This window comes from Pseudomonas sp. ANT_J28, from assembly GCF_008370005.1.
GTDB classification, from domain to species: Bacteria; Pseudomonadota; Gammaproteobacteria; order Pseudomonadales; family Pseudomonadaceae; genus Aquipseudomonas; species Aquipseudomonas frigoris.
The window spans coordinates 1-57350 of the sequence record NZ_VOBM01000040.1; the positions used below are offsets into that span (position 1 = coordinate 1).

Below are 57350 nucleotides of genomic sequence, written 5' to 3' on the forward strand. Positions count from 1 at the left end.
GGTCTGCTTACGTTTTCCGGCATATTCGGCATCGGCGAAGGACATCTGTTTCATCGGGGTTCAACCGCTCAGTTTGTGCGAGGTGCGTATTTCACCAAATCTGGATGTCTTTTTCAGAGTTTCCCTAGCTGACTCCCGCACACGCAGCCTGGTCGCAGGCACGTAGATTACTGTCGATGGCCAAATCAAAGAGCGCACGCCTTCGGCGGGTAGTTGCCGCGCAAACCGGCCGTGCGGCTTGGGTGTCGATGGGAGGAAATGGAACCCACATCACCGACAGCGTCTAAATTACAGAAAGATGTCCCGCCACCCCGAAGGAACGACTCATGCTCAGATCTCGCTCATTGATTGCAGCTATTACATCCCTTGCGCTGGTTTCCGGTTCAGTGACTGCATTGGCCGATCCTGGAAATGGAAAGGGCCAGGGAAACGGCAAGGGAAACCCGCAAAACAGCCAGGTTCATGGGAACCAGGGAGGTCAGGGAGGCAAAGGCAAAAATTCCGGGGGTGGCGATTGGGATAATGGCCCAAGCATCAATCGCGGAAGCGTTCTTGGGATTATTGGCGGGTATCGGGACTACTGGAGCCCCGGACCTGCATTGCCACCCGGCATCCAAAAGAACCTCGCGCGAGGCAAGCCGCTCCCACCGGGGATTGCCAAAAAGCTGGATGGTCGGTTGATCGGTAGGCTGCCTCATTATGATGGATATGAATGGCAGCAAGTTGGCGCCGACTTGATACTGGTCGCGCTGGCAACCGGGCTTATCTATGAAGTGCTCAACGGTGCTTTTGATTAATGGGCATGATCCATATGCCAATTTGAAAGCTGTTCTGACGCGGCTGCCCATGAAAATGCCGAGTTGCTGCCGAACAGGTGGCAACCGGCGCAACCAGCGCTATTCGTCCACGCTGATGCCCGATCCCCCTAATTCGTTGGGGACATCCTTCAGCTTGGGCAATCCATCCTTGATGCGCAGCACGGTCTCCTGATAGTGGACGTGAACGCCTGGCGAATACGCGAGATCCGGGATGACCGCGGCATACACATCGATCAGCCCCATCCCCGGGTGTTCAGTGAAAATGTGCCCGCCGCAGGTCTTGCACCACTTGCGGAAACTCCGCTGTGTCTTGTTGTAGGTGCCGATGTTGTCAGCACCCCGAGTCACTTGCACCGCCTCGGGTTTCCACAGCGTGAAGGCATTGACCGGTCCTGCTGACCAATGCCGACACGACTCGCAATGGCAGTAGCCCATTCCGACCGGCTCGCCACTGACGGTGAACTCGACTGCGCCGCAAAAACAAATGCCCTTGTAAGACCGTTCAATGCTCATGGCGTGACTCCTTGATCAATGGTCAGGCGATACCGCCGGACTTCACTCGTCGATATAGCGCACCGCTGTCGCCGGCGTGCGCCGCACCTGCAGGTCGAAAATGTCAGGGCGCGCGTAATGCCCGGTGACGTCGAGCGCCCGCCGCGCCGGCGCCACGAGTGCGACGTCGATGTCCGCATACAGAATGCCTGCCTCTCGGTGTAATGGACCGGCCACGATCCGGCCTTGAGGACTGACCACTACCGAGTCGCCGTCGTTGATCCATTCATCCGGATCGGGAAACAGTTGCGCACGAGCCGGGAAGTCGTCGGGGATGTCACTGCCGCGCAGCACGGTGCCGCTGCCGAGCACCCAACAGCGGCCTTCGAGAGCAATGTGGCGCATCGTGCTGATCCAGCCCTCGCCCGTGTCGTACGTGGGGGCGACGTAGATTTCCACCCCTTGGGCATACAGAGAATAGCGTGCCAGCGGCATGTAGTTTTCCCAGCAGATGAGCGCACCCACGCGACCGACTGGTGTATCGACCGTGCGCAACCCGGAGGCATCACCGAAGCCATGCACCATGCGCTCGGGATTGGTTGGCATCAGCTTGCGGTGGCGGTTGAGCACGGCGCCGTTCGCGCCGATAACGACTACGCTGTTATAGAGCGTGCCGCCACCATTGCGCCGGGCGCATTCATTGATGCCGCAAACGATCGTCACGGCGTGAACCCTGGCGGCCTCGCACAATTGGCTCAGGTCACCGTTGGTGATATCGACGGCGTTGGCCAGCAGCCGCGTGTGCAACTGGCCCATTACAGCCCCATCCTTTCCCGCCGCCAACCGCCAGATCCACGACGGGTAACCTGGAATGAACGATTCGGGCAAAACGATCAGCGAGGCTCCCGCCGCCGCTGCCTCATCTACCGATTGCACGGCCCGGGCGATCGTCGCGCTGCGATCGAGCAGCACGGGCGGGCGCTGAATGATGGCTACCTTAGTCATGGCGTGCTCCTTTGGTATTTGGCTTTCGAGGTTTCAGCGTGCGCGTGGCGAAGTGGCGGGGCTAGTTCAGAATCTGAAGCGTTGTAATTGCGGAGCCAAGGCAATGGACGAAAGCTACGGTCAGTTCTGCACGGTCGCGCGCGGTGCTGAAGCCCTGTGCGAGCGCTGGACACCCTTGGTCGTGCGCGAGTTGCTGTGCGGCAGTATGCGCTTCAATGAACTGCACCGCGGCGTGCCACGGATGTCCACCAACCTGCTGGCACAACGTCTGCGGCATTTGGAAGAAATCGGCGTCGTGCACCGCACGGCCACCGGCAAAGTCTGGGAGTACAGCCTGACCGAGGCGGGCGAGGAGTTGCGTCCTATCATCATGGCTCTGGGGCATTGGGGCGCGCGCTGGATCGGCAGTCGCCTTCGCGATGACGAACTCGACGCGGGCCTGCTCATGTGGGACGTGCGCCGGTTCGTGCGCATCGAAACGTTCCCGTCCCGACCGGTGGTCATCCAGTTCAAATTTCGCGACGCGCGGCCCGGCGAACAAGCGTGGTGGCTCGTGGTTGAACAGGGCGTGGCAGACCTGTGTCGCGACGACCCCGGACGCGAACTGACGCTCGTCGTGGACTCCAGCGTGCGCGCGTTGACCGAGGTTTGGACGGGCGACCGCACACCGCGCGAGGTTCTTCAGTCGCGAGAGCTGCGTGTAGATGGCGCGGTGAAGGATGCGGAAAGTTTGTGGCGCTGGCTTGGCACGAGTGCGTTCGCGGGTACCCGGAGCGCTGCACGCTAGCGCTGGCAGCATCCGTCGGTCGCAGGACTTGAACTGTCTGGGGCTTAATGCGTCATAAGTCTCGCGATATCAACCAACCTTACGGAAGCAATCATGCTTTTAAAGAATAAGAGTCTCGTTGCTGTAATGTCCTGCGCCCTGATGCTTGCGGCCGCCCCATTACTCCCTGCTGACCTGTCCATCATGAACTCCGCCTATGCGAAAGACGGTGGTGGTGGTGGTGGTGGTGGTGGTGGTGGTGGTGGTGGTGGCGGCGGTAACGGAGGTGGTAATGGGGGAGGCAACGGAGGTGGTAATGGCGGTGGCCACGGCGGCGGTACAGGCGACGGTCACAGCGGTTCAGATCACTCCGGTGGCTCTACCAGTAATGGCCGCGGCAATGGACTGAGCAGCGATCATGCCGGCAAGGCTGTTCGCGACCGTGGTGAAAGCGGAAACCACTATGGCAGTGAACGCAATAGTGATCGCGGTCATGGCCAAACGACTTCAGGCATCGCCCATTCCAAAGATACTCGCGGCGTGGCCAAAGCCAGTGCAATCTCGACCTCGACACCAGGCGATCACAATGCGAAAGGGTTGAGCAAAGCCGGGACGTCGGTATCGAAAAAATCGCACTGATCAGCCATAACGGCTGATAGGGAAGTACAACAGACTCAACAAAACGGGCGCCCGACAAGGCGCCCGTTTTCGTTTGTTCCGCTGCTTGAACCCGTAAGCGTCGGCCGATCACATCCAACAAGTCACAAGGATTGATTTCCGAGGTAACCCAAACGGATCACCTCGCATTTTGCTTCGTCCCTCACTGTGCTTTCTAGCGCAGCAGATGCACCGCCAAGCCGACAAGCGCGCAAGCCATCAGCACCTGAATGACGCCCCGTTTGAAGCGGAACAAGGCAATTGCCGCCAAAATGGCAATCAGTGCAGAGGGCCAGTCGAGGATGCCGCTGAAGCCTTGCGGCCACAGCACGTGATAGCCGAAGAAACATGCCAGATTGAGGATCACTCCAACCACCGCCGCTGTGATTGCAGTAAGCGGTGCAGTGAATTTGAGTTCGTTGTGGGTCGATTCTACCAGTGGGCCACCGGCAAGGATGAACAGGAACGAGGGCAGGAAGGTGAACCATGTCACCAAGGTGGCTGCGACAGCGCCGGCCAGAAATACATGATCGGCGCCGAACACTTGTGAGACGTACGCTCCAACAAAGCCGACGAAGGCCACCACCATGATCAGCGGCCCCGGTGTGGTTTCCCCCAGTGCCAAACCGTCGATCATCTGAGTCGGGGTAAGCCAGCCATAGTGACCGACCGCACCTTGATAGACATACGGGAGGACTGCATAGGCCCCGCCAAAAGTCAGCAACGCGGCCTTGGTAAAGAACCAGCCCATCTGGGTCAAGGTGCCTTCCCAACCAAAGAGGGCGATCAAAATACCCATCGGCAAAGCCCACAACGCGGCGCCAGTCAGGGCGAGTGACGCCAGCTTGAGCCAGCTGAACCGGGCATGTTCCGGGGGCGGGGTGTCGTCATCGATCAAGGCTGGGCCGAAGGACTTTTTGGCAGCGCTATGGCCCCCGGTTCTGAACTTCTCAGGCGCCAGACGCCCTCCGACATAGCCGATTAACGCTGCCCCCAATACGATCAGCGGGAAAGGAACATTGAACGCGAAGATCGCGGTAAATGAAGCTGCTGCTATCGCCCACAGCCAATTATTCTTCAGCGCCCGAGTGCCGATCCTATGTGCCGCCTGCACGACGATGGCCGTCACGGCAGGCTTGATCCCATAGAAGAGGCCGGCCACCACAGGCACTTCGCCGAACGCGATGTACATCCACGACAAAGCGATGAGGATGAACAGTGAGGGCAGCACAAACAACACTCCGGCGATCACTCCGCCCCAGGTTCGATGCATCAGCCAGCCGATGTAGGTTGCCAATTGCTGAGCCTCTGGCCCAGGCAGCAACATGCAATAGTTGAGCGCATGGAGAAAGCGTCGTTCGGAGATCCAGCGCCGACGTTCTACCAATTCCTGGTGCATGATCGAAATTTGTCCTGCTGGCCCGCCGAAACTGATGAAGCCGAGCTTCAACCAGAACCAGAATGCTTCACGCAAGCTGATCGCCTCCGGCCTCGGTAGACCCCCCTCAACCGTTGATGCCAACACCTTACTCATTGGGTTGTTCCTCTTTCACAAACTCGGCGAGCAGGCCGTCGAATATGACGCTAGCAGCAGCCAGTAAGTGGTCGTCATGGGTAATGGTTTCGCGCAGTCCTGCCAGCACGCGCTCGATGCCTGCAGCCTCCAAAGGCTGAATACCGCCGATATCGAGGTAGTGCACCAAGGCCGCGATGCGGTTCAGGCCGGGTTCTTGAAGCTCAAAACTGGCTTGCAGGGTTTCGAAGGTCACGCGATTGCCGACATGACTGAAGGTCGCATCATCGAAGTCGAAGCCCAGCGCGTCTGCCGGACAGTCATGTGGAGTATTCAGCCAGAGGATCTGAGCTTGAGGATCAATGAAGCGCCGAATCAACCAGGCACAAGCCAGACGGTCAACCCACGGACGTTTACGTGTTGCCCAGATACGACTTTGATAGTCACCACGGTTGAGTACCGTTATGGGCTCGTCGCGGCTATGGGGTTCATCCGCAGACAACGCTCTGCTGGCAGCCGTCTCAAGGTCCTGCAAGGCTGAATCAATCTGTTCCTTGGGCGTACCTGGAAAGTAATCGATGTGGGTGAGCTGATCGTAGTTTTTGCGCAGCTTGCGAATTTGTTTGGTGGTGGCCAATGCGTTTTCAGGATTGAGCTGCCCACGGCACTCGTCAATCTCTGCGCGTAGCTTGCTGTAGTCATCGCTACGGTTGAATAACTCGACAAAGCGCTCACCCTCCGGATCGACCACGGGCAGGATGTAAACAGTGCCATTGATAGAAAGGATGTCGCGCTCGACAGACGTTAGAGCTTCACGACAGACACCGGTATCAGGCAACAGATAGGCACCATCGCGCAAAACCGCTGCACCTGAGGCTTTCAGAGCACGCCAGGCTCGCATGCGTTCAGTGGCATTCGCGGTGGGTAAAGCGAGAATCAGTGTCAGCCAGTTTTTCATGTAGAGAGCGCTATTTATTTTGTAGTTATTATTACATTAGCTGTGATTTTGGCGTTTGGAAAGCCATCCTTAAGGTCGGGGATTTTGGCGCGTCTAGCTGGAGACGGGGCGACTTGCGCAAGCAGCGTCGATAGCTGCTGTGCGACGCGGAGAGTGTCAGAAAGGCCCGTAGCTGTCGTTCATTTGTGTCTATAAAATCCAGGGACCATTCAGTGAATAGTAGCGGGAGTAAAAGGTGCTTTCAGACAGATTGCGGGATGTGAACCAGCAAATCGAAAAAACTATCGCTGCTATTCGAGACAAATACATCGCGTCTGATGAAGTCGTTGTAGCTGATTACTTAAAGCGGTACGAGGCAAGCTTGTGGCTCAAAACAAAAACTGGAGGTGAGCTTGAAGGGGCTCTTGAACTGCACACGAGGCTACCTGGAAACCACCAGTCATTATGATCAGGAATTTCTCGGTGAAATGTGTGAGACGGAACGACTGATCAAGCAGCTGCGGAAGGACAAACTGCTGTGAGTTGGTGAAAAAGCCTGACAACTACCAAAAAATATCTTCCAAAGTACAGGCTTTTTAGCGGGGGCGACCGTCCGCATTTGGCCGATGGCTTCCTATCGTGAAGGACCGCAATCGACTGTGGATTCAACCGGTCGATATAACAGATTGGCTAGCTACTTTCTTGGCAAATCTCTTACCAAAAGCAATCCACCATTTTTCATAATAGAAGGTCGAGATATGCGCGGTGAGAAAAATTGCGGCGAACAACAAAGGGCGCTTCAAATATTTTATGACGGTGTCTCCGCTACCTAGCCAAGTATGTATTAGCAGCGGATGAACAACGTAGAGAGCGTACGAGATGGTGGCGATATAAAATAAAACGCGATTATTCAGAATCTGGGCAACTCGTGTCCGGCTATTGATTAACGTGCTTCCCACCATTGCTGCGGCAAGATAGGGGCGGAAGTAGTTCATGAAGCCCGCATCGGGATGACAGGACAAGACAAACAGGAGGAACAAAGATATTTGTGCGATCCCCGTTTGTGTCGGAAGTTTGGCAAGGATGTTGCCCAGCCTATTGTTGTATATCAGTGCAAGTATGGACCCGGAAAGTATTTCATCAATGCGGTAATAAGTGTTGATTGCGACATGGACATCATTCATGACTCGGTACATCGTGACGGCGATGCAGAGACAAGGGATTAGCACTGCCCACTTGTTTCTCATCAGAACTACCAGTAAAGCGATGGCGAAATAAAACTGGACCTCCATGCACAAACTCCATAGGTGGCCGTTTACACTGCCAAGCCACATAGGGGGCCAGTTGGCAACGAACAGAAAGTTTGCGATGTAGAAATCCGAAGTGCTGTCCATGACAGGTAAAGCAATGACCATGTACAACCAGGCGAGAGGCACAACCCGAAAGATTCTGCGGATTAAAAAATCAACGACGCTGCTGTTGTTGAGCAGAAAATTTGTTATCAGGAAACCCGATAGCGTAAAGAATATAGCCATTCCCATAACGCCTGCGGCGGCATTAAATTGCCAAGGCTTTGGGCCAAGTGGTAGCAGGTGACACGCCAAGACAAGCAAGATGCTGATGCCGCGCCATCCATCAAGTACGCTGAATCGAGAACCCGCTACGGAACTACTATTCATATTGGCATCCCGCTCTTGGGTCGATAGAGGGCATTTGATAAATGCAGTGCTGCGTCTGAAGACCGTCTGAATTCATATAAAAATCCAGTAGTTGCAGCGGTGAAAAACTCAAAAAATCAGACCATTTAAGCCTGTAGTCTAGGACACCTTTTGCACTTTACACTTCACGCCATGAAAAAATCCAATCGCGAGGAATTCGCTAAATGACTGGGTTTTTGACGTTACTTGTTTGACGTTACTTGTTTGACGTTGCTTGATAGCTTGGCGCTAAGTGAATCGCCCACTTTTGGTAGATACCCTGACTGGCGGCTTTTGGCCGATTCTGTTGAAAAAGTCGGCCATGGTTTCCACGGCAGAAAAGTACGCGCTTGAGATTGAAATCTTTACTTTGAGCAGAGGGTTCCCGGGCCCAAATTTCGCGTAGCTGCGCGCAAAAAAGGCGTTTTCAGCAGTCAGTACGCGGGCAGTCTGGAAGGACCGACTTTTTCAACACAATCGGCCGGAAGCAGCTATTCGCGACCGACTGCTTCCGACTGTGGATTCAACCGGTCGACGCAACAGATGGGCTAAATCGTTCAGCGGGTGTTTCGTTGTTTAGTGTTTTCCGAGGGCGACTAAGCCTCTTGCCAGTCGTTAGTCAACGGGCAAGGGGGGGCAAGCACTTGAAATAGTCGGGGATACCGGGATCAGTGAATGTGCTTCTTGACGAAGGTGGCGGTCGTCGAAATCAGCTCGTCGATCTGCTTCTCGTCTTTGCTCATGTTGAAGAAGTGATCCATCGGCCGGACAAGCAACTCATGTTTTCCAGGGTGATAGCTGATAAAGCTTTTCCCGAGGGTTGGCTGCGGAGAAACGATGTCGTCGTTAGTGCCGACCGCGACGAGCAGTGGACCCTTGTAACGGGTGATCTCGGCGGCGGCATCGAGGGTCATCAAGCTGACGAAGAACGCGGATTTAAGCTTGACCTCGCCACCAGCAGGTAATGCCAGTGCGACGGGGGTGTCACCGCTGTGCAACGCTTCCTTGATCTTCTCGGCGCCCCACAGCAGCGGGAAAGCGGCTCCCATATTGGTCGCGGGGTTCCAGAGTGCGACCGCGTCGAGTTTATGCGGGGTCCGTCCTGCTACAGCCGCACCAACTGCTCCGCCCATGCTCCATCCAACAAGCGCCATGCGGCTGGCATCGACGCGCTTGGATTTGGCTAGATAGTCGAGCGCAGCCAGCCCATCCACAACATCCGAATCGAGTGTGCCGTCGGTCTTGGCACCATCACTGTCACCATCAAAGCGGTAATCGATACGGAGACTGGCAATTCCTTGTTCGGCCCAAAGACGTGCGGCACGGGCAAAAATACCTTCATTGACGGCCGGAATGATGAGCTCATCCCTACTGCCCCCGAAACTGTGAAGTAACAGGATTACTGGGGGCTTTTTAACGCCGTCGGGCAGGTTCAGAGTGCCGACGACGTTCATTCCCTCAACGGAGAAGGTGACTTTTTCTTCTGCCGCAGATGCGAAATATGGGGCTATAACCAGGCTTGCGAGAAGTACTATACGGGTCAAAAAAGTAGACATGGGGTGATCCTCAGCTAAACGGCTAAAGGTTTAATTCTTGGGCTGGGGGGCGTCGCCTGAAGATGCAGTCGGCGTTCCGAGCAGTCCGATAGCGCTGTACCAGAGCGGTCCTTGATTGATGCGGTCGGGGTGGAGTTTGATCATCTTGTCGAAGAACTCACGTGGGGTCGGCTTCTCGGCGAGTAGCTTTATGGCATCCAACAGGTATTGGCGGGTCTGCTCCAGAATGACTGGATCATCGGCACGACTTTTCTGTTTGTGCCCAGCAATAACGATGCGCGGCTTCAAAGCTTCTACTTGGTCGATCGCCTTGACCCAAGCTTGGAGACCACCGTTGCCGCCTTCGAGGAGATATTGGTGTACACCGTTGTAGGCAACGTCGCCGGCCACCACCAGTCCCATGGATGGCACGTGCAGCACCGTGGTGTCGTCAGTATCTGTATGACCGACATCTATGGCCTGGATGGTATTGCCCTCCAGTGTGAAGCCTTCAGCAGGTATCGGTTGAGCAATAACATCGGTCTTTCCAATGAGCCCGGGAAAGTCCTTGTCATATACCTTTTCACGTCCAACAGTGGCCTGCTGGTGCATGAGCCGGATCGTGCCTTCGGTGGCATATACAGTGGCCCCAGGGAACCGCTCGAGGATCTGTTCAGTACCGAACCAGTGATCGCCATGTCCGTGGGTCACGTAGATGTATTTCAAGTGCTTGCCGGATTGCGCAACCCAGTCGCTGACCTTTTGCGTTTGCTCACGGCTCATTGGCGGATCGATCAGCACAGCGTCGGTTTTCCCGAAGATCAGGGTTGAGGTGATCGGCGATGAAACGATGCGATCACCATTGGGTAGGCGCTTATCGCTCGCCCTAGTTACCCCGTCAGTAACGAGTACTTCATAGGACAATGTAGAAGGGTGGGACATATCGTTCTCTCCTGTACTTTTCCCTGCGGTGGACTCGGCGGCGCCTGATAAGCAGGAGGCCGTGAGCAAGATTGTGGTGAGCAGTGCTCGAATGGAGATGCCGGGCATAACTAACCTCTATCTAGTGAAGTGGGATGGAGGTTGGACATCTACTTGCGTTGTCGATGTCAGATGCAGCATTAATCGAACCATTAGCCAGGAGTGTAGATTAGTGCTGGGAGCATGAGTCGGTACTCGATGCGATGCAGCTTCGACCGCTAATGTCCGGTTACTGTCTGTCGCGAAGGGCGGCAATCGACCCTTTGTCGCCTCCCGGCTGATCACTCCTTTTAGGGTCTCTACTTCTAGTTAGGCCCTGTATATACAGAGAGGAGCGCGCGATGAGCAACGAACAGGTGGCACCTGAGACGAAAGGCGTTACGGTGACGTTACTTGCAACGATTGATCTTGGTCCTGAGATCGAGGGTATGGCAGGGCGCCAACTCAGAATGCGCAGGGTGACCATCGAGCCCGGAGGCGTCTTTGGGCCTATTCACAACCACATCGACAGACCCGGCACCGTCTACATTCTGCAAGGAACGATCACTGACCATCGAAATGGAGTCGCCACGGATTATGGGCCGGGAGTGGGCTGGCCCGAGGACAGGAACACCACACACTGGCTTGAGAACAGAGGCACGATAGCGGCGGTAGAGATCTCGGTCGATATTGTCCGGCAAGAGTAAGCTCAGGACCAAAAGGGACCACCCATTAGCCGGTCTCAAGTCAAGGCTTTCCTCAACAGCAGTTGGCCTGAAGCGTCAGCGACAAACTGTCTGCCAGGTTCCTGGCCTGCTGAGTCGCGTCCTCACGCGCGCGCCGATCAACGTCTTCCCCCAGGATGGTTTTCTCCACAATCACCGAATGCACATCCGTGACGCCGATAAATTTCAGCCAGGCTTCCACGTAGGGCTTCTGGAAGTCGAAGCGCTCCGCCGGTGTGATCGACTGCGCCGAAAAATCCAGGCCGCGGGCGTACATCACCACGGCGAGTTTGTTGTGCAGCATGCCTTCCAGACCGCGTTCCGGGTCAACGCTGAACAGGATATCTTTCTGCGATACCAGGTCGATGAAGTGCTTGAGTTTGTACGGGATGCTGAAATTCCACAGCGGTACGGACATCACGAGTACATCCGCGCGGTGCAGGTGACTTGCCAACGCTTTTAACGTGTTCCAGGCGTCTTGTTGTGCGGGGGTCAACGGCGTGCCATTGAGCCCGGCGTATTTGGCCTCCATGGCCAGATCATCGAATTCCGGCAGAGCCATGTTCCAGAGGTCGAGGGTGATGATTTCGGTGTCCGGGGTATTTGCTTGATAACGCGCAATGAAGCTGCGGGCGACTTCAAGGGAAGCCGAACGCTGCTTGCGTGGAGAACACTGAATATGGAGAAGAGTCGTCATGGCACACCTTGAATGATGGGGGAGGCAGGGCAGGTGAGAGCATTGCAACATAGTTGTATTTGAAATATAAATCGTAAATTACTACTCGATTGATCACGTATAACACTATGTTCGATACTCTGCTGCTCAAGACATTTGTCACCGTCGTCGATGAAGACGGCTTCAGCCGTGCAGCCCAAAAGTTGCACCTGACGCAGTCGGCGGTCAGTGGCCACGTGCGGCGATTGGAAGAACAGATTGGTAAACCCCTGTTGACGCGCACCACCCGTTCCCAGCAACTGACGGCCGATGGCGAGCGCCTGGTCTCTTATGCGCGCACGATCCTCGCGCTGAACCGTGATGCCTGGACAGACCTGACACGCACACCGTTTCACGGGCGACTGCGGATCGGGGTGTCTGAAGATTTTGTCGAGTCTCGATTACTGCGCACTGTTCAGGATTTCGCCGCGCAGTACCCCGGGATGGAGATCGAGGTGCAGGTGAACATTCCGGGTACGTTACTGGCGCTGATGAAGCAGGGGCATCTGGAGGTGGTCATCGGTTCGCTGTGCGAAACCAGCGAAGCGGGGCTGTTGCTATGGCAAGAACCGCTGGTGTGGGCGTGGTCGGCGCAACCCGTCGCCCGGTTACCCACGCCGTTGCCGCTGGCCCTGTTCCCCGAGCCGTGCCCTTATCGCGAGGCCGCGCTGACAAGGCTGGCGCAGGCGGGAATCGCCCAGCGCACGGCAATGTTATGCAGCAGCACCGCCGGGTTACGGGCGGCGGCCCTGGCAGGCTTCGCGGTAGCGCCCATGCCACTCAGTCAGTTGGGGCAAGGATTGGCGGCTATTGGGGTGGAACAAGGGTTGCCGGATTTGCCGGATGCGCAATGTCGGCTGTTCACCTCATCTGAAGCGGATCAGGCGATTGTGGCAGCGGTCACTCAGCTCATTGTGGAGTATTGCTCTAAACGGAGGGCTTGATTGCCATTTCAAGGGCCTGCTTGAACGTCTCGGGTACGCGGTCTTTGCCTTCCTGAGAAGGTCAGCCGTCTGTTGGATGCGGGTGAACCACTTTGATGATGAACACAAAAAAACGGGTGCCTTGGTGGCGCCCGTTCTCATTTAATCCATCGCCCTAACCATGGCCGACCGCACATAGCCGCTTTTTACCGTATGAAAGTCTTCACATTTTATTTCACATACTGACTTGATGAAGAGGCGCTAATTTACTGGCCTCCAGAGGTTTTGTAGGCTCTTAAAACAAGAATCATCTTCACATTTTATTTCACATATTTTTTGTGAAATGACTTCGGTCAATGGGCTCACGAAAGACTCCGTCAGCCGCGTTTATGCACATACCGTAATTGTAGAAAAACGGGCGCCCATTGAGGCGCCCGTTTTTACTTACTCCTTCACCTGCGCTCGTAAGCGTCGACCGATCACGTCCATCAAGTCACAGCCGTCGCGTAACGGAATGACTAACAGCTGAGAAAAGTCTTTCAACACCACCGTGTCGCAACCGAGTTCGCCGCGGTAGGCGATGTTCTCCAGCACCTGCGTGACTGTGCGGATGCGGTAATCGGCCATGGCTTGCAGGACGTCGAGTGGGGCTTGGGTGTCGATGAGCAGGGAGGCCGGGATCAGGTCGATTCCGGTGAGAGGCATGTATCTTTCCATAGGTGAGATCTCGTTCAGTTAGATGAGACCGCCAACAGATCGTCGCCAAACGAATAGGGTGGCAGTTGCGCGCAGGTTGGCGAACCGGGAACGAAAACCGGCAGACCCGAAGGTCTCCCGCGCGCAACCGCCATAGTACAGCGGTTTTGCAGTTGCGACGACGCCTGCAAATGAGCAGGCGGCCCTCGCATTCGTATCTCGGGTCGCCAAACCCGAAATCGCCATTTTGGGCGACGAGATGGACTATAGGCCTCATCAGAACGGCGGGAAAGGTAAGGGATTCCGAGGTTTGTGTAGGAATTTTTATGGTGGTCCTAGGACCGTTATGCCCCTTCCGTTAGCGACTGCTATCGGCCGAGGCTGTGTAAAAACGTTTTCGATCTGCGGAGGCAGACGAAAACAGCCCAAAAATCGCGTCCCTACGCAAATTTCAGGTCTACTTACCAAACGGTCGACGCCAGATTTCACGTAGTAACGCTGACTTCAAAGTGACGAATGCGTTTTTACACGGCCTGGGCCATGAGCGGTCACTCGAACACATCACCTGGTCGGCTGTTTTTTAGGACGAGGCGGTCACCCATGTTCCGCTGCCAACATTGATCTGAACTGAGAAATGATCTCTGAAGATAGCCCGGCACCTTCGAACACTGCGCAGGTGAAGCTAACGGGTGCAGGGCCTGGAGCAGTTATGATGCGGTCCGCAACCACAGCCACTGGACTGCTTTGATAAAGCGTGTGCCCTTCATAACCTACGGCATTCTGTTGTAAGAAGTCAGCGCTGTTCGAGGTATGAGGAACCGTGTCGAGAAGCCCGGCCCTCGCAAGTGCCAGCGTTCCCCCGCAGATACCGGCAATTGTCGCTCCACTTGAACGACTAGCATGAAGAAACTCTCGAATATCCGGTGCTTCTGCACGTTCCCAGACCATTCCTCCAATGACGACAACAACGTCCGGTTTCCAGTCCAGACATTGTTGCAAACTGCTATCGACAGTTACAGCCAATCCACCCTGCGAGCAGAACTGCCCCGTAGCAGAAGCGAAAAACCTGACGTCGATCCCGTAAAACGGAGACGCAGTTCCAGCAATGAAAGCATATTCCCAGTCCGCAAAACCGGGTGTCAGTATCAATCCCACGCGTGCCATCAGTCAGAATCCTCCATGAATGCCAATAACATATGGCGACAACACACATACATCAAGGGCTGCTTTGGGTCGGATAACGCCCTTCACTCCCTGTGACTGATCCACCCTTGTCCTCCATCAACGTGGAGGACAAGACATGAACACTATTGCCACACACAGCCATCAGCCTTGGAACAAGGGAAAGATTGTCGGGCAGAAAGCACCGCTTCGAGTCAGAAATATCTGGGCCATTCGGGTCAGACTCCAGCTCGCGGAGAAGACACGAGATTTGGCACTCTTCAACTTGGCTATCGACAGCAAACTGCGTGCCTCTGACTTAACCAAGCTGCGAGTACGAGATATAGCCCATGGAGAACATGTGTCGTCACGGGCCATCGTGATGCAGCAGAAAACCCACCACCCTGTGCAATTTGAAATCACGGAGCAAACCCGAACGGTTCTGGAGGCTTGGATGCATCAGGCCCACCTGCGCAGTGAGGACTTCTTGTTTCCGACCCGGTTGCACGGCTCAGATCATCTCTCCACCAGGCAATACGCTCGAATAGTCAAAGCGTGGGTGACAGCCATTGGCCCTGACCCAACCATGTACGGTACTCACACGCTACGGAGAACCAAGGCATCGCTGATCTATCGCAGGACGAAGAACCTGAGAGCTGTCCAACTCCTGCTTGGTCATACGAAGCTTGAAAGCACCGTCAGGTACTTGGGGATCGAGGTCGATGATGCCCTGGAAATGGCGGAACAGACTGAAGTCTGATCACCCATAGTGACGGTCGATGCTGACCGTCGCTATGCGACCGATTCTGTTGAAAAAGTCGGATTTTCAAATGGCCTGAACTCAGGCACGACCACCACCGGAGAACCTACTCACCACATTGAGTGGTTTTTCGGCCCTTCGGTGACCTTTGCTGCTCTGTTATTGGGTTAATTTGAGGTTTTTTGCTTGGTGCAGGCGCACCTATCCCGTGACTGGTGGCCCTTGAGATGAAAATTTGGCCAGCCGTCGCAGGTTCTGCACCGCAGCGGCCAGCGTGAATTCATCCGTCGCGCCACTCATACCACGTAGCCGCAGGCGATCCAATTTCAGGATGCGCTTGAGGTGGGCAAACAACATTTCGACCTTTTTACGTTCGTGGCGAGAGCGCTGATATGCCGGCGTTGCTGCAATGCGCCGAGCCACATCGCGAGCGGCTTCATGGACGCTGCGAGCGATCTTGCGGAGCGCAGTGTTCGGGCAGCACTTGGCTTTCATCGGACACGTAGCGCAGTCGGTCTGCCGGGATCGGAAGATGATGGTGTTGGCTTTGGTGACGTGTGAACGCTCATTCTTGAAGGCTCGCCATTCGCTGCGCAATGGGTTGCCGGCCGGGCAGCGGTATTCCTCAGCCTCTTCATTCCAGTGGAAATCGTTGCTCGAAAAACTGTCGTTCTTGCGCTCGGTTTTGTCCCACACCGGCACATGCGGCTCGATGTCTTTTTCCTCCACCATCCAGGCCAGCATCGGTGCGGTTCCATAAGCGGTATCGCCGATGAGGCGGTCCGGCTTGATGTCGAACTGCGCTTCGACCCGGTCGATCATCGTCTTGGTGCTCTCGACTTCTGCGGTTCGATGAGCCGGTGTTGGTTCCACGTCCATGATCACGCCGTGCTCAGTGTCGATCAGGTAATTTGTGGAGTAGGCAAAAAAGGCAGGGCCACCCGGAGCGGCCGTCCAGCGGGCTTGAGGATCCGTCAGCGACAAGCGCTTGGGCAATGTTTCGGCCAGCGCCTCTTCATCGAGGCCTTCAAGGTACTCACGCACGGCGCGGGTGCTCAGGGCCGGATCGCTCCAGTTGACCTGTTCATCTCCCGGTACGCCACGCTGCCGACTCGCGTCCGCCTTGATGATGCTGGCGTCCACGGCAAAGCCTTCGCCCTTGACCAGGCCTGCGTCCATGCAGCGACGCAGCACCTCATTGAACAGCCAGCGAAACAGATCACTGTCCCGAAAACGGCCGTGTCGATTGTTGGAAAACGTCGAGTGGTTGGGGACTTCATCCTCAAGGCTCAACCGGCAGAACCAGCGATACGCCTGGTTCAAATGGGCCTCTTCGCACAACCGTCGTTCGGAGCGAATGCCATAGCAATAGCCCACGACCAGCATGCGGATCATCAGTTCAGGATCAATCGACGGACGCCCAATCGGGCTATAGAAATCTGTGAGGTAATGGCGCAGGTCGCTCAGATCGAGGCACCGATCAATGCTGCGCAGCAGATGATTTGTTGGGATGTGATCTTCAAGATTGAACGAGTAAAACAGCCGCTCCTGCCCACTCGATAACTGTCCCATCATGCTGTGTGATCCCCCTCCGGCCAATGAAGAGATTTTGCCGGAGGCCAGTCAGGGGAGCTACTTTTTCAACAGAATCGGCCAGAAGCAGACATTCACCTGCCAATTTTATGTCCTGCTCCAGATTTTGCTGGACTTTCCCCTATATTAACTATCATTCAAATAAGTTTAGTCGCAGTAGCGACCCAAACTTAATCGTCATATTTATGAAGTCATATGCAAACCAGTTGTCATATTGAGAAATCGCTTCATCCACACATCTATGATATTGATCTGGTTAATGCCCAAAATAAAAACAAGCATCACACATGGATAGCGCACTAATTAAAAGCTGATCGATTTTTTACTCCAACTTACCATTCGTCGTCATGCAGAAAAAAAATTCAACTTTTTCGAAAGCGGGTGACTCCCACTAATACAGCCATCAAGGCGGTGGGTACATTTTTCTGATTGATTGACGATTGCTGATAGGAGATAGTAATGAACTACGAAGATCGCGATACCTATGGCATGTACAAAACCAACCTCTTACGAGATGCCGGCTCTGAAGAGCAGGGGCCTGGCCCCGACCTGATGGGGGCAGATACTCTCATTGGAAATGATGTTTATAACCATAATGAAGAAGACTTGGGAGATATTAAGGAAATCATGCTGGATGTTCGCAGCGGTAGAGTGAGTTATGCTGTTCTATCTTTTGGTGGCTTTCTTAGCATGGGAGAAAAACTGTTTGCGGTACCTTGGAACGCATTGACACTCGATACAGTAAATAAGCGCTTCGTACTAAACGTAGAGAAAGAACGCTTGGAAAATGCACCAGGTTTTGACAAGGACAGTTGGCCTAATATGGCCGACGAGTCTTGGGCAACAGAAATCCATTCTTTCTATGGAACTAAACCCTACGATTACGATACTGTTCGGAGATAAAGTATCGACAAAGCTAATGTCCATATCCGAAACGAAGAGTGTGATGCGCGCCGAGCAAACAACGGCGCGCATTGCGGTGAAAAAAGGTTTGTCGAAGCAACAAGGGTTTAGGGTGGATTCTGCTGACCGCCATCGAATCCAAGGCTAGGTCCCAGCCGCATCGTACCCGCAGTGCGGCGTCTGAATTCGCCCACATCAGAACAGCCAAACTGGGTAGCTATAACTGCTAGATATGAGGCAGAGAACGGCCTAAGTTGACACTCTCCTCATATGGATGACCTTGGCTCAAAAGGTGACAACCCAGACAACCCAGACAACCCAGACAACCCAGACAACACTGACGAACTGGCGAGTGATTGTGCCTTAGGAACGTTACCGGCCGAGCAACCCTGATGATTGACATGTATCGCTTCTGCCCTATCCGGAAGCTGTGCGGAACGCTCGCGCCGCGCGTCACCCATTACTCACCGCCATGAAAGCTGATTTGCGACCGGTGAACGCTAAAGGCGACATATCGAATTGAACTGTCGCGGTGGGTGTACCATCAATCGTGGATAAAGCGAGCAAGGGAATCGTAAGAAGCTAAGGCACAGGAGGCTTTTTCATTCGACTCAATAACGGAGATCATCTCCATGAGGATCGCTCAGATTGCGCCGCTTACCGAATGCTGTCCGCCCCGCCTATACGGCGGCATTGAGCGGATTGTTTCTTACCTGACTGAAGAGCTGGTTCGGCAAGGGCACGATGTAACGCTCTTTGCCAGCGGGGATTCACAAACTTCGGCACGTCTTGAACCGGGGTCGGGGCAAGCCTTGCGACTGGACCCGGGCGTTAAGGATGCGATTCCGCATCACATCCTGATGCTGGATCAAGTGATAAGACAGGCGGATCAATTCGACGTGATGCATTTTCATGTCGACATCTATCATTTTCCGTTAATTCGGCGCTTGGCCGGCCGCAGTGTGACCACCCTTCACGGACGTCTGGATATCGCAGACTACCAATCGTTTTACAGCCATTTCCCCGAAGTACCGCTGGTCTCGATTTCAAAAGCCCAACGCGCGCCGTTGATCGGCAACGTCAATTGGATGGGCAATGTTTATCATGGGATTCCAGCCGATCTTTTAGCGTTCACCCCTGAGCCCAAAGGCGACTATCTGGCTTTCCTGGGCCGTATTTCTCCCGAAAAACGTCCGGACCGCGCCATCGAAATTGCCACCAGGGCGGGTCTGCCGTTGAAGATCGCGGCCAAGGTAGACAAGGCGGATCAGGTTTACTGGGACGACGTCATTGCCCCGTTGATCGCGACGCATCCGAACGTCGAATTTATCGGTGAAATCGATGATCACCAAAAAGCCAATTTTCTTGGCAATGCCCGTGCGCTAATTTTCCCCATCGATTGGCCTGAGCCGTTCGGCCTGGCGATGATCGAAGCCATGGCGTGTGGGACGCCTGTCATTGCCTTTCGTCATGGCGCGGTCCCGGAAGTGATTGATGACGGAGTGTCCGGTTACATTGTCGACGACATCGAGGGCGCGGTAGCGGCTATCCAGCGGTTGGAAGCGCTTGATCGTCGCAGAGTTCGGGCCGCGTTCGAGGAACGGTTCACGGTCGAGCGCATGACCAACCATTATCTGGAGCTGTATCGTCATCTGACGACGGGCCACACTACGGGTCAACCCAACACGCCTTTCGATGTTCCCGCCTCCGCGTCGTTGCAAGAGTTGCGCTTACGCACCCTTAAACATAACGATACTTTTGCGATATTTGACCCGAATGGGGATGTACTGGTTACAGAAGAAAGCCCGCAGGGGCTTTTCCATACCGATACCCGGCATCTGTCGGGGTTCTATCTGACGCTTAACGGGACGCGACCACTGTTGCTCAGCTCCACGCTGCGCGACGATAACGCGATGCTCACTTGCGATCTTACCAACGCCGATCTGTTCAACGCTCAGGGCCAAAAAGTCTTGCACCATGATTTGATCCATCTGCGACGCTCACGTTTTTTATGGGAAGGATCATGTTACGAACGGCTGACCTTGCGCAACTTCGACGAATACCCACATCGTCTGCAACTTAGAATCCAATTCGTGGCCGACTTCAAGGATCTGTTCGAGGTTCGCGGTGCTCGGCGTCCGCAACGCGGAGAAGCGCATCGGGCGGACATTGCGGGTGAGCAAGTCGTTCTCTCCTACACCGGGCTGGACCACAAACGGCGCACTACCCGACTACGCTTTGACCCGTTGCCAGCCTGTCTTTCCTGCGACCAGGCACTGTTCGACATCGAATTAGCGCCCGGTCAAATCCAGTCATTGTTCATGGATATCAATTGCGGCGTTCAAAACCCACCCTATTCAGTGCGTCACGGGTTTTTCGTTTCACTGCGCGATGCCCGGCGCCAGTCACGCACGTTTTCTTCACGCGCAGCCTCGGTCGTGACGTCTCATGACGTGTTCAACGAAGCGGTGAGTCGGAGCGTTTCCGACCTGTACATGCTCATGACCAAAACCCCTCAGGGCTTGTATCCGTACGCAGGCATCCCTTGGTTCAGCACAGTCTTTGGGCGTGATGCTTTGATCACCGCGTGGCAGATGCTCTGGCTCGACCCCGGTATAGCGCGAGGCGTGTTAGGGCATCTGGCGGCCAATCAAGCGACGACCGTCGACCCTGGCGCCGATGCCGAACCCGGAAAAATCCTGCATGAAGTCAGGCTTGGGGAAATGGCTGAGTTGGGTGAGGTGCCATTCCGGCGTTACTACGGCAGCATCGACTCCACGCCGTTGTTTGTGATGTTGGCCGCGGCCTACCTGGAAAGGACCAATGACCTGGATACACTCCGCCAACTCTGGCCAAACATCGAGGCAGCGCTGACCTGGATTGAGGAGTATGGCGACCGCGACGGTGACGGTTTTGTCGAATATGGTCGGCAGTCCGCCGAGGGTCTGATCAACCAGGGATGGAAGGACAGCCATGACTCGGTGTTTCATGCGGATGGTCGATTGGCCGTTGGCCCGATTGCGATCGTTGAAGTGCAGGCTTACGTCTATGGCGCCTTGAATGGTGCCGCGCAAATTGCACGACGGCTTGGCGAGCCAGACCACGCTCTACCTTTGAAAGAAAAGGCCCGACACTTGCGCCAGCAGTTCGATGCTCAATTTTTCGACGAGGAACTGGGCACGTATGTCCTGGCGCTGGACGGCAACAAAATGCCCTGTCGAGTGCGCACCTCCAATGCGGGCCATGCGCTGTTCGCCGGCATCGCGTACCGCAAACGTGCGCCATCGGTCGTGGCGGCGTTGATGGACCGCTCCTCTTTTTCAGGCTGGGGCGTGCGAACCGTCGCGTCCTCGCAGCCCCGCTATAACCCAATGAGTTATCACAACGGATCCGTCTGGCCCCATGACAATGCCTTGATCGCGGCAGGGTTTGCCCGTTACGGCTTTCGTCGGGAAGCAGCGCGGATTTTCGAAGGGATTTTTGCCGCTTCCACGTACATTGATCTTCGCCGACTTCCGGAACTGTTTTGCGGCTTTCCCCGGCAGCGCACCCAAGGGCCGACGTTTTATCCAGTCGCCTGCATGCCGCAGGCGTGGGCTGCTGCGGCGCCGCTTTCGATGATTCAGTCGTGCTTGGGACTTAGCTTCAGTCCTACGAAACTCAACATCATGTTTGACGAGCCAATACTTCCGGCATTTCTGGACACCATAGCCCTTCAGCGTCTGGCAGTGGGGGCGGAATCGGCTGATGTGATGCTGAGGCGTTCGGGAAAGAACGTTATGATCGAAGTCCTTAACCGTCATGGCCCTGTTCGGATAATGAGTACCAGTTAGAGCACCGATGCGATGAGCGCATTGCCTCCCCGCAATCAGACAAAAACCGGCGGAGCACTGTTCACAGAGTTCGGGTTAGAGAGAAGTGCTTTCGAGATGGGTACGCGTCTGTAAAGGCGATTCCCCGAAAGGTGAAAAGCGGTTCGACGGTCGTCTGCGGGGTCATTCGTGACTGACAGCTTTCGGCCGATTCTGTTGAAAAAGTCGGCCATGGTTTCCACGGCAGAAAAGTACGCGCTTGAGATTGAAATCTTAACTTTGAGCAAAGGATTCCGGGCTCAGATTTCGCGTAGCAGCGTGTAAAAAGGCGTTTTTCACCGGTCAATGATCAGGCAGTTTTGGATGACCGACTTTTTCAACAGAATCGGCCAAGAGCGGTCAGTTGCTTGCGTGCTGGCCACGGATGACATCGGAGTTAACCAGTAAGCTTCATCGCGTGATCGTCAGAAAACGGCCAGAAGTATCTATTATCTAGCTGTGGCTAATATCATTTGTTAAAAGAGAACTAACAATTTGGCGAGAATGGTTAAATAGTTTCAATGCGCTGAAACCCGACTTCGAGTAGAGGGTCACAGCTCAATTTCATGACGATGTTTGCGTGATATGAATGCGATTGTGCTGGTGGCAGCCAGCTGCGTTTTTCCAGTTTCTAGGCCATAGGTAGATTGGAGTCGGCATTCACAAACGGAAAAGGTTCTCTAGCTAGACGACACGGAGCAAACGCCCGTATGCTCTCGATTCCTTATCTGCATGGACTCCTTCGTGGACCCCAGCCCCGCAACACACAGCCTCTGTCCAGATTCTGAATTTGGTCGTGCCGCCAAATGATCGAAACTACCCTTACCCTCATTCTTGGCATCCTGGTCATCCTGGCGATCATCGCTGTGAATGGCTATTTTGTTGCGCAAGAATTTGCATACATGGCGGTTGACCGTACCAGGCTCTCAGCATTGGCTGCTGCCGGTGATACGTCGGCAAAGCGCGCATTAGCCGTCACGAACCGCACAAGCTTTATGCTGTCGGGTGCCCAGCTTGGCATTACCGTCACAGGCTTACTTGTTGGTTATGTCGCGGAGCCCTTGGTAGGTGAGTCATTAGGCGTTCTGCTCGCAGGAACCGGTATTCCGGTTGAAGCTAGGGTGGCCGTCGGTACAGGTCTAGCCCTAGTTGCGGCTACGATTATCCAAATGATCGTGGGTGAGCTTTATCCGAAAAACCTTGCCATTGCGAACCCTGAGCCCCTGTCGCTTGGGCTTGCCCGCTCCACGCTCTTTTATATGTCGGCCTTCGGCTGGCTAATCAGTTTCTTCGACAAATCTGCCAACCTTCTCCTGAAGTTACTGCGTATCGAGCCGATTCATGACCTCGACGTGAGCGCCTCGGCTACCGATCTGCCGCACATAATCGCTGACTCCCGCGACAGTGGCGACCTACCACGAGAGCTTTCACTCATGATGGATCGCATCCTCGACTTCCCGCAACGCAACGTCGAGCACGCTATGGTGCCCAGATCACAAGTTGACTGGGTTGAGCCAGATACGACGCTCGAAGAGCTGCGAGGGCTGATGGCGCGTGCTCACACCCGATACCCGGTGATTGATGACGATGATGCCCCTGTGGGCGTTGTACATCTCGCCGACGTGCTTGCACGTCTCTCCACGGGAAACAGCAAAGAGACCGTTGCGTCGCTGATGAGACCTGCCAAGGTGCTGCCGACGCTGATGCTGCTGCCAGATGCTCTTGATCAGTTGGTTCAAACAACCGATCAGTTAGCTTGTGTTATCGACGAGTATGGTGGTTTCGCTGGGGTGCTCACGATTGAAGATCTCGCCATGGAAATCGTCGGTGTAATTACCGATGAGCATGACGCAGAAGTCGGCGATGCCATCGTGTCTGAAGGGGAAAACACCTGGACAATGGAAGGCGACGTTCACCTCGACGAGGTCAGGCGCATTATTGGTCACGACCTGCCGCGCGTTGATGTTGAGACGGTGGCAGGTATGCTGATCGCTGAGCTTGGCGCACTGCCTGGAGAAGGTGTCACAGTCACCGTTGATCTACCTATCGATGCTGCCGAGTTGGTCTCCGACGAGCCGGTGAGATATCGACTCGAAGTTGATGTACTGCGTATTGAACGACATGTTCCGACTGAAGTTCGCGTACGGCTGGTCAAAGTGTCTATGGCGGAGGAAGGTCAATGAATGATCCGCTGATAGTCACAATAGCAACAGTCGCGCTCATCGCGCTGAGTGGCTTGTTTGTTGTCATCGAGTTCGCGTTGCTCGGCGCTCGCCGGCACCGCCTTGAAGAGCTGGCCGTCAACAGTCCGTCCGCTCGTGCTGCGCTGCGCGGCATGAATGATTTGACGTTGATGCTTGCCGGTGCTCAGTTGGGTATCACGCTGTGTACCTTTGCCCTAGGTGCGGTGACGAAACCTGCGGTCGACTTATGGCTCGGCCCAGTGTTCATTGCGTGGGGCTTGCCTGAGTGGGCTGCTGGTGGCGCAGCTTTCGGCTTCGCGCTTTTCCTGGTGACGTTCTTACACTTGGTTGTCGGTGAGATGGCGCCCAAATCCTGGGCCATTGCACACCCGGAAAGATCCGCTCTGGCAATTGGCATCGTCTCGCGCATCTATACCTGGCCGCTACGTCCGCTGTTGCGCTGGGTGAATCGAATCGCCAACCGTCTCGTAAAAGCCTCAGGTGTTGAGCCAGTTGAAAGCGCCGCAGTTGGGGGTCAGGATATTGAAACCATAAGGCAGCTCGTTGAGCATTCGGCGAAGGTCGGCACGCTACAGCCGCAGATGCAGCAGCAGATTTCAGGCCTGATCGACCTGGGCACGCTACCCGTCGAAGCTCTGCTAATCGAGGGGGAGGCGCTGGTTCACGTTACGCGGGATGCGACGGTGGCGGATATCCGCACTGCGGCCATCCAGTCCGGGCACCTGCGCATTCTCGTGCTGGGAACCGAGGGCATACAACACTCGGTGGTTCACGTACGCGACACCTTGCTTGAGCCAGAGACTCGGTTTGCGCATGAGCTTGCACGAGAAGCTTTCGTGCTTGACGCGAAAACCCCCGTCTATGAAGCGCTTGCGCGCATGCGTAAATCGAGCATTCAGCTTGCTTTAGTCGTGAGCGCGGATCGCTTGCTGGGCGTTGTAACGCTGGCCGACATCCTCAAACGAGTACTCCCTGCTGCCTCTAATGCCTAGCGTCCGCACGTATAAATGCTGAGAGTTTCCCCGTAACTATTTGGCAGTTACACCTTGCTTGGGAAAAGACAGTTTTCAGCTGAGCTTCGTTTGCTGAGCAAGCTCACAATTCTATGCGGCTGACCACGAATTGAAGCTGCTCCCTAGTTTCATAGGGTCTAGGGTGAGTAACCTGTTTTACACAAACCTCAGGACACCCTCGGTGCCCAGTCCCCTAGCGTAGAATTTCCAATACACGAGCCCACCCCGAGACGGACCCTCAATGCAAACCCCCTCAACCCAACACCCGCTCTGGAAAACCTACCTCCTTTTCCTAGCCCCCATGGTCCTCTCCAATTTCCTCCAATCCATGTCGGGCACGATCAACAGCATCTACATCGGCCAAATGCTCGGCACCCAAGCCTTGGCCGCCGTCTCCGGCATGTTCCCAATAGTCTTCTTCTTCATCGCCCTGGTCATCGGCCTCGGCGCGGGTGCGGGTGTGCTCATCGGCCAAGCCTGGGGCGCGCGTGAACCGCATCTGGTGAAAACCATCGCCGGCACAACCTTGCTGTTAGGCGCAATGATCGGCCTGACAGCGGCAGTACTCGGCAGCGTATTCGCAAGGCCAGCCCTGGAAGGCTTGGGCACACCGGCCGACGTTATCGACGACGCCGTTTCCTACGCCCACGTGATGATGTGGATCATGCCGTCGCTGCTGGTCTACGTGCTCTTCACCCAACTGCTGCGCGGGGTGAGCGATACGGTGTCGCCGCTGATTGCGTTGGTGGTGTCGACGTGTATCGGGTTGGCGCTGACGCCGGCGTTGATTCGTGGTTGGTTCGGGTTGCCGATGATGGGGATTCAAAGTGCGGCGTATGCGGGGTTGGCGGGTAATTTGTCGGCGATGGGGTGGCTGGCGTGGCGGTTGATTCGCAAGGGGCATCCGTTGGCGCCGGATCGGGAGATGTTTGCGGCGATGCGGCTGGACCTGGTGATTCTCGGCAAGGTGTTGCGCATCGGGTTGCCGACCGGGTTGCAGATGGTGGTGTTGTCGGTGTCGGAGCTGGTGATTCTGGCGCTGGTGAATCAGCACGGTTCGCAGGCGACGGCGGCGTATGGGGCGGTAACGCAGATCGTCAATTACGTGCAGTTCCCGGCGCTGTCGATTGCGATCACGGCGTCGATCCTCGGTGCTCAGGCGATCGGGGCAGGGCGGCTTGAGCGCATGGGGCCGATTTTGCGCACGGGGCTGTTGATCAATGTGTGCTTGACCGGTGGCTTGGTGGTGTTGGGTTATCTGTTGTCGCACTGGTTGCTGGGGTTGTTCCTCACGGATGATTCCACCCGGGCGAAGGCGGAGCATCTGTTGCACATCATGCTGTGGAGTCTGTTGGTGTTCGGCTTCCAGGCGATTGTCGGCGGCATCATGCGCGCCAGCGGCTCGGTGCTGGTGCCGATGGCTATTTCGATTTTTTGTGTGGTCGGGGTGCAGTTGCCGGTGGCGTATGTGCTGGACGGGCAGTTCGGGTTGCAAGGGGTGTGGATGGCGTTTCCGGTGGCGTATCTGGGGATGCTGGTGTTGCAGACGGCGTATTACAAAATGGTCTGGCAGCATCAGAAGATTGAGCGGTTGGTGTAGGCGGGCAGGAGGTAAAGGTGCTGAACATGCAGATGATTAAAGTAGACGATAACGGCCTGGATCAGCTCCGTGATGCGCTGACCCGAGCGAGTTTGCCCTGCGACGATGTCAGTGAACCAGACCGGCAGTTTTACCGTTTCGAAGTGGAGGGCCAATGGGTGGCTTTTGGAGGGCTGGAGGGCTCGGCTCCCGACATGTTGCTTCGCTCCATGGTGGTGTGTGATGAGCGTCGTGGAAAAGGTTTGGGCAAACAAGTGCTGCTTGCGCTGGAGCAGTGTGCGACCTCCCAAGGCGCACTCCGACTGCACTTGTTGACGCAAGGGGCTGCCGGTTTTTTCGCAGCCAATGGCTACGAACGGTTCGACAGGCATGAGGCGCCTGGCGCAATCAAGCAGACAGCCCAGTTCGAACATTTATGTCCGGCGTCTGCGAGTTATCTAAGAAAAACGGTTAGTGCATCTCAAAATGACAACTTCGACCCCAGGTAAGCATTGGCACTGGCGATGTCGTCATCCCCCAACGCACCCACATCGGCAGCCAGCCGAAGTTTGGCCGGCAGGTAATGTAATTTGGCCTCGAACAAGTTTGCAGGTGATTGAACACGGGGAACGAGATGGTCACCGGCAGGCCTGGAGCAGCTTGATGTCGGCGACCTGGCCCCATGTTGTTGAGGTTGTCGGCTAGCGAGGCGTTGAGGTCAGCCCCGGTGCGTTCGAGTTCGAGCATATGGTTGCGGGGTACATAGCCTTCGGCGGCGAGTTGGCGGACCCCGATCAGCTCCTGATTGAGAAACCCGAGTTGTCCGAGCGGGCGCTGTAGATGTGCTGCAAACCTTTTTCCCCGGCATCGTCGAGGTTGGCGTTTGGCTCATCCAGCATGATGAACGACGGCTCGCCATACAGCGCACCTGCTAGACCACTGCGCCAAACAAATGCCCCACCAGTGCCGTAATCCCCATGGCCAGCGCCCCCCAGAATGTCACCCGCCAGGCGCCGGTCAGGACCTTGGCCCCGCCTGCCTTGGCGGCAATGGCGCCCAATGACCCCAAAAACACCAGCGACATGGCCGATATCCAGGTCCCGACGCTGTGCTCCGGCGCGAAAAAAGTCACGGCCAGAGGCAACGCGGCACCCACCACGAAACTGGCGGCGGAGGCCAGGGCGGCCTGCAAGGGTTTGGCGGTGAGGGTGGCGCTGATGCCCAGTTCGTCCCGGGCGTGAGAGCCCAATGCGTCATGGGCCATCAATTGATCGGCCACTTGATGCGCCAGTTCGGGTGATACGCCGCGATGCATGTAGATGTTGGCGAGCTCGATGTGTTCGGCTTTAGGGTCGCTGGCCAGTTCTGCCCGTTCGCGGGACAGGTCGGCCCGCTCGGTATCGGCCTGGGAGTGCACGGAAATGTACTCGCCTGCGGCCATGGACATGGCGCCGGCCATCAGCCCCGCCATGCCGGTGACCAGCAACGTGGCGTGGCTGGCGTTGGCGGCCGCGACACCGATCAGCAGACTGGCAGTAGAGACAATCCCGTCGTTGGCCCCAAGGACGGCGGCGCGCAGCCAGCCGATACGATCGCTTCGGTGTGCCTCGGTGTGCCTGTGCATGAATTTCATTATTTAACGGGACTCCCTGTCATTTGGCGGTTCAAATCGGACGGGTTCCGAGCGATCCGGCAATCGGCGTCAGCGCGTTTCAATCTGCGCCTGCAACTGGCCGCCGACAATGGATATTTCTTTGAACTGTTCACCCTCGCGCAGCACGAACAATGCGTCCATCCCGCGTTCCTGAGCCAGACGTGGGCCCTCGGTTTCGCCCAGGACCATCAACGCCGTGGCCCAGGCATCGGCGAGCATGCACGAGGCCGCTACCACGGTGACGGCGGCGAGCGGGTTGCACAGCGGTGCTCCGGTGGCCGGGTTCATGGTATGAGCATAGGATTGACCGGCCACGTCCACCCAATGTCGATAGTCCCCGGATGTCGCGATAGCGGCATCGCCAAGTTCCATCACGCCCATGACTTCACGTACGCCCCGATTGGGCTTTTCCAAGGCCACGGCCCAGCACTGGCCGTCAGGTTTGACGCCTCGGGCGCGCATCTCGCCATCGATGCCGACCAGGTAGCGGGTAATGCCCAAACCCTCCAGGCAACGAGCCAGTTCATCCACGCCAAAACCTTTAGCGATGCCACTCAAATCAAGGTTCAGCGGCAGGCGCTTGCGCACCTGATTGCGTTGCGGGTCAACCACCAATGCGGCGCTGGCTAACAGCCGGGCACGCGGCGCAATCGTGCCGAACGCCTGCTCTGTGACCGTCTGTTTCCCGGGGCCGAACCCCCAGGCGTTAACCAGATCACCGACAGCGATGTCGAAGGCGCCGCCGGATTGCTGACTGACACGCAGCGCAGCAGACAGCACCATGGCCAGTTCCTTGGGCACTGACACCCATTCCTGCTCGGGGGCGGTGTTGAGGCGGTTGAGGTCCGAGTCGGGTTTCCAGGTGGACATTTGCTGGTCCACCCGGGCCACGGCGCGCGCCAGGCGATGGCCAACTTCGTCGGTATCGATCCCGGCCCCGGCATAAAACAGGGCGGTGTAGCGGGTGCCCATGGTTTCGCCGTTCAGGCAATAGCGCTGCAACTCAGTAAACGTCTTCACGGTAGCGTCCTTGTGCCTTGAGGGTCAGCACACTCAGGTTGAGAGGCGCCAACACTTCATCGAGGGCCTGCATCACACCCTTGGCCATCTCGCGACTGCCACACACCAGCACCTGGGCACCTTTTTCAATCAGTCGGCGCAAGGCCAGGGCATCGCCGATCAGCCGGTCTTGCACGTAGCTGCGGTCCTGAACCTGAGAGAAGGCGGCACGCAGTGCCGTGAGGCGTCGGTCCGACAAGTATTGGTTGAGCTCCGGTTCATAGAGAAAATCCGAGGCCGGGTTGCGCCCGCCCCAATACAAGTGCATCGGGTGTCGAGCCTTGTTGTTGCGGATAAAACCGGCCAGAGGACCGATGCCGGTACCGGCGCCGATCAGGATCACCGGGTGCGTGCCCGATGCCGGACGAAATTGCGGGTTGGGCTGGATAAAAACTTCGATCTGCGCGCCGATGTTCAGGCCATGAAGGAATTGCGAGCACATGCCACCGTTGTGTTTACGCACACAGATCTCCAGCACGCCGTCCTGCGAACCGCTGGCCAGCGAGTAGAAACGCGGGATCGGGCTGCCCGAGGGCAGAATCCCGACCAGGTCACCGACCAGAAAGTCCGGCAGCTCGCCGGAGGTTTTGAAACGCAGTACGTGGGTCGGCGCATTCACCTGTTCGCCATAGGCAATGCGCTCTGTCAGCTCCAATTGATGCGTACGCGGCTGCTGCGGGGTGTGAACTAACGTCAGGTCCTGCCCCAACACTTCGCCCAACGCGAGGCCCCAGCGCGCAAACTCCTGAGAGGACTGACGGTTGACGGTTTCCAGCGCCAGTAACGGCGAGCCCCCAGCCTGCAATATCGCGTCTTGCACCTGATGGGCGTACTGACAGAACTGCGCAAACTGGCGGTCGCCCAGCCCCAGCACCGCAAAGGGCAGGCCGGGTTTGAGGCCGGTTTTGGCCAGCCGCGCCAGGAACTGCGAAGCCGAGGCCGGCGCATCGCCGTCACCGTGGGTCGCGGTGAGGATGAACACCCGTTGGGCATTGCGGTAATCGCCCCTCCATTCATTCATCGCCGCGCTATGCACCTGATGGCCACTCTGGTGCAAGGCGTCATGCAAGGTTTTGGCAAAGCCCCAGGTGCTGTTGTTTTCACTGCCCACCAGAATCACGCTGTCGGCGGAGTGGGCAGGGCTGTTGTGGCGGATGTTCGGGCCAGCCTTGCGGCGACGCCACCACAACAGGATGCCGGTCACGCTGATCAACGGCACGCAGAGGGCGCAGAGCCCAAGCGGCAGGCCCAGCCACCAGAGGCCTTCGCCGGTGTGCAGCTGATAGATCCATTCGTAGAGGTTGTGCATCGAGTCGGGGGCTTGATAGGACAACAAGGCGCCGCTGGCCTGATCCACGTAGCCGTCGCCCTGGACCGTGCGTAGGGAAAACACGTCCTTCGGGTTACCGGGACTGGGGTAGACCAGCTCGCGCAGTTCATTCAGGTCGGTGGCCTGCAAGGCTTGCAGGTTCGCCACCGGCAAGGCCGGGCCGACACTGATGTGGGCGGGGAAGGCGGGTTCACTCTGACTGCCGTCGGCGATAAAACCAAAGGTGGTGGCGGACATGTAGAGCCCGCTCAATGCCGACAGCAGCAGCCCGAGCAAGGCCAGTCGCCCGACTTCAGCATGCCAGCGCTGGCTGAAAGTGCCCCGCAGTGGCCGCAGCAGGTTGCGCCAGCCACCCAGGCGCCGGGCCAGCAATAGCGTGCCGGACACCGACAGCATCAGCATGAACAGCGCGCCGACCCCCGATACCCCATGACCCGGCGTGCCAAGAAACAGCGAGCGGTGCAGGTCTTTCACCCACCGTGAGAACGCGGATGGCTCGTAAGGTGCGAGGCCTTGGCCGGTCAGTGGATCGACCTTTTCAGCCCCGGCCTGGCCGTTCTGGTTGTAGTAGACGATCACCGTGCCGGACGCTGTGCGCTGGATCTGCTCCACGCCCGGAAAGTGGCTGGCAACGCGCCCGGCCAGTTGGCCGACGTTGAGTTGTCCTGCTGGGGTGGACGTGCTGTGCAGGCGTTCCAGGGCCGGGTCGACAGACAGCACCGCGCCGCTGATGGCCAATAGCATGACCAACAGGGCGGCGATCAGGCCAGGTAGGGAGTGGAACTGGCGAAGCATGTTCAGCCTCCAGAAATGGCGGGTGCTACAGATCGTAAGTAAAGGACTCGACGTAGGTACTGCCGGTCGCCGGCTTGCCTGCGCCCTTGGACGTCAGGGGCACGCTGACATCGGCGCGGGCGTCACGTTTGTCCTCGACGGCGCTATCGATGCGGATCTGATACCCGGCATCAATCAGGGTATCTGCCAGTTCGACGCTGACTTTGAGCGTGCGCCCACCGCCGACACTGGCGCCGCTGACCCCATCAAACTCGCTCGGGTTCATCCCGCTGCCACGGGCCCAGTCGCCCAGGTGCTTGTAATATTTGGCCTTCTTGCCGGCCACCCAGAGGGTTTTCTGGTATTGGCCATTTGCATCGGTGACGTAGATCGCCAGGTAGGCATCATTGCCGCTGTAGTCCTTGAGCTGTGTGGTCAAGGTCACTTCACGGGCCTGGGCCAGCCCCGGCAGGGCAATGGCGCCGGCGAGGCAGGTTGCTGCGATGATCTTTTTCATGGGGGTGTCCTTTTGATCGTTAGGTCGAGAGCCTGGACCTGCTTGCTGACAGCAACCTGAAGCGCGGGAAAAACTCATCGACAGGTGAGGTGTCATTCGGTGAGCGGGCTGCCGAGGTAATCCCTGGCATCGCCGTCGTCCCGGAAATGGATCTCGAGTGTGTGCAGGCGCAGCGATGCCGGTGAATAGCTGGCTTCGATGGCATTGCCTTTGCGGTCCAACCCCTTGAGCTCGTAACAACCGTCGTCGACCTTGATGCGCTGCACGCTCCAGCCGTATTGCCGTTCTACCTGCTGACGCAAGGTTTCGCGCGGTTGCCAGTCGCTCACCGGGTCGCGGCAGTCGTCATCGGCCAGGGCGTAACCGCTGAGCAGCAGGCTCAACAGCGCGGCATTGGCAATAAAGCCTGATTTCATGATCTGTCTCCTGCCGAGGTCGGCGTCTGTGGCATACCCTAAGGTGCATTCCTGACAATCAACTGAATCTTCAGATTCACGTCAGGTAAGGCGATTAAGGTGCTGCACGACAACCAACACAGGAGGTGCCAGATGCGGGTTTTATTGGTCGAGGACGCACCAGGCTTGGGGGAAGCGGTGCGCGAACAGATCGCCGATGACGGCCATGCAGTCGATTGGGTGCAGCGCCTGGACCATGCGCGCAACAGCGTGCGCACCACGCCTTACGACCTGATCCTGCTGGACCTGATGCTCCCGGACGGTCGCGGGCTGGATTTTTTGCGTCAGCAACGCTCGGCAGGGGACGTGACACCGGTGATTATCCTGACCGCCCAGGATCAGATTTCCGAACGCATCGCTGGCCTCAACGCTGGCGCCGACGACTACTTGGTCAAACCGTTCGACCTGTTTGAGCTCTCGGCCCGTGTGACTGCGGTGGCCCGGCGCTATAGCGGCAACCCCAATCCGCAGATCAAACTCGGTGATTTGCAGGTCGACATGAGTGCCCGTACGGTGCAGCGGGCCGGTGCGACGGTGGACCTCACGGCGCGAGAGTGGGCGCTGTTCGAGGCGTTTGTGCAACGCCCCAGCGCGCTGCTGTCCAAGTCGCAGCTTGAAGAACGGCTGTATGCCTTCGGCGCCGAAATCGAGAGCAATACCATCGAGGTCTATATCAGCCGTCTGCGTAAAAAACTCGGGCGCGACCTGATTGAAACCGTGCGAGGCATGGGCTATCGGTTGATGTCCGCATGAAGCCGTCATCAAGCCTGCAAAAACGTCTCGGCCTGGGGCTGACGTTGGGCACGACCTTACTGTGGCTGGCGGCGACCGTCGGCGCCTGGCTGGTGGTGCAACATGAATTGAACGAGGCGTTCGACAGCGCGCTGGAAGAGACCGCGCAGCGCATCCTGCCCCTGGCCGTGCTGGAAATCAGCAACCGGGAAAGTCCCCGTGAGGCACAACATGTCGCCACCCTGAAAATGCACAAGGAATACCTGACGTATCTGGTACGCGATGCCAAGGGCGAGATCCTGATGCAGTCCCACGACGCCAACCCGAAGATCTTCAACAAACAACCGGCCGAAGGCTTTTCAACCACTGAAAAATACCGTCTGTACGGCGCCAGTGCGCTGCGTGAGACGGTGTTCATCGAAATCGCCGAACCTCTGGAGCATCGCCGTGAAGCCGCCCGAGAAGCTTTGCTTGCCTTGTTATTGCCGTTATTGGCGCTGATTCCCATCAGCCTGTTTGGCACCTGGATGTTTGTGCGCATCAGCCTGCGCAGTGTATTGGCCTATCGTCGTGCCGTGGAGGCTCGCGGCGTGGGTGATCTGTCGCCGATCAACGTGGCGCGATTGCCAGCGGAAATCGCTCCACTGGCCGAGGCGGTCAATCATCTGCTGGAGCGCTTGCGCAAGGCCTTGGAGACCGAGCGCAGCTTTACTGCCAACAGCGCCCATGAACTGCGCACGCCACTGGCCGCGACGCTGGCGCAGATCCAGCGTTTGCGTCACGAAGCGCCCGAAGGCCCGTTGCGGTTACGCGCGGCTAAAATCGAAAACTCGTTACGCGAACTGACGCGGCTCTCGGAAAAACTCATGCAGCTGGCCAAGGCCGAGGGGGGTGGGCTGTTGTCCGAAACGCCCCAGGACCTTATTCCTTTGCTGGCCCATGTGGTCGATGAGTGGAACCACAACAGTGGGCAGCGGATCGAGTTGCACCTGCCAACCCAGACGAGTGTGTACTCGACGATTGATCCGGACGCCTTCGCAATCCTGTTGCGCAACCTGATCGAGAATGCGCTCAAGTATGGCGCCGCGGATCAACCGGTCGAAGTCAGCCTCACCGACCAGGCGCTGCTGCGGGTGGTCAATGGTGGCCCGGCGGTGCCCGAGCCGGTGTTGCAGCGCCTTACCGAGCGCTTTGTGCGGGGTAACAGTGAAACCAGCGGTTCAGGGTTGGGGTTGGCGATTGCCAAAACCATTGTGCAGGGAGTCAACGCGAGAATACGGCTGGTATCGCCAGCGACAGGTCGAGCAGAAGGATTCGAAGTCTGCGTCTGGTTTCCGCTCGCGTCGACTGTCGAAGGCTGAGGGTGGTACCAGATACTGACGTTATCAACGTCAACTTGCTGTCTGGACTATTAATGACGGTATTGTGTTTTTCAACGCGAAAAGTATGACTATTGTAGTTGGTGTGTCAGTCCTAAATGAGAGCGGGTCGCTATTGCGTTTGTTGTGAGTTTGGTAGTAACTAACGGATCCAATAAGCACTGTTTTAAGCTTATGTAATTTAACAGGCCAGTTACCATGGGGGGTTCGGGGAAGTGCACGAGTTACTGTGGCGCGAATGTCTTTCACAATAACCACCGTTTGTCGGTAGTGTGCTCAAAAAATGAACATTCCAGTATCCATGGCCTCTGATCCTGCAGCACGTCACCCAAGACCTGCTCCTGCAGCCGCAGAAAAGAAGTGGAAAATCAACCTCATGTGCATTGAATGCTAATGAGGATTTTTTTACCTGAAATTCAGGAGGCAATAAATAAGCCGGTCATTGATTTGCCAGGCGAATCAATGGGCTAAGCAGTGCCAGGTCTAAGAGTTGGCATATCTTATAAAAGTAAGATCGCGCAGGGTTTCGAAGAGTTGAATGCCCTGTTAAATACCGATCTGTACTATCGAATAAGGTGGAGAAAGTACCGTGGCGATAAATACAATTATGAGCCTGCTCGAAAATAAAGAATGTATGGAGTTTTTGCGGTTGGGCGTTATTTACGTTCATTTAGTGTCGTGTTGTGTGGCCATTGGTTTGGTATTGACCAGTGATGTTGCGATGGTCAGAGACTTGTTAAAACGAAAAACATCCACTGAACATGATAATGCTCACATGGAAAGTCTTCAGAAGTCTGTCATCTTTGCATTGATAGCGTTGTGGGTGACCGGCATCGCCGTTATCGGTATTGATTACCTGGAAAAAGGTATGAATTACTTTATGAATCCAAAGCTTCACGCCAAGGTGATTATTGTCGTGTTGCTGAGTTACAACGGCCTCTTGTTGCATCGCCTGGTATTGCCCGCGCTACAAAAGGCAGGCTCGTTGCTCAATCTTGGTTTCAGCGCACGGATGCTGGCGCTGTTCTGCGGCTCGCTGTCGGCCGTGTCCTGGATGTATGCGGCCATGCTGGGGGTCGGGCGCCCGTTGGCCTGGAAATACTCCCTTTCCGAACTGTTGATGGCGTATCCGGTACTGATTGCACTGGGTTTCCTGACGATGCTGGTTTTGACTCAGCGTGTGAAATTACAGGACTCCGTCGTTATTTCTCCACGGACAGTAGCGAGCGCATGCTAGGCCTTGTCTAGTCCTGAAATAGGTTTACACCTGTTTTACCCTAACGCCCGATGCACCGCATCGGGCGTTTTGTATTTTAAGGACAGGCGCGTGCGTCGTGGCTGAGCTTGATGTCAGCCACCGTCAGACCGACAATCCTGAGTGACCGTGTGATGCGAACCGACAGGCGTGATCGCCTGAGGAGGTTTTCAAATGAGTCCCTCATCGCCAACCCTCTTGCAGGACCGGGCAGCAGCCGGTCGACGTCTGGTGGAGCCGTTACTCAAATACGCGCATCGACCCGATGTCATCATTCTCGCGTTGCCCCGTGGCGGTGTGCCGGTCGCTTATGAAGTGGCCGCAGCACTGGACGTGCGTCTGGACCTGATGCTGGTCCGCAAGCTGGGCATCCCATCTCATCAGGAGTTCGCGATGGGCGCCATCGCCAGCGGCGGCATACAAATCCTCAATGAACATGCGCTGCGGGTTCACCCGATTGCCCCGGCCACGTTCGATGACGTCGTCGCACGGGAAACCCGGGAGCTGCTCCGTCGCGAGCAGGTGTACCGGGGAACGCGCGCGCCTGTGCAACTCAAGGATCAGGTGGTGATCCTGATCGACGACGGTCTGGCGACAGGCGCCTCGATGATGGCGGCGATCCACGCGGTGCGTGGGCACGCGCCGTCTCGCATCGTCGTCGCCGTGCCGGTGGCGCCGATTGAGACGGCGGAGACGCTGCGCAGCGAAGTGGATGAGCTGATATGCCCGCTCATTCCCGACGGGATGATGTCGATCAGTCGTTGGTACATGGACTTTACCCAGACCTCGGATGCAGAGGTCATCAAGCTGTTGCAGCGGGCGTGGCTGCGAGAGTCCAGCGCCGGGCAGCAGCGTTCAAGCCATTAATGTTGATGCTTGACTCTGTCCCAAGGGACAGAGCCTAAGGTCGTCCTCGCCAAAACAGATGTTTGTTCAAGCGAGGGGGACAGTTGTATGAGTCAGTTATGTCTGGTCACAGGCGCCAATGGGCATTTGGGCAATACCTTGGTCAGAGCCTTGCTCGATCAGGGTTACCGCGTCCGCGCCGGGGTTCGTGATGTGAACGATTCGGCAGCGTTCGAAGGGCTGGACTGCGAGAGGGTGTATGCCGAACTGTTCGACGAAGCAGCCATGCTTGAGGCGTTGAAAGGGGTCGATCTGTTGTTTCAGGTCGCGGCGGTGTTCAAACATTGGGCGAGGCATCCACACGCCGAGATTATCGAACCGAATGTGGAAGGAACACGTCGCGTATTGCAGGCGGCGGCGAAGGCCGGGGTCAAGCGCGTGGTGTATGTCAGTTCCGTTGCGGCCGTCGGTCAAAACGGGCAGGCGCTTAATGAAGAGCACTGGAATGACGAGGGCGAGAATGCCTATTACGCGTCCAAGATCCTGTCGGAGCAAATGGCCTGGCGTACGGCGCAGGCGCTGAACCTTTGGATGGTCTCGGTGTTGCCCTCGGCGATGATCGGCCCCAACGCGGCCAAGCTGACTGACACCATGAGGTTTGTCGATTCGGTCAGACGGCGACAAATGCCTCTGGACCCAGGCTTTCATTTCAATTTTGTCGACGTGCGAGATGTCGCCCTGGGGATGATCCTTGCGGTAGAAAAAGGCCGGTCAGGTCAGCGCTACATTCTGGCGAATGAGCGGTCCTCTTCACTTGCCGAGATCATTGATGCCGCGAACGTGGTTTCACCGGGCTATCGCCCACCACCGCCGGCACCCAAATGGCTGTTGGTCGCGGTGGCGTGGATGCAGGAGCGTTGGGCCGGGCTGACCGGTCGGCCAGCTCAACTGTTGCTCAGTGAGGTCAGGATGTTCCACGGCGTCAAGCAGGAATACGCCATCACCAAGGCCAGGACCGAATTGGGCTTCCGTCCACGAGCGCCGCAAGTTGCCCTGCAATCGGCGTTCATCTATCTAGGCCAGCGCTCGACGCATCGCTATGAGGCGTTATCACTGCGCCCGGTTCAAAGAGTGAATTGATCTCGCTTTTGAGTTCGCTGAGATGACCAGCCAAGGCTAGCAAGTCGGTTATTTTTTCGGAAATTTGCTGGCGCTTGAGGTCGATCGCCTCGTTGGCCAGTTCCAAGGGAAAGGCTTGCAATGTGTTCTTCGCCGCGATGAGAGGCACCATCTCGGCGAGCTTGAAACCGGCGACCTGTGCCCGGCGGATCAGGCGCACAAGCGTGAGGTGATGTGAGGTGTAGACGCGATATCGACCCTGGCGATCCGGTTCCGGGATCAACCCCATCTGTTCGTAAAGTCGAATGGCTTTCGGGGTGCAGCCGGTGAGCCCGGCGAGTCGTCCAATGAACATCAGCAATCCTTCTCGCCACGCGAGTCGCTATCGAAAATCCGCAAGCCATCCTATCGCAGCCCGCTGGTCATCATCGCCACTGGCCACTCAAGCGGGGTGCGCGATCTCTAGCCAATCTTCAAATCGGGTCGCTCCGACAATGGGGCTATCGCCTGGTGTGAGAGACTTGTCATTTATCGGGGCGCCGAAGTAAGGAACCGTGTCGTCCGGAACAGCCTCGCGCGGGTCCTTGGTGTGTTTCAGGTACTCGCTAACGAACTCGACAATGGGTCGGCGATCCGGCCCGGCCACTTCCACGGTTTGATTGATCGGCGCTTTTTGAGCGATAGCCGTCAGTGCGGCTACGACATCGACCGAGGCTACCGGTTGCAGGGCGGCGGACGTTAAATGGATGGTGTTGCCGTCCTCGCGACCCGAGTAAGCAATGGCACCAATGAACTCGAAGAACTGCGTGGCCCGCAGGATGGTGTAGGGAACGCCCGACGCCTTGATGAGTTTTTCCTGGGCCATTTTGGCCCGGAAATAACCACTGTCGAGCATCCGTTCGGTGCCCACGACTGACAGGGCGACATGGTGTCGGGTGCCGGCAACCTTCTCGGCAGCGAACAGGTTATGCCCGGCGGTCTCAAAAAAATGCAGCGCCGCGTGATCCTCGAATGAGGGTGAGTTGGCCACGTCGACCACCACGTCGGCGCCCTTGAGCGCGTCCGCCAGGCCTTCGCCGGTGATGACGTTGATGCCGGTACTCGGTGACGCCGCTATGACTTCATGCCCCTGATTCTGGAGGTTCTTGCAGACATTGCTGCCAATCAGCCCGGTTCCTCCGATGATGACGAATTTCATGGCCAGTCTCCCGATGCGGTGAGTCGGACAGTCATTAAACACCCGGACGTTGGCCGTATCGGGCGGCTACTCACGTTCGCCGACAGGTGGTCGGAAGTCTGAGCAGCGGGTGGAATAAACGGCGTTTCTTTGCTTTAGTCCACCTGTCGCTGGCTAACCTGTGCGGCGCCTCTGCTCATGACGGGAGCCCAACCGGAGAATCCCATGAAACACCGATTCCCGACCTGCTCAGTGCTGGTGGCCGCCCTTGCATTCGGCGCGCTGCCTTGCGTCCAGGCGGTCGAATACACTCAGGTCAATGAAACCGCCAGCACGATCTCCTTCACGTATAAACAGTTCTCCTCGCGGGTATACGGCACGTTCGGCAAGTTTGACGCCACGCTTGATTTCGACACGACGAACCCGTCAGCCGCCCACGCCGCGCTCACCATCCAGCTCGACAGCATCGATGCCGGAAGCAGCGACGCCAACAGCGAACTGAAAAAACCAGCCTGGTTCGACACGGCAACGTATCCAGTGGCGACGTTTGCATCGACCGGCGTGAAGGTCCTGGGTAACAACCGTTACTCGATTACCGGCAAACTCACACTCAGGGGGATCACGCGTGTCGTGGAGGTACCGGTGCTCCTGAAGGCCGAAAACGCCATCGGGATTTTCGATGGCCGGCTAACGCTTAAACGCAGCGACTTCAAAATCGGTGAAGGCGAATGGGCCGACACTGCTGTCTCCGACGACATCAACATCAGGTTCCGGATGGTTGCGCCGCAGCAGTAACCGATCTCCCTTTAGTGCGACGCTATCGGCACCATTACCGCCTGCCCGAAGGCCGAGCGAACGGTGACGGTCGGGCTCGGTGTCGTTGGCCAGCACGTTGATGGTCAGCGACAGGCCGTTGTTGCTGGTGGCGCTGTCAGGGTTGGCCACGGGTTTCTTGTTTTTGCCTTCGTGATCGCCATCTTCATCGTCGGTGCGGAAAGTCGGCAGCGCCACGGAGTTCACGTAGGTGACACCGTCCCAGCCTGGCAGTGGTGTTGGCATCAATTGGAACTGGCTCGGATGTTCGACATCCCAACGCAACAGCATCGAAGAGTCCTCATGCTGGGTGTTGTGGCAGTGCTCCATGTAGGTACCGGCGAACTCGCGGAAGTGGAGCGCCACGTCGACATCCTCTGAACTGTCGATGCCTTCGCCGATGCGAAAGACGTCCTTGCGCGCCCATTTTTCCCATTCCGGCGGCGCCTTGCCGTCGCGGCTGAGGATGACTCCTTCTTCGAAATGCACGTGCACCGGGTGGTTCCAGCCATTGCCGCCGTTGACTATTTTCCAGACTTCGAGCGTGCCGTCTCCGGAGAACCCGGCATCGGTCGGACCGTTGGCCAATTGCGGCGCGGCACTGATCCGGCGAGGGTCCATGTTGTAGCCAATACCGCCGTCAGTCTTGATCGTCCAGGGGGCTTCATCGGTGCCGTCGGAGCGACCGAAAATGAACTCGCGATGCCGCGCCACTTTGAGTTTGGCCTGGTCGCTCGGGTTGTCGCGGTCGATGGGCAGCGGGATCATTTTTTTGCCAGCGGGTTTGCCCGGTTTGGCTGGCTCATAGGCCACCGGGTCCAGACTCTGATCCTGGCCGGCGTAGGGCTGCACAAGCAGTTGCGGAAACTTGCCGACCACGGGGTCGCCCTTGTCCCATTGCGGCCCTTTGCTGGTTTGCTTGATCACGGCTTTGTATTTTTCGGACAGCACGTCCGCCAAGGCCAGTTCATTCTTCTCCGGACCCTTGCCCGTGCGGTGTTCCATCAGGTTGACTAAGTAGATTTTGTCGCCGGTTTTGATGCCGTTTTTCGCAAAGTTGATGATGATGTCGAAGCGCTCGACAACGCCTAGCGTCGGCAGGATTGCATTGTGGTCTTGCCGGTCGCCATCGCCATCCAGGTCCATGCTACCGTCGAAGGGCACGGCGTGTTCCATGAGGTTGCCGTCGTTGGCAATCAGGTGGAATGGCACTCGGTTGTAGGACACCGCCAGTTGACCAGGATCTGATCCCCGAGAAAGCAGTCAGTGTTGAACGGGAAATCGAGCATGTGGTCGTGGAACCAGTGGGTGCTCATGGTTTCGCGCCAGTCGCCACGGATCTTGCTGCTGCCGTTTTCGCAGGCCGTCAGGCCGGGACTGGCATCGTTGACGTACAGCGTCTCGCCCGGTGAGCAGGGGAACGCTGCGCGCGGATCCTGCGCCGTGCTGTTGATGGTGTCGTAACCGGCCAATTGCAGCGGCCAACGATAGTCGTAGTACTGCCCCGGAAAGAAGAACGCGTTGGTATAGCCGTCACTTTCGGCGGGGGAGTGGCCGTTGTGTTCGTGGGTGCTGATGGTGTGCAGGCCGAAACCGGCGTTGGCCGCAGGGTCGATCGGCAGGGCGTTGTAGTGACGCATCAGCAACGGTTGGCCGTTGCGGACCATCAGCAATTTTGGCGGCAAAGTGCCGTCGAAGGTCCACTGCGAGTTGTGATTCTGCACTGGCATTCGGGAATGGAAACGCACGTCGATGCCCCGGGTGGTGCCCGCGGTTTCAGGGATGTCCGAGGTTTGGTAGTAGAGCCCGCCGGGGGCGAATTCGCCGTTGGCGTAGTTGTGCAGTTGCTTTCTGTCCCGCAAGCTCTGGTTGGTCCGTGCGCCCATTTGCACGGTCTTGAACTGAACCTGAGGATAAAACTCGTTCCAGCGCTGATGCGACCAGCCTTTTCCCGGCGGCCGACCTTCGGCGGGCGAGCCCACCGGGTGGCGATTGAGGAAGGCTTCGATCTGCGCCTTCCACGGGTTGCGGTCCAGCACATTGGAAAACTGCGAGGGGAACGGAAACAACCCCGGCTGGCGCATGAACGCTTCAATCGCGGCACTCGAGGGGCCGCTGCGGACGACGTTGTTCGGGTCCTGCTGGGGCGCCGGGCCGGTGGTGGGCACCGGGAATTGCACTCTACTTGGCTACCCGTTTACATTCGATCTGACCACCGATTGCATTGGGTTTGACCAGCAAGCTTTGTAACCACGGTCTGCAGAGAACGGCCAGAAGCAGTCAATCGCTAAAACTCCAGCGACCCAAATGGGCCGCTTTTTCTGCAGATCTGCACGACTGGATAGCTAAGCGGCGCGAACACGCGCCGAATACCTAAAATCCTTTAATCGCCTCACACCATGAACAAGTCACGGAGAGCCCTTTGGAGCAGCGCAAACACATTTGCGGCACAGACGAGATCAGAGTTCACGTTAAGGACGGTAGCGAGCTTAAGTACTGGGCACAAAAAATTTGTGGTTTCCAAGAATGAGATAAGATCAGCCGTCAAGGAGGCTGGCGAGTCGCTTACCGCAGTCCAGCGGCAGATCAAACTAATCCAGCACGCATGAGAAAGCAGTCCGGCCCAGCGTCGGGATTCGCTACCTGAAGTCCTCTCGCCCATCGTCATTCGCCTCCTGCTACGCTCTCACTTAGCGCCCCTAAGCAGCTCACGTCATCGTTGGGTCGCCAGGAGCCTAAAATGAAATGCGCATTTCTGACGTTCATAGCCCTACTCACCTGCTCATCGGCAATGGCATCACCGCCAGATGGAGAAACACTTTTTCAAGATAACTGCATTGTTTGTCACGGGCCTCGAGGCACGGGAGGATCGGCACCTAAGCTGGCCGGAGATGCCAGTGAGTGGAAATCAAAAGTATTTGAGCGAGCCGTGCTGAATGGTATCGACGACCATGGGAAGCCTCTGAAGGCGCCAATGCCGCATTGGGCTAGCGCTAGCTTCAAATCTGACAACGGTGTAAAGCCAAGCAAACTTGAAATTGATGCAATTCAAAAATACCTGCATCAGCAAAAGTAGTGTGTTTGCTTCGACAGAATGCTTTCGTTTCGGCGACATGCTTTTCACGCAGCGCTCACAGAGTGGAGCGCAGGGTTGTGCGAAGAGGCCCATTTGAACCAGGCGTATCGCTGGTTCTGCCGGTTGAGCCTTGAGGATGAAGTCCCCAACCACTCGACGTTTTCCAACAATCGACACGGCCGTTTTCGGGACAGTGATCTGTTTCGCTGGTTGTTCAATGAAGTGCTGCGTCGCTGCATGGACGCAGGCCTGGTTAAAGGCGAAGGATTTGCCGTGGACGCCAGCATCATCAAAGCGGATGCGAGTCGGCAGCGCGGCGTACCGGGAGATGAACAGGTCAACTGGAGCGATCCGGCCCTGAGCACCCGCGCCGTGCGTGAGTACCTTGAAGGCCTCGATGAAGAGGCTTTGGCCGAAACGCTACCGAAGCGCCTGTCGCTGACGGATCCTCTAGCCCGCTGGACGGCCGCTCCGGGTGGCCCTGCCTTTTTTGCCTACTCCACAAATTACCTGATCGACACTGAGCACGGCGTGATCATGGACGTGGAACCCACACCGGCTCATCGAACCGCAGAAGTCGAGAGCACCAAGACGATGATCGAACGGGTCGAAGCGCAGTTCGACATCAAGCCGGAGCGCCTCATTGGCGATACCGCTTATGGAACCGCACCGATGCTGGCCTGGATGGTGGAGGAAAAAGACATCGAGCCGCATGTACCGGTGTGGGACAAAACCGAGCGCAAGAACGACAGTTTTTCGAGCAACGATTTCCACTGGAATGAAGAGGCTGAGGAATACCGCTGCCCGGCCGGCAACCCATTGCGCAGCGAATGGCGAGCCTTCAAGAATGAGCGTTCACACGTCACCAAAGCCAACACCATCATCTTCCGAATCCCGGCAGACCGACTGCGCTACGTGTCCGATGAAAGCCAAGTGCTGCCCGAACACTGCGCTCCGCAAGATCGCTCGCAGCGTCCTTGAAGCCGCTCGCGATGTGGCTCGGCGCATTGCAGCAACGCCGGCATATCAGCGCTCTCGCCACGAACGTAAAAAGGTCGAAATGTTGTTTGCCCACCTCAAGCGCATCCTGAAATTGGATCGCCTGCGGCTACGTGGTATGAGTGGCGCGACGGATGAATTCACGCTGGCCGCTGCGGTGCAGAACCTGCGACGGCTGGCCAAATTTTCATCTCAAGGGCCACCAGTCACGGGATAGGTGCGCCTGCACCAAGCAAAAAACCTCAAATTAACCCAATAACAGAGCAGCAAAGGTCACCGAAGGGCCGAAAAACCACTCAATGTGGTGAGTAGGTTCTCCGGTGGTGGTCGTGCCTGAGTTCAGGCCATTTGAAAATCCGACTTTTTCAACAGAATCGGCCAATTGCTACCCTTCACGAAATACGGGCCGGGTCACGTTGTACGTGCGATTGAAGTTGAAGATCCCATTTCTCCAGCTGGATGCAACGAAGCCAGCAGACATCCCGCTTGCGGTCGACGGTGAATCCACCGTCGACGTCGATTAGGGTTTCTGCTGATAAGCTACTCAGCGCGCCGTGATGGCAAACTCAGAAATACACCAACGCCTCCACAGTCCCGGTCAGTTGGCTCCGTGCATCGCCCTGGCCGAAAGGACGCGCGTCGTCGCGGCCATTGAACCAGTCATAGCGCAGTTCCGGGCGCAGTGACAGGTACTTGTTGAAGTCGTAGCGCAGCCCCGTTGTCAGTGCATTGAAGGCGCCGCGAGCGATGGAAGAGGGGAAGAGAGCGTAGCCGTCCGGGTCGTCGAAATGCTCAGCTCGTACGGAAAACGACAAGTCCTTGCGTTGTTGATACGTCAGCACGACGTTGGCCCCCCACCAGTGTGCACCGTCGAAACCGGGACCGGTGACGATGTCCACAGTTGATGCTTTGCCGTCACCCGATTGACGGCCGTAGACCATTTCACCGCCCATCGACCAGTGTTCATTGAACTTGTGCCAACCATTGAGCGAGTGCTGCTGCTTGAACTGGCCGTCAGGGGAGATCAGGCGACCACGAGGCGTCTGGATGTCGTTGCGACTGTCGTTTTGTGAATCGCCGACGAGAAACTCATAGTCGATCCAGGTATTCATATCGGGCGTGCGCCAGCGCAGTGCACCAAGCACGGCCTTGCTGTCGTTGTTGTCGCGCAGGTTACCTTGACCCTGGATCACGCCCAACTCCGCACCGAGCAACATGCTGGAGTTGTTGATCAGGCGTTTCCCCAGCAGGAAGCCGGAGACGGCGCCGGACTCGGTCATGAAGGCGTAGGAACGGCTGGCAAACGGGTTGCGTGCCGCGCGGATGTTCGGCGGGATTTCGTAGCCCAGCGCCGGGCCAAAAATGCCGGCAATTGCGGTAAACCCGCCGGCATACGGCAGGTAAGCAGTGGCGGCGATGTTAGGTACGGCGAGGAAGTTCTGTTTGTCGCGTCGGGCCTTGTTTGGATCGTCGTCACCAGGAGAGTTGATGCCCCAGTGCATATCCCAACCGTAGGTGCGGGCTTGCTGCGCATTGCGGCCATAGACGGTTTCGAAGGTGAAACCGAACGATGCTTCAGTGGGCGCTGGGCCGGGCAACGGTGTGACGCGGGGAATGAAATTGGCCTTCAGCGCTTTGTCGGCAAACAGGTGAAGGCTGGCGAGCTCGAAGCCTTCATCGCCGAAACCGGCGACGGGCGTGTTGGTCTGCCCCGACTCGCGATCATCATGGGACGAATTGTTGTTGTGTGAATAACCGGCGTCCAGCAGGCCGGACACCTTGATGCCGTAATCGCGCTCCAGCGAGTCACCAAAAATGCTGCGAAACACGGTGCCTTCGCCGACGTCGGCCGGTTGGCCAGCCAGGCAGTGACCCGTGGCGAGGGCGAACAGAACCGCACCGAACGATTTGACGTTGATGTTCTTCATGGGGCTTCTCTTGTTTTTATCGGGATGCGGCCATCCGCTGGCCGCGGTGCGGAACGCTTAGTTGGTGACCGGCAAAGCCGTCGTCCGATTCAGGCGCCAGAAGCCGATGATGCCGATGGCGGTGATGCTGGCGGGAATCGCGGCAGCCACCAGCAAGTCACTGGTCGACCATTGCAGAGACAGCAGTAGCGCGCCGATAAAAGGGCCGCAGATGCCTCCCAGGCGACCGAGCCCCAGGGTCCAGCCCGTGCCGGTGGCGCGCAGTGCCGTCGGGTAAAAGGTGGCAGTCATGGCGTTCAGGGCCGCTTGGCCGCCGAGGATGCCGAAACCGGCGACGGCAATGCTCAGGTAGGCCAGATTGATCGAGGTGTAGAAGTGGCTGAACAGGACGATCGCCACGGCCGAGACTATGAACGTGGGCACCAGCACGGCGCCGAAGCCGCGCCGGTCGACAAACCAGCCCAGCAGCCAGCCACCCGCCAGGCCACCCAGCCACATTGAAGTGCCGGCCAATACCGCTTGCGACGGTGAATGGCCCGCGCCACTCATCAGCACCGGCGTCCATGAGGCGAGGAAGTACACGCAAAGCATGTTCATGAAGTTGATCAGCCACAGCAGCAAGGTGCCGAACAGCTTGCCATCGGCAAACAGGTGAGCGAGCGCCATACCTTTCTTGCCTGGTTCACCGATCACCAGAACGGTCTGCTCGCTGATCTGCAGACCGGGCTCGATGCGGGCAAGTATGGCCCGCACGCGGTCGAGTTGGCGTCCGCGCAGAACACACCACTGCAGTGATTCGGGGAGTACGAAAAACATCAGCAGGCTCAGGCACAACGGGGCGATGGCGCCCAGGTAAAACACCGCCTGCCAGCCATATGTGGGAATCAGTGCGGCAGCAATAGCGCCGCCGACCAGCCCGCCGACGACCATGCCGGACGAGACCAGCGTCAACAGCATTACGCGGTTGTGGCGCGGTGCGTATTCCGTCACCAGTGTGGCGACGTTGGGCACGATGGCACCCATGGCGATGCCAGTAAAAAAGCGCAGCGCGAGCAGGCCGTCAACCGTGGTGGCCTTTGCGGTGAAGTACATCAGGATAGCCATGACCAGGGAAGCGGTCACCAGCACCGGCCGGCGACCGACGCGGTCAGCCACCGAGCCCAAGGCAAGTGAGCCGATCAACATGCCGAACATGCTGATGCTGAATACTGGGCCGAGGTTGGCTTTCGCGATCCCCCATTCGGCGATGAGGCTGGGAGCGGCGTAGGCCATGGCCTGGATGTCGAACCCATCGACGACCATGCACAGGAAGCATTGGACGAGCACGAGCATCTGAAAGGCGCCCAAGCGACTCCTTTCGACAATCACGCTGATGTCGAGTTGATTGTTCACGAGCGAATACCTCTGTTGTAGTTATTTTCGGTATGAGTTGGATGCAGGATTGAAGCGGTGGCTGGGTATTGAAGATCTCTGTTATGAAGGTGGGCGAAGGAGATTGATCAGGCAGCGAGCCAGGTGCTGGCCTCGGCGCGCATGGCTTGCTCTAGCTCGCTGCCACGGGTGGCGAATACGCGCTCGAGCGGGAAGCCGCTTTTATCCAGCAGGTAGGCCAGCGGCGCGTATTCGCGTGGGTAGCGCGCCACGGTTTCACGATCGATCTCGACCAGGCCCTGAGGGAACGTGAAGCTGCCCATGTCGTAGATGCTCTGGCGCTTGACCAACTTCCAGACGCCTTGGCGTTTTTCCACCAGGTCATAAAAGCGGTTGTGCACGCTGCAACCCAGGTTCAGCCGTACGTTATCGGCAACGATCACCGCGTTGGTTTCCACCACAGCCTTGTTGCCGTTGAAACTGACCACTGGGGTGCCAATCAGGTGTTTGGTGCGCAAATCGGATTTGCCCATGCGCTTGGAACCTTCGACGAATTCGGCGAAAGGACCTTCAAACCAGGTAATTTCGATGACCCCATCCGGGTGCGCCAGGTTAGCCAGTTGCTCCCACTGGCCCAGATCACGGTGAATCCAGCCCGTGATCAAGTCGGTAATTTGAAGTCGGTCTTCCAGGTAACTCTGCATGGTTGTCCTCGGCAGGGGTGTGTTGTCGGACTCAGCATCTGCTGCTCGACAATGAACTGCAAATAGATTGATATGAACGATTGATCATTAAATCTGATGGGGTTGGATGCACATGGATCTGCGTCATTTGCGCTATTTCCTGGCGGTTGCAGAGGAAGGTCATTTCGGTCGGGCGGCCCAGCGCTTGCACATCGTTCAGTCGGCGTTGAGCATGCAGATCCGCGCGCTGGAAGAAGAGCTCGGCGGCCCGTTGTTCCTGCGCACCAGTCGTCGCGTGGAGCTCACCGAAGCCGGGATTCTGTTGCGTGCTGAAGCGCAGCGCACCCTTGATCAGGCCGCGCATGCCCAGCGTGTGGTGCAGCGATGCCTGCGGGGAGAGATGGGCACGGTGCGTATCGGCTTCGCCGGCAATGCGGTATTCAGTGGACGGTTGATGGCCGACGTCCGCGCTTTTCGCGCGGCTTACCCGGATGCTGAAGTGATCCTGCGCGAGTTGGCGCCGCAGTTGCAGGTCGAGGCCATTCAAAACGGTCAGCTGGACCTGGGTTACGCGCCCAGTCATGGCGGTCAGGCCCACGATAGCGAACTTTTGTTTGAGCGAATCGGCACATGGCCGCTGGTCGTCGCCTTGCCGGAGGACCATCCCCTGGCGAGCCAGAAAACTTTGCGCGTGCCAATGCTCGGCGCCGAGTCTTTGATCATTTACGCCGCCCACGGCGCCGATGAATACATGCTGGCCGGGCTGCGAAAGGCGCTGGGACGCGAGCCTAAGGTTCAACGGACCACCAGCACCTTGAGCGTACTGGCGTTGGTGGCGGCTGGTATGGGTGTCGCCATGGTGCCGGCGCCCTTGATGCAAGTCACGATTCCGGGCCTGACGTATCGTCCATTCGACGATGTGGAGCCGCATACCGACTTGCTGCTCATCAGCCGCGTCAATGAAATCGGCGGTGCGGTGCGTGCGTTTTTGAGGGTTGCACATCAAGGTGGCGTGGCGTCTGCGGCGCACTGAATCCTCAATCGTGCCAGCAGCGATACCAGCCGTTTTTCTCGCTGATGCGCAACGGGGTCTGATAGAGGTCCGACAAGCGTGCGCTGGTCAATAGTTCGGATTTGGCGCCGTCGGCAACAATCTGCCCCTGTTTGATAAGCACCACACGCTCGATTTCCGGAATGATCTCGTCAACGTGGTGGGTGGTGATCAGCAACGATCGGCCCTCACTGCAAAAGCCCCGCAGCAGCGTCAGCATGGCCAGGCTCGCACCCATGTCGAGGCCGTTGGCCGGCTCATCGAAAATCAGCGCCTGGGGTTGATGCACCAGCGCTCGGGCCAGCAATAGGCGTCTTTTCTGGCCGGTGGAAAGGCGTTGGAACATGCGGGATTCATCCTGCGAAATCCCCAAGCGGGTCATCATGGCGCGAGCCTGCTCGACCTGCAGCTCGGTCGGTTGCAGGTGCACATGACGGCCGATGGCGCCGAAAAAGCCGGAAACCACAACGTCCAGTGCGCTGGTGTAGGGCGTGTAATCCTCTTGCAGATCCTGCGACACGAAGCCGATCCTGTTCCGCAATTGCCACAGGTTCAGGGTCTCGCTGCCGAACAGCTTCAGGTAACTGCCGTCCTGGGCGACGGGGTAGAGCTCCCTGTTGATCAGTTTCAGCAGGGTGCTTTTACCCGCGCCGTTGGGGCCCACAATAGCCACGCGCTCCTGCGGTCCGATCTTTAACGACAACTGGTCGAGCACTCGGGTCTGTTGCTGATAGGCCGTGACTTGATGGAATTCGATCATCTGAAAAACCTTGCAGAAAAAATGCAGAAATAACCGGACTAGATGCGAAATCTATCAATGTGTCCGCGCAGCCCTGCGGCCAGCTGTGACAACTCTTCGCTAGTCGAGTGTATCTGTACCGCGCTGGCCGAGGTTTTTACAGACAGCTCCCGAATATTGACCAGGCTGCGGTCGATTTCCCGGGAGGCCAAAGTCTGTTGTTCTGAAGCGCTGGCGATGACTACGTTCATCTGGCTGATCGTCTCCACCGCAACGGTGACCTCATGCAGTGCAGAGTCCGCTTCCCGGGCAATGCCCAGGGTCGAATGGACACGATCGGTACTCAGTCGCATGGACGACAGCGCGTGTGTCGCCACGCTGCGCACCGAGCTGACCATGAGCTCGATCTCCCCGGTCGATTGCTGAGTCCTGAACGCTAATGCCCTGACTTCCTCGGCGACGACGGCGAACCCGCGACCCGCTTCGCCAGCCCGGGCGGCTTCAATGGCGGCGTTGAGTGCCAACAGGTTGGTCTGCTCGGCAATTGACCGTATCACTTCAAGCACCCGATTGATCCCGGACACACTCCTCGCAAGCTCCTGGACACGATCGGCGGTGATCGAGATGCCCTCCGTCAACATCGAGAGCGACTCAAGGGTCTCCATGACTCGTGATTTTCCGGTTTGCGCCGCCGCATTGGTGGTTCGTGACGCAAGGGCCGTTGCCGATGCGTGTCTCGCCACTTCATCAACGGCAACGGTCATTTCGTTGACTGCCGTGGCGGCCTGTTCTATTTCCTTGTTCTGCTCCTGAAGTCCGTTGGACGTTGTCGCGATCACGCCATGAAACTGCTGCGAAGACAGCGCCAGTTGGGTGGACGAGTCGGTGATGCGCAAAACAGTGTCGTGAAGATGAACCTGCATGGTCTTCAACGCCTGAAGCAATAAGGCCGGTTCGTCCTTGCCCGTATCGTTGATGGCGGATGTCAGGTCACCGCGTGCGATATTCTGCGCGACCTTGAGTGCATCGAGCAGTGGCTGGTTGATGCTCCGGGTGTAGAACGTCGCCAGCGTGACCGTCAACAGTGCGGCGAGGGCAATGGCTGCGATGACTCCCGTCACCACACGCTGGCGGGTTTGTTGTTCGAGTTCGGCCACCTGTTGGTATTGCTGCAGATAAAAATCCAGCAATTGACCGGAGCGAGTGCCCAGTTCCATGGCGAATTTGTCGATAGGGCCATTGAGAATATCAGTGGCTGCCTGGCGCTGACCTTCGCCTGCCAGCCGGATGACCTCGAGCTGTTCATGACGGAACGCTGTCGAAGCGTCCAAATAGCGTTGGAAAATCTCCCGCTCGGACGGTTGCCGAAGTTGCGCGGTAAACGCCTCTTGCTGCTGACGAACATTTTCGAGTACTTGCATCAGCGAATTCTGATTGGCTGACAGGGCCGCCGGGTCCCGCAGGACGACCATGCGGAAGGTCATGATTCCCGCTCGATCTTCCGCATTGTTCAGCGCCGCCAACCGGATGATTCCAGGCACCCAGACCTCTCTGATCGCGTCGGACTGCACACTCATTTGCTTGACCATACTCAACGAGAACAACCCAAGCAGCAGAACGACCAGGCCAAACAGGCCAAAGCCAAAAATCGAGCGCGGTGCCAATTTCATTTTTCTGAAAAACAACGGATTTTCCTCAAAGAAGGAACGATTCGGCGCCAGCTTGTGGCCGGCGCCGTTGTTTCAATGAAAGGCTTTAGGGGTAGATCAGTGCCGAGTGATCGTGGCACTCGGCACTGGCATGCACACCTTGTGCATGACGGGGCGTGTCGCTGCATGCAGACACGCCCATTCCGACATCCTGTCGCTCCCCGGGAGGAGTGAATGTGTTAAACGCTGTCGATGCCCTCGGCGGCAGGTGTAGAAGTTCTTGCGGGTGCCGTTTCACGCAAACAGGTTGCGACCAGTAACCCGACCAGCACAGCGCCGAGTGCCAGGTACATAGTGTTTTCGATGCCGTGGTGCTGGGCGATATACCCCGCGATGGCCGGCGCTACGCCACCCCCAAAAATCTCACCGATTCCCACCACGAGCCCGGTAGCGGTGGAGGTCAGCGCCGCTGGAACGGACTCACTGGTGAGCGGCCCGACGGTCATGCAGATCATGCTGAAGTTGAAAAAGATCGTCAGGAACAGCAACCCGAATAATTTCACCGGTTCGGCGCCCGTGCCCATCAGTAGCCATAGAAAAACTCCTGTAGCCACGAACGAGATCAGCACCACCGGTTTGCGGCCGATACGGTCCGACACTGCCGGCATGATCAACTGCCCGAGAAAACCACCGAGCCCGATCGCCGACATCACAAACCCCATCTGCTGCACTTGCAGGTGCAAATAGTCCATCAGGTAGTTGGGCATCATCACGCTGATGACGAACAGGCAGGTGAGCATGCAAAACATGCCGACGATGTTCAGCCATACATTGCGAAAGCGCAGGGCATCCAGCCAGCCCGGCTGATCGGCGCCTGTGCGACTTTCGACTTTTGGCGGCGGCACGGCGCGGGTTTCCCGCAGGTGTCGATACATCGCCAGGGCCAACAGGAAACCCGGCAACGACACAATCACAAAGACCCAGCGCCAGGACGGCACTACCTGCAGTAGCTGGGTGGCTAGAATTGGCGCGAGGCCCAGACCCAGGATCGGGAAAAACGCCTGCTGGATGCCGATGTTCATGCCGCGCCGGGCAGGGTGCGATGACTCTGCCGTGGCCGCCAGTGCCGTCGGCGTGAAGGCGCCTTCGGAGATGCCCATGATTGCGCGAATCAGCATCAGCCCGCCGATACCGGTTGCCAGGCCGGAAAGCCCTGCGAGTAACGAGAACACCAGAACGGCTGGGATCAGGACTTTGCGCCGGCCGATGCGATCGGACAGCCTTCCCATGAAAATCGAAGAAATGCCCCAGGCCAACCCCAGGACTGCGGTCACATTGCCGAGGTCCTGATAGTTCAGGCCGAGGTCTTTCATCATTACCGGGAACAGCGGCAGGATGATGAATCGATCCAGGCCCACCAGACCGAAACCTAGCGCCAGCAAGGCCACCGCTTTGAACTCGTAGCGAACATCCCACGCATGCTTATTGTTGTTCATGGTTGTTACTCGGATGGAGTTAATGGAGGCAGCCGCATCAGCAACCCGGCTGCCAGGGGCTCAGAAATAAACCAGTGCTTCAACCAACCCGGTCAATTGCGTGCGGTCGCGACCGGAGCCAAACAGGTGATCGTCGGCATTGCCATCGAACACGTCGTAACGCACTTCGGGACGCAGCGAGATGTACTTGTTCAGGTCATAACGCAGGCCGGCGGTGACGGCGTTGAAGTTTCCGCGGGCGGTGGAGACGGGCAGCAGGATGAAACCGTCAGGGTCGGCAAAATGCTCGGCGCGTACGGAGTACGAAAGGTCAGGTCGTTGTTGGTAAGTGAGCACGGCGTTGGCGCCCCACCAATGCGCACCATCGAAACCGGGACCGTTGATAATGTCGACGGTGCTGGCTTTGCCGTCGCCGCCCTGATGGCCGTAGACCACTTCGGCGCCCATCGACCAGTTCGAGTCGAAGCGGTGCCAGCCGTTGAGCGAGTGTTGTTGCTTGAACTGGCCGTCTGCCGACACCAGGCGTGACGTCGGCGCCTGCACGTCGCTGAAGCTGTCGTTCTGCTCATCGCCGAGGATGAACTCGTAGTCGATCCAGGTCTGCATATCGGCGGTGCGCCAACGCACGGCCCCCATCAGCGACTTGCTGTCGTTGTTGTCGCGCAGGTTGTTCCAGCCCTGCACCACACCCAGTTCTACGCCGAGAATGCCTGACTCGCCGTTGTACAGGCGTGAACCGAGCTGGACGCCGCCGACCGTGCCGGGCTCGCTGACAAAGGCGTAGGTCTTGCTAGCGAACGGGTTGCGCGCGGCACGAATGTTCGGAGGGATTTCATAACCGAGCGCCGGGCCGAAAACCCCGGCCATGGCCGTGATGCCGGGGCCGTAAGGCAAGTAAGCCGTCGCGGCGATATTGGGAATGGCGAGGAATTTCTGTTTGTCCCGCTGGGCCTTCGCGGGGTCGTCGTCGCCCGGCGAGTTGACATCCCAATGCATGTCCCAGCCTTGGGTACGGGCGAATTGCGCATTGCGGCCGTAGTTCATTTCGAAGGTGAAACCGAAGGACGCCTCGGTCGGCGCCGGGCCGGGCAGGGGGGTGATACGCGGGATCATGTCACCCTTGAGTGCCTTGTCGACGAACAGGTGCAGGCTGCCCCATTCCAGGCCTTCATCGGCGAAGCCCACCAACGGCAGGTTGCTCAAGCCATCCTGACGCTCGTCGTGGGTCGAGCGGTTATTGCGCGAGTAGCCAACGTCAAACAGACCGGAGACTGTGATCCCGTAGTCCTTTTCCAGCGTGTCACCGAAAAGGCTGCGAAACAGCGTGCCTTCTCCGGTATCAGGGGTTTGTGCGGCGTGAGCGTTGAGCGTCGCGAAGGCGGCCAGAACCGCACCAAGCGTTTTCACCTTGATGTTGTGCATAGTCTGTCTCTTGTTTTTATTGTCAGAGTTTTAGAGGGAAGGGGCATCCGTGCCCCCGGCAGATCGGTGTCAGACGTGACAGGCCTTCGCGTCGTCATCGACAGCGTTGTGGCGGGTGCTTTGTTGCAACTGCTGGCGTAGAGACCCGAGCAATTTCGGTAGTGTCGCCAGCTCAGCCACACCGCCGTAGCAGTAGTAGTCGGGGCGCACGACGAGGGCTTTGAGCCCGGCCTCGGCCATGAACTGCAAATACTTGCCGGATACGTCGCGATAGATGCCCTTGGCACTGTCGGCAACAGTGGCCAGTCGCACGACCTTGAGCTCGTATTCGCTGATGAACTTCAGAAGTTGCGCATCGAGTTGCGTCAGAGGGTCTTCGTTGCCCCTGACGAGCAAGTGGAAACCGCGGCCGATGACATCGTCGTAGCGCCCGACCTTGCCGCCGATTTCAATCGAGCCGTGAACTCCAAGAATGCCGCGCAATTGACCACCCTCTTGCAAAAGTCCATCCGTCAAACCGGGGAACGGCGGCAGAGGTGCAACGTTGCCACTCAAATACGCCGCGTCACGCTCAGCGGCTTTTACTGGATCTGACACGCACACCACTTTGCCCATGGCCATCGAGGCTTCTATCACCGCGCGGATCTGCGGTTTGCGCTCCAGTGTGTAGCTGTCCAGCAGGGTGTTATCGGCCAGGCCGCGCAGCAGCAGGTCCAAGCGCCAGGACAGATTCCATGCATCGCGAATGCCCGAGCACATGCCTTGGCCCATGAACGGCGGCATCACGTGGGCCGCGTCGCCGGCCAGCAGCACCCGGCCACTGTGCCAGTTCGAGGCAATGCGCGAACGGAACTGATAGACCGCGTGGCGCACCAGATCGGCGGTGTCCGGCGTGACCCAGCGCGACAGCAGCGACCAGACCTTGTCGGTGTTTTGCAGGTCTTCGATGGTTTCGTGAGGCAGGCGCATGAATTCCCAGCGGCGATACCCAGGGCCACCGGGCACCATGGTGGTCGGGCGCTCGGGGTTGCACCATTGGCCGATGTCCGGCACGTCCAGTTGCACACCAGGTTTTGGCTGCAGGTCGACCACCAGCCAGTCTTCCTGGAAGCCCAGGTCCTGCCATTCAATGTCCAGCGACTGGCGCACGAAACTGTTGGCACCGTCGGCACCGATCACGTAGCGAGCGCGGACGCTTTGCTGTTCTTCGCCAAGGGAAAATTTTCCGTCCTGGCGAATCACTCGATTGAGCACCATGTCGCAGCCATTCGCGTCTTGCTTGAGCGCAGTGGCTTCCCATCCCTGATGAATCTGCACGTTGCCGATGCTCTTGGCCTTGCGGTCCAGTGCAGCTTCCAGCGAGGGCTGGTTGAACAGGTAGCCGAACGGCCCGTCGCTGATGGATTCGGCAGACCAGTCGATTTCCACCAATACTTTCCAGTCGGCGTTGAACCACTGATAGCGCGCCGATGGCTGGGAGATTTTTGCCAGCTCTTCACCAAGCCCCATAGAAAGGAAAATGCGGCGGATTTCATGATCGTAAAACACTGCGCGGGGCAGTGGATAAAGCGCGGGCCAGCGTTCGAATACGGCGACCGAGTAACCCATCTGACCCAACAGAATGGCCAGGGTCTGGCCGACAGGACCGTAACCGGCGATGGCGACATCGACTGTTGTTTGCTGATTCATGACTGTGCCTCGTGTACTGCGCAATGATTTCCGGACATGGCCGGGCCCGTCGCGCGGTTCAGTGGAATCGCGCGATGCAGGAATTCAGGATGGTTAGAGGGGGCTCAGGCCGGTGCCGGAGTGTCCGCTTCAGTATTGAAAATGAAGTTGTCCGGTACGTTCGGCCCCCACAGATACAGGGAGTTTTCCGGGGGGAAATCGCCGGCGGGCCATTCGACGCCTTGATCGATGTAGTCGATGTCGGCCGAATATTCGCAGAACGAACCCCACGGGTCCTGCACGTAGTGGAAGTAGTTCGAGCCCAGGCAATGACGACCGGTGCCCCAGCCTTTCGCGTGCCCTGCAGCGGCCATCTGTGACGCGCCGGCGCCGACTTCATTGATGTTGTCGACTTCCCAGGCCGCGTGGTGCCAGCCTTTGGCGCTGCTCTTGGCGAAGGCCACCAGATGATGATCGCAGCCGTGGGGCGCGTGGCTGAAGGCGATGATGTCCAACGACTTGTCGGAAAGCTTCAGGCCCAGCGCTTGTTCGTAAAAGTGCAGGGCGCCGAGGACATCCGGCGTGAACAGCAGGACATGGGACAGGCGACGCGGACGGATGAGGGCCTGTCCATCGCGCGTGGTTGCGCCACGGTTATTGGCCGGGGTGCTGCTGCTAAGGTGGGCCGTCTTCTGGTCAGGCATGGTTTTTTCGCCGACCTTGACTTGCAACAGGTTGCCATCCGGGTCGCGGAACCAGATGCCGTCGCCCGGATGATCTTCAAATCGCCCACCCGCCGTTTCGATCTGCTGGCGGAGCGCGGTGAAATCCTGCTCGTAGCAATTGAAGCTCAGATAGGCCATGGATTTGGCGGCGGCGGGCAGGATTTTCGCCCACACATGGCCGTCGGCAGCCCGCAGCAAGAGCTGGTCCGGTTGACGTTCCACATCGAGGCCGAAGCTTTCAAAGAATTGGCAGGCTTCGTCCAGCGATGGAACGTTCAGTGCGTAGTGATCGATTGAATGCACACCATGGGACACGCTCATGATTGCCTCCATTTTCAATTATTGTAATTATTGTACGCAGGGCTGTCGGGCGGCCCTGCGCAAGAGTGAATCAGTGTAATCAGGCTTCGTCGACCACCGGGTTGACCAGCTTGCCGATACCCTCGATAGACACTTCGACCACATCGCCGGCCTTCAGGTACACCTTTGGGTTCATGCCAAAACCGACGCCTGCCGGGGTGCCGCTGACGATCACGTCGCCGGCTTCCAGGGTTACCGCTTCGCTCAAGGTCGAAATGATGGTTGCCACATCGAACAGCATGTCGTTGGTGTTGGCCGATTGCACAACCTTGCCGTTGACCCGGGTTTCCAGCAGCAAACCCTTGCCGCCTGCAGGCAATTCATCGGCGGTGACCAGCACCGGGCCGAATGCACCGGTGTTATCGAAGTTCTTGCCGACGGTCCACTGCGGCGAAATGAACTGGTACTCGCGCACTGATCCCTCGTTGAACAACGCATAGCCGGCAACATGGCTCAGGGCCTCTTCCTTGCTGATGTGACGGCCGCCACTTTTCAACACCACGGCCATTTCACCCTCGTAGTCGAGGCTGTCGGATACCCGTGGACGAATCAGCGGTTTGTTGTGGGCGG

The 57350-nt window shown here is 57.5% G+C and carries 48 protein-coding genes and 3 pseudogenes (1 of these 51 running past the window's edge); 21 read left to right on the forward strand and 30 right to left on the reverse strand.

Going from position 1 to position 57350, the window contains the following annotated elements; all coding sequences use genetic code 11:
* The first annotated feature begins 326 nt into the window (after nt 1-326).
* The gene (locus tag FQ187_RS23515; RefSeq protein WP_149631300.1) at nt 327-797 is read left to right on the forward strand and encodes an anti-virulence regulator CigR family protein; all 471 of its coding nucleotides are present in this window, start codon (nt 327-329) and stop codon (nt 795-797) included.
* Nucleotides 798-896: 99 nt separating this feature from the next.
* Here the strand turns inward: FQ187_RS23515 and FQ187_RS23520 are convergent, their stop codons facing one another.
* Nucleotides 897-1331: a GFA family protein gene (locus FQ187_RS23520; RefSeq protein ID WP_149631301.1), complete on the reverse strand. Its 435-nt coding sequence runs from the start codon at nt 1329-1331 to the stop codon at nt 897-899.
* A 42-nt stretch (nt 1332-1373) separates the two neighbouring features.
* Complete coding sequence (locus tag FQ187_RS23525; protein ID WP_149631302.1) at nt 1374-2315, reverse strand: carbon-nitrogen hydrolase family protein; 942 nt, start codon at nt 2313-2315, stop codon at nt 1374-1376.
* Between the two features lie 103 nt (nt 2316-2418).
* On the opposite strand from FQ187_RS23525, the gene FQ187_RS23530 reads away from it, so the two are divergent.
* Nucleotides 2419-3102 (forward strand): helix-turn-helix domain-containing protein, encoded by a 684-nt coding sequence (locus FQ187_RS23530; protein ID WP_149631303.1) that lies wholly within the window; start codon nt 2419-2421, stop codon nt 3100-3102.
* 93 nt (nt 3103-3195) lie between these two features.
* Nucleotides 3196-3720 carry a hypothetical protein gene (locus FQ187_RS30030; protein WP_178122754.1) on the forward strand — a complete coding sequence of 175 codons (525 nt, stop codon included), beginning with the start codon at nt 3196-3198 and terminating at the stop codon, nt 3718-3720.
* 193 nt (nt 3721-3913) lie between these two features.
* Here the strand turns inward: FQ187_RS30030 and chrA are convergent, their stop codons facing one another.
* The 5 genes from chrA to FQ187_RS23560 all read right to left on the reverse strand — a co-directional run bounded on the left by chrA (nt 3914) and on the right by FQ187_RS23560 (nt 10470).
* A complete protein-coding gene (gene chrA, locus FQ187_RS23540) occupies nt 3914-5272 on the reverse strand; it encodes a chromate efflux transporter (protein WP_149631304.1) in 1359 nt (452 codons plus the stop codon).
* Entirely contained in the window at nt 5265-6209 is a 945-nt protein-coding gene (locus FQ187_RS23545; RefSeq protein ID WP_149631305.1) for a chromate resistance protein ChrB domain-containing protein, read from the reverse strand. Before FQ187_RS23545 ends, chrA begins: the two co-directional genes overlap by 8 nt.
* Nucleotides 6210-6853: 644 nt before the next feature.
* A complete protein-coding gene (locus tag FQ187_RS23550; RefSeq protein ID WP_149631306.1) occupies nt 6854-7867 on the reverse strand; it encodes an acyltransferase in 1014 nt (337 codons plus the stop codon).
* A gap of 686 nt (nt 7868-8553) precedes the next feature.
* Nucleotides 8554-9441, reverse strand: coding sequence for a S9 family peptidase (locus FQ187_RS23555; RefSeq protein ID WP_149631307.1), 888 nt, complete (start codon nt 9439-9441; stop codon nt 8554-8556).
* A gap of 30 nt (nt 9442-9471) precedes the next feature.
* Nucleotides 9472-10470, reverse strand: coding sequence for an MBL fold metallo-hydrolase (locus tag FQ187_RS23560; protein ID WP_218580708.1), 999 nt, complete (start codon nt 10468-10470; stop codon nt 9472-9474).
* Nucleotides 10471-10742: 272 nt separating this feature from the next.
* Here FQ187_RS23560 and FQ187_RS23565 point away from each other — a divergent pair, with 272 nt between their 5' ends.
* Nucleotides 10743-11087, forward strand: a complete 345-nt coding sequence (locus tag FQ187_RS23565) for a cupin domain-containing protein (RefSeq protein ID WP_140683607.1) — start codon at nt 10743-10745, stop codon at nt 11085-11087.
* 52 nt (nt 11088-11139) lie between these two features.
* On the opposite strand, the gene FQ187_RS23570 is transcribed toward FQ187_RS23565, so the two are convergent.
* Nucleotides 11140-11802 (reverse strand): FMN-dependent NADH-azoreductase, encoded by a 663-nt coding sequence (locus tag FQ187_RS23570; RefSeq protein ID WP_149631308.1) that lies wholly within the window; start codon nt 11800-11802, stop codon nt 11140-11142.
* 107 nt (nt 11803-11909) lie between these two features.
* On the opposite strand from FQ187_RS23570, the gene FQ187_RS23575 reads away from it, so the two are divergent.
* Entirely contained in the window at nt 11910-12764 is an 855-nt protein-coding gene (locus FQ187_RS23575; protein WP_149631309.1) for a LysR substrate-binding domain-containing protein, read from the forward strand.
* Between the two features lie 423 nt (nt 12765-13187).
* Here the strand turns inward: FQ187_RS23575 and FQ187_RS23580 are convergent, their stop codons facing one another.
* Together FQ187_RS23580 and FQ187_RS23590 are read right to left on the reverse strand one after the other, a co-directional pair.
* The gene (locus tag FQ187_RS23580) at nt 13188-13460 is read right to left on the reverse strand and encodes a hypothetical protein (protein ID WP_149631310.1); all 273 of its coding nucleotides are present in this window, start codon (nt 13458-13460) and stop codon (nt 13188-13190) included.
* A 573-nt stretch (nt 13461-14033) separates the two neighbouring features.
* Nucleotides 14034-14603, reverse strand: coding sequence for a DJ-1/PfpI family protein (locus tag FQ187_RS23590; RefSeq protein WP_149631312.1), 570 nt, complete (start codon nt 14601-14603; stop codon nt 14034-14036).
* A 136-nt stretch (nt 14604-14739) separates the two neighbouring features.
* Here FQ187_RS23590 and FQ187_RS23595 point away from each other — a divergent pair, with 136 nt between their 5' ends.
* Nucleotides 14740-15360, forward strand: a complete 621-nt coding sequence (locus FQ187_RS23595) for a tyrosine-type recombinase/integrase (RefSeq protein WP_149631313.1) — start codon at nt 14740-14742, stop codon at nt 15358-15360.
* A gap of 201 nt (nt 15361-15561) precedes the next feature.
* On the opposite strand, the gene FQ187_RS23600 is transcribed toward FQ187_RS23595, so the two are convergent.
* Complete coding sequence (locus tag FQ187_RS23600) at nt 15562-16935, reverse strand: transposase (protein ID WP_149631314.1); 1374 nt, start codon at nt 16933-16935, stop codon at nt 15562-15564.
* 477 nt (nt 16936-17412) lie between these two features.
* Here FQ187_RS23600 and FQ187_RS23605 point away from each other — a divergent pair, with 477 nt between their 5' ends.
* From FQ187_RS23605 to arsN2, 6 genes are all read left to right on the forward strand, one after another.
* Nucleotides 17413-17856, forward strand: coding sequence for a PRC-barrel domain-containing protein (locus FQ187_RS23605; protein ID WP_149631315.1), 444 nt, complete (start codon nt 17413-17415; stop codon nt 17854-17856).
* Nucleotides 17857-18488: 632 nt separating this feature from the next.
* The gene (locus FQ187_RS23610; RefSeq protein ID WP_149631316.1) at nt 18489-21689 is read left to right on the forward strand and encodes a glycogen debranching N-terminal domain-containing protein; all 3201 of its coding nucleotides are present in this window, start codon (nt 18489-18491) and stop codon (nt 21687-21689) included.
* A gap of 824 nt (nt 21690-22513) precedes the next feature.
* Nucleotides 22514-23890 (forward strand): hemolysin family protein, encoded by a 1377-nt coding sequence (locus FQ187_RS23620; RefSeq protein ID WP_149631317.1) that lies wholly within the window; start codon nt 22514-22516, stop codon nt 23888-23890.
* Entirely contained in the window at nt 23887-24903 is a 1017-nt protein-coding gene (locus FQ187_RS23625; protein WP_149631318.1) for a CNNM domain-containing protein, read from the forward strand. The genes FQ187_RS23620 and FQ187_RS23625 overlap by 4 nt, the downstream gene beginning before the upstream one ends.
* Before the next feature lie 262 nt (nt 24904-25165).
* Nucleotides 25166-26524, forward strand: a complete 1359-nt coding sequence (locus tag FQ187_RS23630; protein ID WP_149631319.1) for an MATE family efflux transporter — start codon at nt 25166-25168, stop codon at nt 26522-26524.
* 26 nt (nt 26525-26550) lie between these two features.
* A complete protein-coding gene (gene arsN2, locus FQ187_RS23635) occupies nt 26551-27012 on the forward strand; it encodes an arsenic resistance N-acetyltransferase ArsN2 (RefSeq protein WP_149631320.1) in 462 nt (153 codons plus the stop codon).
* Between the two features lie 422 nt (nt 27013-27434).
* On the opposite strand, the gene FQ187_RS23645 is transcribed toward arsN2, so the two are convergent.
* From FQ187_RS23645 to FQ187_RS23665, 5 genes are all read right to left on the reverse strand, one after another.
* A complete protein-coding gene (locus FQ187_RS23645) occupies nt 27435-28136 on the reverse strand; it encodes a VIT family protein (protein WP_149631321.1) in 702 nt (233 codons plus the stop codon).
* A gap of 69 nt (nt 28137-28205) precedes the next feature.
* The gene (locus tag FQ187_RS23650; protein WP_256667418.1) at nt 28206-29177 is read right to left on the reverse strand and encodes an FAD:protein FMN transferase; all 972 of its coding nucleotides are present in this window, start codon (nt 29175-29177) and stop codon (nt 28206-28208) included.
* A complete protein-coding gene (locus FQ187_RS23655) occupies nt 29161-31341 on the reverse strand; it encodes a PepSY domain-containing protein (protein ID WP_149631322.1) in 2181 nt (726 codons plus the stop codon). The genes FQ187_RS23650 and FQ187_RS23655 overlap by 17 nt, the downstream gene beginning before the upstream one ends.
* Before the next feature lie 25 nt (nt 31342-31366).
* Nucleotides 31367-31837 (reverse strand): DUF2271 domain-containing protein, encoded by a 471-nt coding sequence (locus FQ187_RS23660; RefSeq protein WP_149631323.1) that lies wholly within the window; start codon nt 31835-31837, stop codon nt 31367-31369.
* Nucleotides 31838-31929: 92 nt separating this feature from the next.
* Entirely contained in the window at nt 31930-32253 is a 324-nt protein-coding gene (locus FQ187_RS23665; protein ID WP_149631324.1) for a PepSY domain-containing protein, read from the reverse strand.
* 132 nt (nt 32254-32385) lie between these two features.
* On the opposite strand from FQ187_RS23665, the gene FQ187_RS23670 reads away from it, so the two are divergent.
* The 5 genes from FQ187_RS23670 (at nt 32386) to FQ187_RS23690 (ending at nt 37644) form a co-directional block, all read left to right on the forward strand.
* Nucleotides 32386-33045: a response regulator transcription factor gene (locus FQ187_RS23670; RefSeq protein ID WP_149631325.1), complete on the forward strand. Its 660-nt coding sequence runs from the start codon at nt 32386-32388 to the stop codon at nt 33043-33045.
* Nucleotides 33042-34385, forward strand: coding sequence for a sensor histidine kinase KdpD (locus tag FQ187_RS23675; protein ID WP_149631326.1), 1344 nt, complete (start codon nt 33042-33044; stop codon nt 34383-34385). The genes FQ187_RS23670 and FQ187_RS23675 overlap by 4 nt, the downstream gene beginning before the upstream one ends.
* A gap of 607 nt (nt 34386-34992) precedes the next feature.
* Nucleotides 34993-35640: a hypothetical protein gene (locus FQ187_RS23680; protein WP_149631327.1), complete on the forward strand. Its 648-nt coding sequence runs from the start codon at nt 34993-34995 to the stop codon at nt 35638-35640.
* Between the two features lie 192 nt (nt 35641-35832).
* The gene (locus FQ187_RS23685) at nt 35833-36525 is read left to right on the forward strand and encodes a phosphoribosyltransferase (protein ID WP_149631328.1); all 693 of its coding nucleotides are present in this window, start codon (nt 35833-35835) and stop codon (nt 36523-36525) included.
* A gap of 87 nt (nt 36526-36612) precedes the next feature.
* Complete coding sequence (locus FQ187_RS23690; protein WP_149631329.1) at nt 36613-37644, forward strand: NAD-dependent epimerase/dehydratase family protein; 1032 nt, start codon at nt 36613-36615, stop codon at nt 37642-37644.
* Here FQ187_RS23690 and FQ187_RS23695 read toward each other — a convergent pair.
* Together FQ187_RS23695 and FQ187_RS23700 are read right to left on the reverse strand one after the other, a co-directional pair.
* On the reverse strand, nt 37571-37978 hold the full coding sequence (locus tag FQ187_RS23695; protein ID WP_149631330.1) for a MerR family transcriptional regulator: 408 nt from the start codon (nt 37976-37978) through the stop codon (nt 37571-37573). The two genes, FQ187_RS23690 and FQ187_RS23695, sit on opposite strands and share 74 nt — an antisense overlap.
* 87 nt (nt 37979-38065) lie before the next feature.
* Nucleotides 38066-38821, reverse strand: a complete 756-nt coding sequence (locus tag FQ187_RS23700) for an SDR family oxidoreductase (protein ID WP_149631331.1) — start codon at nt 38819-38821, stop codon at nt 38066-38068.
* 204 nt (nt 38822-39025) lie between these two features.
* On the opposite strand from FQ187_RS23700, the gene FQ187_RS23705 reads away from it, so the two are divergent.
* Nucleotides 39026-39595, forward strand: a complete 570-nt coding sequence (locus tag FQ187_RS23705; protein ID WP_149631332.1) for a YceI family protein — start codon at nt 39026-39028, stop codon at nt 39593-39595.
* Here the strand turns inward: FQ187_RS23705 and FQ187_RS23710 are convergent.
* Nucleotides 39593-41067 (reverse strand): annotated as a pseudogene (locus tag FQ187_RS23710) (multicopper oxidase domain-containing protein); the annotation flags it as partial. The gene FQ187_RS23705 and the pseudogene FQ187_RS23710 overlap by 3 nt on opposite strands.
* A gap of 1286 nt (nt 41068-42353) precedes the next feature.
* On the opposite strand from FQ187_RS23710, the gene FQ187_RS23715 reads away from it, so the two are divergent.
* Nucleotides 42354-42689 carry a cytochrome c gene (locus FQ187_RS23715; protein WP_149631333.1) on the forward strand — a complete coding sequence of 112 codons (336 nt, stop codon included), beginning with the start codon at nt 42354-42356 and terminating at the stop codon, nt 42687-42689.
* A gap of 75 nt (nt 42690-42764) precedes the next feature.
* Nucleotides 42765-43905 (forward strand): annotated as a pseudogene (locus FQ187_RS23720) (transposase); the annotation flags it as partial.
* 349 nt (nt 43906-44254) lie between these two features.
* Here FQ187_RS23720 and FQ187_RS23725 read toward each other — a convergent pair.
* The 3 genes from FQ187_RS23725 to FQ187_RS23735 all read right to left on the reverse strand — a co-directional run bounded on the left by FQ187_RS23725 (nt 44255) and on the right by FQ187_RS23735 (nt 47691).
* Entirely contained in the window at nt 44255-45616 is a 1362-nt protein-coding gene (locus FQ187_RS23725; protein ID WP_149631334.1) for an outer membrane beta-barrel protein, read from the reverse strand.
* A gap of 57 nt (nt 45617-45673) precedes the next feature.
* A complete protein-coding gene (locus tag FQ187_RS23730; protein WP_149631335.1) occupies nt 45674-47008 on the reverse strand; it encodes an MFS transporter in 1335 nt (444 codons plus the stop codon).
* Between the two features lie 107 nt (nt 47009-47115).
* On the reverse strand, nt 47116-47691 hold the full coding sequence (locus FQ187_RS23735; protein WP_149631336.1) for a nuclear transport factor 2 family protein: 576 nt from the start codon (nt 47689-47691) through the stop codon (nt 47116-47118).
* 112 nt (nt 47692-47803) lie between these two features.
* Between FQ187_RS23735 and FQ187_RS23740 the strand changes: the two genes are divergently transcribed.
* On the forward strand, nt 47804-48703 hold the full coding sequence (locus FQ187_RS23740) for a LysR substrate-binding domain-containing protein (protein WP_149631337.1): 900 nt from the start codon (nt 47804-47806) through the stop codon (nt 48701-48703).
* Between the two features lie 4 nt (nt 48704-48707).
* On the opposite strand, the gene FQ187_RS23745 is transcribed toward FQ187_RS23740, so the two are convergent.
* The 8 genes and pseudogenes from FQ187_RS23745 to FQ187_RS23775 form a co-directional block, all read right to left on the reverse strand.
* Nucleotides 48708-49481: an ABC transporter ATP-binding protein gene (locus FQ187_RS23745; protein ID WP_149631338.1), complete on the reverse strand. Its 774-nt coding sequence runs from the start codon at nt 49479-49481 to the stop codon at nt 48708-48710.
* A 38-nt stretch (nt 49482-49519) separates the two neighbouring features.
* The gene (locus FQ187_RS30975) at nt 49520-50383 is read right to left on the reverse strand and encodes a methyl-accepting chemotaxis protein (protein ID WP_371925554.1); all 864 of its coding nucleotides are present in this window, start codon (nt 50381-50383) and stop codon (nt 49520-49522) included.
* Nucleotides 50375-51130, reverse strand: a pseudogene (locus FQ187_RS30980) (MCP four helix bundle domain-containing protein); the annotation flags it as partial. The gene FQ187_RS30975 and the pseudogene FQ187_RS30980, both read right to left, overlap by 9 nt.
* Nucleotides 51131-51348: 218 nt before the next feature.
* Nucleotides 51349-52605 carry an MFS transporter gene (locus tag FQ187_RS23755; protein ID WP_149631339.1) on the reverse strand — a complete coding sequence of 419 codons (1257 nt, stop codon included), beginning with the start codon at nt 52603-52605 and terminating at the stop codon, nt 51349-51351.
* 60 nt (nt 52606-52665) lie between these two features.
* A complete protein-coding gene (locus FQ187_RS23760) occupies nt 52666-54027 on the reverse strand; it encodes an outer membrane beta-barrel protein (RefSeq protein ID WP_149631340.1) in 1362 nt (453 codons plus the stop codon).
* A gap of 69 nt (nt 54028-54096) precedes the next feature.
* A complete protein-coding gene (locus FQ187_RS23765) occupies nt 54097-55716 on the reverse strand; it encodes a bifunctional 3-(3-hydroxy-phenyl)propionate/3-hydroxycinnamic acid hydroxylase (RefSeq protein WP_149631341.1) in 1620 nt (539 codons plus the stop codon).
* A gap of 104 nt (nt 55717-55820) precedes the next feature.
* Complete coding sequence (locus FQ187_RS23770; RefSeq protein WP_149631342.1) at nt 55821-56741, reverse strand: VOC family protein; 921 nt, start codon at nt 56739-56741, stop codon at nt 55821-55823.
* Between the two features lie 79 nt (nt 56742-56820).
* On the reverse strand, nt 56821-57350 hold the 3' portion of the coding sequence (locus FQ187_RS23775) for a fumarylacetoacetate hydrolase family protein (RefSeq protein WP_149631343.1). Its footprint extends 304 nt past the window's final position; only the last 530 of its 834 coding nucleotides appear in the window; its start codon lies beyond the right edge, outside the window; it ends in the stop codon at nt 56821-56823.

Excerpts from the sequence above, each read along its gene's own strand:
- FQ187_RS23690 (WP_149631329.1), top strand. The coding sequence starts at position 36,613 with ATGAGTCAGTTATGTCTGGTCACAGGCGCCAATGGGCATTTGGGCAAT.
- FQ187_RS23700 (WP_149631331.1), bottom strand. The coding sequence starts at position 38,821 with ATGAAATTCGTCATCATCGGAGGAACCGGGCTGATTGGCAGCAATGTC.
- FQ187_RS23530 (WP_149631303.1), top strand. The coding sequence starts at position 2,419 with ATGGACGAAAGCTACGGTCAGTTCTGCACGGTCGCGCGCGGTGCTGAA.
- FQ187_RS23645 (WP_149631321.1), bottom strand. The coding sequence starts at position 28,136 with ATGAAATTCATGCACAGGCACACCGAGGCACACCGAAGCGATCGTATC.
- FQ187_RS23595 (WP_149631313.1), top strand. The coding sequence starts at position 14,740 with ATGAACACTATTGCCACACACAGCCATCAGCCTTGGAACAAGGGAAAG.
- FQ187_RS23655 (WP_149631322.1), bottom strand. The coding sequence starts at position 31,341 with ATGCTTCGCCAGTTCCACTCCCTACCTGGCCTGATCGCCGCCCTGTTG.
- FQ187_RS23715 (WP_149631333.1), top strand. The coding sequence starts at position 42,354 with ATGAAATGCGCATTTCTGACGTTCATAGCCCTACTCACCTGCTCATCG.
- arsN2 (WP_149631320.1), top strand. The coding sequence starts at position 26,551 with ATGCAGATGATTAAAGTAGACGATAACGGCCTGGATCAGCTCCGTGAT.
- FQ187_RS23515 (WP_149631300.1), top strand. The coding sequence starts at position 327 with ATGCTCAGATCTCGCTCATTGATTGCAGCTATTACATCCCTTGCGCTG.
- FQ187_RS23660 (WP_149631323.1), bottom strand. The coding sequence starts at position 31,837 with ATGAAAAAGATCATCGCAGCAACCTGCCTCGCCGGCGCCATTGCCCTG.
- FQ187_RS23735 (WP_149631336.1), bottom strand. The coding sequence starts at position 47,691 with ATGCAGAGTTACCTGGAAGACCGACTTCAAATTACCGACTTGATCACG.
- FQ187_RS23670 (WP_149631325.1), top strand. The coding sequence starts at position 32,386 with ATGCGGGTTTTATTGGTCGAGGACGCACCAGGCTTGGGGGAAGCGGTG.
- FQ187_RS23600 (WP_149631314.1), bottom strand. The coding sequence starts at position 16,935 with ATGATGGGACAGTTATCGAGTGGGCAGGAGCGGCTGTTTTACTCGTTC.
- FQ187_RS23630 (WP_149631319.1), top strand. The coding sequence starts at position 25,166 with ATGCAAACCCCCTCAACCCAACACCCGCTCTGGAAAACCTACCTCCTT.
- FQ187_RS23565 (WP_140683607.1), top strand. The coding sequence starts at position 10,743 with ATGAGCAACGAACAGGTGGCACCTGAGACGAAAGGCGTTACGGTGACG.
- FQ187_RS30030 (WP_178122754.1), top strand. The coding sequence starts at position 3,196 with ATGCTTTTAAAGAATAAGAGTCTCGTTGCTGTAATGTCCTGCGCCCTG.
- FQ187_RS23620 (WP_149631317.1), top strand. The coding sequence starts at position 22,514 with ATGATCGAAACTACCCTTACCCTCATTCTTGGCATCCTGGTCATCCTG.
- FQ187_RS23665 (WP_149631324.1), bottom strand. The coding sequence starts at position 32,253 with ATGAAATCAGGCTTTATTGCCAATGCCGCGCTGTTGAGCCTGCTGCTC.
- FQ187_RS23560 (WP_218580708.1), bottom strand. The coding sequence starts at position 10,470 with ATGCCCGGCATCTCCATTCGAGCACTGCTCACCACAATCTTGCTCACG.
- FQ187_RS23570 (WP_149631308.1), bottom strand. The coding sequence starts at position 11,802 with ATGACGACTCTTCTCCATATTCAGTGTTCTCCACGCAAGCAGCGTTCG.
- FQ187_RS23760 (WP_149631340.1), bottom strand. The coding sequence starts at position 54,027 with ATGCACAACATCAAGGTGAAAACGCTTGGTGCGGTTCTGGCCGCCTTC.
- FQ187_RS23580 (WP_149631310.1), bottom strand. The coding sequence starts at position 13,460 with ATGGAAAGATACATGCCTCTCACCGGAATCGACCTGATCCCGGCCTCC.
- FQ187_RS23550 (WP_149631306.1), bottom strand. The coding sequence starts at position 7,867 with ATGAATAGTAGTTCCGTAGCGGGTTCTCGATTCAGCGTACTTGATGGA.
- FQ187_RS23695 (WP_149631330.1), bottom strand. The coding sequence starts at position 37,978 with ATGTTCATTGGACGACTCGCCGGGCTCACCGGCTGCACCCCGAAAGCC.
- FQ187_RS23555 (WP_149631307.1), bottom strand. The coding sequence starts at position 9,441 with ATGTCTACTTTTTTGACCCGTATAGTACTTCTCGCAAGCCTGGTTATA.
- FQ187_RS23705 (WP_149631332.1), top strand. The coding sequence starts at position 39,026 with ATGAAACACCGATTCCCGACCTGCTCAGTGCTGGTGGCCGCCCTTGCA.
- FQ187_RS23770 (WP_149631342.1), bottom strand. The coding sequence starts at position 56,741 with ATGAGCGTGTCCCATGGTGTGCATTCAATCGATCACTACGCACTGAAC.
- FQ187_RS23610 (WP_149631316.1), top strand. The coding sequence starts at position 18,489 with ATGAGGATCGCTCAGATTGCGCCGCTTACCGAATGCTGTCCGCCCCGC.
- FQ187_RS23575 (WP_149631309.1), top strand. The coding sequence starts at position 11,910 with ATGTTCGATACTCTGCTGCTCAAGACATTTGTCACCGTCGTCGATGAA.
- chrA (WP_149631304.1), bottom strand. The coding sequence starts at position 5,272 with ATGAGTAAGGTGTTGGCATCAACGGTTGAGGGGGGTCTACCGAGGCCG.
- FQ187_RS23520 (WP_149631301.1), bottom strand. The coding sequence starts at position 1,331 with ATGAGCATTGAACGGTCTTACAAGGGCATTTGTTTTTGCGGCGCAGTC.
- FQ187_RS23625 (WP_149631318.1), top strand. The coding sequence starts at position 23,887 with ATGAATGATCCGCTGATAGTCACAATAGCAACAGTCGCGCTCATCGCG.
- FQ187_RS23740 (WP_149631337.1), top strand. The coding sequence starts at position 47,804 with ATGGATCTGCGTCATTTGCGCTATTTCCTGGCGGTTGCAGAGGAAGGT.
- FQ187_RS23765 (WP_149631341.1), bottom strand. The coding sequence starts at position 55,716 with ATGAATCAGCAAACAACAGTCGATGTCGCCATCGCCGGTTACGGTCCT.
- FQ187_RS23525 (WP_149631302.1), bottom strand. The coding sequence starts at position 2,315 with ATGACTAAGGTAGCCATCATTCAGCGCCCGCCCGTGCTGCTCGATCGC.
- FQ187_RS23685 (WP_149631328.1), top strand. The coding sequence starts at position 35,833 with ATGAGTCCCTCATCGCCAACCCTCTTGCAGGACCGGGCAGCAGCCGGT.
- FQ187_RS30975 (WP_371925554.1), bottom strand. The coding sequence starts at position 50,383 with ATGCAGGTTCATCTTCACGACACTGTTTTGCGCATCACCGACTCGTCC.
- FQ187_RS23755 (WP_149631339.1), bottom strand. The coding sequence starts at position 52,605 with ATGAACAACAATAAGCATGCGTGGGATGTTCGCTACGAGTTCAAAGCG.
- FQ187_RS23605 (WP_149631315.1), top strand. The coding sequence starts at position 17,413 with ATGAACTACGAAGATCGCGATACCTATGGCATGTACAAAACCAACCTC.
- FQ187_RS23675 (WP_149631326.1), top strand. The coding sequence starts at position 33,042 with ATGAAGCCGTCATCAAGCCTGCAAAAACGTCTCGGCCTGGGGCTGACG.
- FQ187_RS23590 (WP_149631312.1), bottom strand. The coding sequence starts at position 14,603 with ATGGCACGCGTGGGATTGATACTGACACCCGGTTTTGCGGACTGGGAA.
- FQ187_RS23725 (WP_149631334.1), bottom strand. The coding sequence starts at position 45,616 with ATGAAGAACATCAACGTCAAATCGTTCGGTGCGGTTCTGTTCGCCCTC.
- FQ187_RS23745 (WP_149631338.1), bottom strand. The coding sequence starts at position 49,481 with ATGATCGAATTCCATCAAGTCACGGCCTATCAGCAACAGACCCGAGTG.
- FQ187_RS23545 (WP_149631305.1), bottom strand. The coding sequence starts at position 6,209 with ATGAAAAACTGGCTGACACTGATTCTCGCTTTACCCACCGCGAATGCC.